This is a genomic window from Arthrobacter sp. MYb227 (assembly GCF_002975435.1).
Taxonomy (GTDB): domain Bacteria; phylum Actinomycetota; class Actinomycetes; order Actinomycetales; family Micrococcaceae; genus Paeniglutamicibacter.
The window spans coordinates 630,086-687,756 of the sequence record NZ_PCPT01000001.1 but is presented as its reverse complement, the minus strand read 5'-3'; the positions used below and the strand labels follow the sequence as shown (position 1 = coordinate 687,756).

At 55.2% G+C, this 57,671-nt stretch carries 56 protein-coding genes and 1 tRNA gene (2 of these 57 running past the window's edge); 41 read left to right on the top strand and 16 right to left on the bottom strand.

Going from position 1 to position 57,671, the window contains the following annotated elements; genetic code table 11:
- The 3 genes in view from CQ018_RS03295 to CQ018_RS03285 are tightly spaced (each overlapping or abutting the next) and all read left to right on the top strand, a layout consistent with a single transcriptional unit that may run on beyond the window.
- Nucleotides 1-1,420 carry the 3' portion of a hypothetical protein gene (locus tag CQ018_RS03295; RefSeq protein WP_146111807.1) on the top strand. Its footprint begins 335 nt before the window's first position, so the window shows 1,420 of its 1,755 coding nt (coding positions 336-1,755); its start codon lies beyond the left edge, outside the window; the stop codon is at nt 1,418-1,420.
- Complete coding sequence (gene nth, locus CQ018_RS03290; RefSeq protein WP_105548505.1) at nt 1,421-2,212, top strand: endonuclease III; 792 nt, start codon at nt 1,421-1,423, stop codon at nt 2,210-2,212.
- Nucleotides 2,209-2,925 (top strand): CoA pyrophosphatase, encoded by a 717-nt coding sequence (locus CQ018_RS03285; protein WP_258142378.1) that lies wholly within the window; start codon nt 2,209-2,211, stop codon nt 2,923-2,925. The genes nth and CQ018_RS03285 overlap by 4 nt, the downstream gene beginning before the upstream one ends.
- 19 nt (nt 2,926-2,944) lie before the next feature.
- On the opposite strand, the gene CQ018_RS03280 is transcribed toward CQ018_RS03285, so the two are convergent.
- Complete coding sequence (locus CQ018_RS03280; RefSeq protein WP_258142377.1) at nt 2,945-4,639, bottom strand: bifunctional 3'-5' exonuclease/DNA polymerase; 1,695 nt, start codon at nt 4,637-4,639, stop codon at nt 2,945-2,947.
- Nucleotides 4,640-4,795: 156 nt separating this feature from the next.
- Between CQ018_RS03280 and CQ018_RS03275 the strand changes: the two genes are divergently transcribed.
- From CQ018_RS03275 to CQ018_RS03245, 7 genes are all read left to right on the top strand, one after another.
- A complete protein-coding gene (locus tag CQ018_RS03275) occupies nt 4,796-5,998 on the top strand; it encodes a hypothetical protein (RefSeq protein WP_105548504.1) in 1,203 nt (400 codons plus the stop codon).
- Nucleotides 5,986-7,200: a TadA family conjugal transfer-associated ATPase gene (locus CQ018_RS03270; RefSeq protein ID WP_105548503.1), complete on the top strand. Its 1,215-nt coding sequence runs from the start codon at nt 5,986-5,988 to the stop codon at nt 7,198-7,200. Before CQ018_RS03275 ends, CQ018_RS03270 begins: the two co-directional genes overlap by 13 nt.
- On the top strand, nt 7,194-7,916 hold the full coding sequence (locus CQ018_RS03265; protein ID WP_105548502.1) for a type II secretion system F family protein: 723 nt from the start codon (nt 7,194-7,196) through the stop codon (nt 7,914-7,916). The genes CQ018_RS03270 and CQ018_RS03265 overlap by 7 nt, the downstream gene beginning before the upstream one ends.
- Entirely contained in the window at nt 7,913-8,449 is a 537-nt protein-coding gene (locus tag CQ018_RS03260; RefSeq protein ID WP_105548501.1) for a type II secretion system F family protein, read from the top strand. Before CQ018_RS03265 ends, CQ018_RS03260 begins: the two co-directional genes overlap by 4 nt.
- Before the next feature lie 211 nt (nt 8,450-8,660).
- Complete coding sequence (locus CQ018_RS03255) at nt 8,661-8,861, top strand: DUF4244 domain-containing protein (RefSeq protein WP_105548500.1); 201 nt, start codon at nt 8,661-8,663, stop codon at nt 8,859-8,861.
- Between the two features lie 9 nt (nt 8,862-8,870).
- Nucleotides 8,871-9,215, top strand: a complete 345-nt coding sequence (locus CQ018_RS03250; protein ID WP_105548499.1) for a TadE family type IV pilus minor pilin — start codon at nt 8,871-8,873, stop codon at nt 9,213-9,215.
- Nucleotides 9,212-9,625, top strand: coding sequence for an Rv3654c family TadE-like protein (locus CQ018_RS03245; RefSeq protein WP_105548498.1), 414 nt, complete (start codon nt 9,212-9,214; stop codon nt 9,623-9,625). The genes CQ018_RS03250 and CQ018_RS03245 overlap by 4 nt, the downstream gene beginning before the upstream one ends.
- Here CQ018_RS03245 and CQ018_RS03240 read toward each other — a convergent pair.
- Both CQ018_RS03240 and CQ018_RS03235 read right to left on the bottom strand, forming a co-directional pair.
- Nucleotides 9,622-11,961: a DEAD/DEAH box helicase gene (locus CQ018_RS03240; protein WP_105548497.1), complete on the bottom strand. Its 2,340-nt coding sequence runs from the start codon at nt 11,959-11,961 to the stop codon at nt 9,622-9,624. The genes CQ018_RS03245 and CQ018_RS03240 overlap by 4 nt on opposite strands.
- A 116-nt stretch (nt 11,962-12,077) precedes the next feature.
- Nucleotides 12,078-12,746: a GNAT family N-acetyltransferase gene (locus CQ018_RS03235; RefSeq protein WP_105548496.1), complete on the bottom strand. Its 669-nt coding sequence runs from the start codon at nt 12,744-12,746 to the stop codon at nt 12,078-12,080.
- Nucleotides 12,747-12,882: 136 nt separating this feature from the next.
- Between CQ018_RS03235 and CQ018_RS03230 the strand changes: the two genes are divergently transcribed.
- Nucleotides 12,883-13,794, top strand: coding sequence for a rhodanese-related sulfurtransferase (locus tag CQ018_RS03230; RefSeq protein ID WP_105548495.1), 912 nt, complete (start codon nt 12,883-12,885; stop codon nt 13,792-13,794).
- Between the two features lie 95 nt (nt 13,795-13,889).
- Here the strand turns inward: CQ018_RS03230 and CQ018_RS03225 are convergent, their stop codons facing one another.
- A complete protein-coding gene (locus CQ018_RS03225; protein WP_105548494.1) occupies nt 13,890-15,491 on the bottom strand; it encodes a PucR family transcriptional regulator in 1,602 nt (533 codons plus the stop codon).
- 257 nt (nt 15,492-15,748) lie between these two features.
- Between CQ018_RS03225 and CQ018_RS03220 the strand changes: the two genes are divergently transcribed.
- From CQ018_RS03220 to speB, 5 genes are all read left to right on the top strand, one after another.
- Complete coding sequence (locus tag CQ018_RS03220) at nt 15,749-15,946, top strand: hypothetical protein (protein ID WP_105548493.1); 198 nt, start codon at nt 15,749-15,751, stop codon at nt 15,944-15,946.
- A gap of 54 nt (nt 15,947-16,000) precedes the next feature.
- Nucleotides 16,001-17,446 carry a cytosine permease gene (locus CQ018_RS03215; protein ID WP_105548492.1) on the top strand — a complete coding sequence of 482 codons (1,446 nt, stop codon included), beginning with the start codon at nt 16,001-16,003 and terminating at the stop codon, nt 17,444-17,446.
- Entirely contained in the window at nt 17,443-18,456 is a 1,014-nt protein-coding gene (locus CQ018_RS03210; RefSeq protein WP_105548491.1) for an alcohol dehydrogenase catalytic domain-containing protein, read from the top strand. The genes CQ018_RS03215 and CQ018_RS03210 overlap by 4 nt, the downstream gene beginning before the upstream one ends.
- Nucleotides 18,457-18,519: 63 nt before the next feature.
- Complete coding sequence (locus CQ018_RS03205; RefSeq protein ID WP_105548490.1) at nt 18,520-20,031, top strand: aldehyde dehydrogenase family protein; 1,512 nt, start codon at nt 18,520-18,522, stop codon at nt 20,029-20,031.
- Between the two features lie 37 nt (nt 20,032-20,068).
- Nucleotides 20,069-21,016 carry an agmatinase gene (speB, locus tag CQ018_RS03200; protein ID WP_105548489.1) on the top strand — a complete coding sequence of 316 codons (948 nt, stop codon included), beginning with the start codon at nt 20,069-20,071 and terminating at the stop codon, nt 21,014-21,016.
- Nucleotides 21,017-21,779: 763 nt separating this feature from the next.
- On the opposite strand, the gene CQ018_RS03190 is transcribed toward speB, so the two are convergent.
- Nucleotides 21,780-22,370, bottom strand: a complete 591-nt coding sequence (locus CQ018_RS03190) for a GNAT family acetyltransferase (RefSeq protein WP_219843986.1) — start codon at nt 22,368-22,370, stop codon at nt 21,780-21,782.
- A gap of 59 nt (nt 22,371-22,429) precedes the next feature.
- Here CQ018_RS03190 and CQ018_RS03185 point away from each other — a divergent pair, with 59 nt between their 5' ends.
- From CQ018_RS03185 to CQ018_RS03155, 7 genes are all read left to right on the top strand, one after another.
- On the top strand, nt 22,430-24,046 hold the full coding sequence (locus CQ018_RS03185; RefSeq protein ID WP_258142376.1) for a methyltransferase: 1,617 nt from the start codon (nt 22,430-22,432) through the stop codon (nt 24,044-24,046).
- An 11-nt stretch (nt 24,047-24,057) separates the two neighbouring features.
- Entirely contained in the window at nt 24,058-24,693 is a 636-nt protein-coding gene (locus CQ018_RS03180) for a helix-turn-helix transcriptional regulator (protein ID WP_105548486.1), read from the top strand.
- Between the two features lie 144 nt (nt 24,694-24,837).
- Entirely contained in the window at nt 24,838-27,633 is a 2,796-nt protein-coding gene (topA, locus tag CQ018_RS03175) for a type I DNA topoisomerase (protein WP_105548485.1), read from the top strand.
- 31 nt (nt 27,634-27,664) lie between these two features.
- Nucleotides 27,665-28,690, top strand: coding sequence for a Ppx/GppA phosphatase family protein (locus tag CQ018_RS03170; RefSeq protein WP_105548484.1), 1,026 nt, complete (start codon nt 27,665-27,667; stop codon nt 28,688-28,690).
- A 20-nt stretch (nt 28,691-28,710) separates the two neighbouring features.
- Nucleotides 28,711-29,550: a sugar phosphate isomerase/epimerase gene (locus CQ018_RS03165; protein ID WP_105548483.1), complete on the top strand. Its 840-nt coding sequence runs from the start codon at nt 28,711-28,713 to the stop codon at nt 29,548-29,550.
- 21 nt (nt 29,551-29,571) lie between these two features.
- A complete protein-coding gene (gene proC, locus CQ018_RS03160; RefSeq protein WP_105548482.1) occupies nt 29,572-30,441 on the top strand; it encodes a pyrroline-5-carboxylate reductase in 870 nt (289 codons plus the stop codon).
- A gap of 2 nt (nt 30,442-30,443) precedes the next feature.
- Nucleotides 30,444-30,899: a hypothetical protein gene (locus tag CQ018_RS03155; RefSeq protein ID WP_105548481.1), complete on the top strand. Its 456-nt coding sequence runs from the start codon at nt 30,444-30,446 to the stop codon at nt 30,897-30,899.
- Between the two features lie 95 nt (nt 30,900-30,994).
- Here CQ018_RS03155 and CQ018_RS03150 read toward each other — a convergent pair whose 3' ends face one another.
- Together CQ018_RS03150 and CQ018_RS03145 are read right to left on the bottom strand one after the other, a co-directional pair.
- On the bottom strand, nt 30,995-31,633 hold the full coding sequence (locus CQ018_RS03150) for a TrkA family potassium uptake protein (protein WP_105548694.1): 639 nt from the start codon (nt 31,631-31,633) through the stop codon (nt 30,995-30,997).
- 25 nt (nt 31,634-31,658) lie between these two features.
- A complete protein-coding gene (locus CQ018_RS03145; protein WP_105548480.1) occupies nt 31,659-33,098 on the bottom strand; it encodes a TrkH family potassium uptake protein in 1,440 nt (479 codons plus the stop codon).
- A 256-nt stretch (nt 33,099-33,354) separates the two neighbouring features.
- Here CQ018_RS03145 and CQ018_RS03140 point away from each other — a divergent pair, with 256 nt between their 5' ends.
- The 6 genes from CQ018_RS03140 (at nt 33,355) to CQ018_RS03115 (ending at nt 38,707) form a co-directional block, all read left to right on the top strand.
- Entirely contained in the window at nt 33,355-34,503 is a 1,149-nt protein-coding gene (locus CQ018_RS03140; protein ID WP_105548479.1) for an acetoin utilization protein AcuC, read from the top strand.
- 30 nt (nt 34,504-34,533) lie between these two features.
- The gene (locus CQ018_RS03135) at nt 34,534-35,022 is read left to right on the top strand and encodes an ArsR/SmtB family transcription factor (RefSeq protein WP_374954175.1); all 489 of its coding nucleotides are present in this window, start codon (nt 34,534-34,536) and stop codon (nt 35,020-35,022) included.
- A gap of 181 nt (nt 35,023-35,203) precedes the next feature.
- Nucleotides 35,204-36,547: an NADP-specific glutamate dehydrogenase gene (gene gdhA, locus CQ018_RS03130; protein ID WP_105548478.1), complete on the top strand. Its 1,344-nt coding sequence runs from the start codon at nt 35,204-35,206 to the stop codon at nt 36,545-36,547.
- 388 nt (nt 36,548-36,935) lie between these two features.
- Complete coding sequence (locus tag CQ018_RS03125) at nt 36,936-38,060, top strand: 3-deoxy-7-phosphoheptulonate synthase (RefSeq protein WP_105548477.1); 1,125 nt, start codon at nt 36,936-36,938, stop codon at nt 38,058-38,060.
- Between the two features lie 190 nt (nt 38,061-38,250).
- Nucleotides 38,251-38,463 (top strand): helix-turn-helix domain-containing protein, encoded by a 213-nt coding sequence (locus CQ018_RS03120; protein WP_105548476.1) that lies wholly within the window; start codon nt 38,251-38,253, stop codon nt 38,461-38,463.
- 145 nt (nt 38,464-38,608) lie between these two features.
- Nucleotides 38,609-38,707, top strand: coding sequence for a 30S ribosomal protein bS22 (locus tag CQ018_RS03115; RefSeq protein ID WP_019174583.1), 99 nt, complete (start codon nt 38,609-38,611; stop codon nt 38,705-38,707).
- 129 nt (nt 38,708-38,836) lie between these two features.
- Here the strand turns inward: CQ018_RS03115 and CQ018_RS03110 are convergent, their stop codons facing one another.
- On the bottom strand, nt 38,837-39,652 hold the full coding sequence (locus CQ018_RS03110; protein WP_105548475.1) for an HAD family phosphatase: 816 nt from the start codon (nt 39,650-39,652) through the stop codon (nt 38,837-38,839).
- Nucleotides 39,653-39,701: 49 nt separating this feature from the next.
- Here CQ018_RS03110 and CQ018_RS03105 point away from each other — a divergent pair, with 49 nt between their 5' ends.
- Both CQ018_RS03105 and CQ018_RS03100 read left to right on the top strand, forming a co-directional pair.
- A complete protein-coding gene (locus CQ018_RS03105; RefSeq protein ID WP_105548474.1) occupies nt 39,702-39,956 on the top strand; it encodes a glutaredoxin family protein in 255 nt (84 codons plus the stop codon).
- A gap of 162 nt (nt 39,957-40,118) precedes the next feature.
- Nucleotides 40,119-40,757: a redox-sensing transcriptional repressor Rex gene (locus CQ018_RS03100; RefSeq protein ID WP_105548692.1), complete on the top strand. Its 639-nt coding sequence runs from the start codon at nt 40,119-40,121 to the stop codon at nt 40,755-40,757.
- Nucleotides 40,758-40,833: 76 nt separating this feature from the next.
- Here the strand turns inward: CQ018_RS03100 and CQ018_RS03095 are convergent, their stop codons facing one another.
- Nucleotides 40,834-41,568: a hypothetical protein gene (locus tag CQ018_RS03095; RefSeq protein WP_105548473.1), complete on the bottom strand. Its 735-nt coding sequence runs from the start codon at nt 41,566-41,568 to the stop codon at nt 40,834-40,836.
- 270 nt (nt 41,569-41,838) lie between these two features.
- On the opposite strand from CQ018_RS03095, the gene CQ018_RS03090 reads away from it, so the two are divergent.
- From CQ018_RS03090 to CQ018_RS03055, 8 genes are all read left to right on the top strand, one after another.
- Nucleotides 41,839-42,501, top strand: coding sequence for a histidine phosphatase family protein (locus CQ018_RS03090; protein WP_105548472.1), 663 nt, complete (start codon nt 41,839-41,841; stop codon nt 42,499-42,501).
- 4 nt (nt 42,502-42,505) lie between these two features.
- Nucleotides 42,506-43,132, top strand: a complete 627-nt coding sequence (locus CQ018_RS03085; protein ID WP_105548471.1) for a TlpA disulfide reductase family protein — start codon at nt 42,506-42,508, stop codon at nt 43,130-43,132.
- Entirely contained in the window at nt 43,132-43,923 is a 792-nt protein-coding gene (locus CQ018_RS03080; protein ID WP_374954177.1) for a cytochrome c biogenesis CcdA family protein, read from the top strand. The genes CQ018_RS03085 and CQ018_RS03080 overlap by 1 nt, the downstream gene beginning before the upstream one ends.
- A gap of 14 nt (nt 43,924-43,937) precedes the next feature.
- Complete coding sequence (locus CQ018_RS03075) at nt 43,938-45,542, top strand: cytochrome c biogenesis protein ResB (protein WP_105548469.1); 1,605 nt, start codon at nt 43,938-43,940, stop codon at nt 45,540-45,542.
- A gap of 20 nt (nt 45,543-45,562) precedes the next feature.
- A complete protein-coding gene (gene ccsB / locus CQ018_RS03070; protein WP_105548691.1) occupies nt 45,563-46,585 on the top strand; it encodes a c-type cytochrome biogenesis protein CcsB in 1,023 nt (340 codons plus the stop codon).
- A 145-nt stretch (nt 46,586-46,730) separates the two neighbouring features.
- Nucleotides 46,731-47,144 carry a hypothetical protein gene (locus CQ018_RS03065; RefSeq protein WP_105548468.1) on the top strand — a complete coding sequence of 138 codons (414 nt, stop codon included), beginning with the start codon at nt 46,731-46,733 and terminating at the stop codon, nt 47,142-47,144.
- Nucleotides 47,145-47,309: 165 nt separating this feature from the next.
- Nucleotides 47,310-47,383, top strand: a tRNA-Met gene (locus CQ018_RS03060).
- Between the two features lie 505 nt (nt 47,384-47,888).
- Nucleotides 47,889-49,055: an RtcB family protein gene (locus CQ018_RS03055; protein WP_105548467.1), complete on the top strand. Its 1,167-nt coding sequence runs from the start codon at nt 47,889-47,891 to the stop codon at nt 49,053-49,055.
- A gap of 71 nt (nt 49,056-49,126) precedes the next feature.
- On the opposite strand, the gene CQ018_RS03050 is transcribed toward CQ018_RS03055, so the two are convergent.
- The gene (locus tag CQ018_RS03050) at nt 49,127-49,543 is read right to left on the bottom strand and encodes a PLD nuclease N-terminal domain-containing protein (RefSeq protein WP_105548466.1); all 417 of its coding nucleotides are present in this window, start codon (nt 49,541-49,543) and stop codon (nt 49,127-49,129) included.
- 52 nt (nt 49,544-49,595) lie between these two features.
- Between CQ018_RS03050 and CQ018_RS03045 the strand changes: the two genes are divergently transcribed.
- Nucleotides 49,596-49,865 (top strand): DUF4229 domain-containing protein, encoded by a 270-nt coding sequence (locus CQ018_RS03045; RefSeq protein ID WP_105548465.1) that lies wholly within the window; start codon nt 49,596-49,598, stop codon nt 49,863-49,865.
- A 92-nt stretch (nt 49,866-49,957) separates the two neighbouring features.
- Here the strand turns inward: CQ018_RS03045 and CQ018_RS20210 are convergent, their stop codons facing one another.
- Nucleotides 49,958-50,200 (bottom strand): FCD domain-containing protein, encoded by a 243-nt coding sequence (locus CQ018_RS20210; RefSeq protein WP_258142398.1) that lies wholly within the window; start codon nt 50,198-50,200, stop codon nt 49,958-49,960.
- Entirely contained in the window at nt 50,197-50,610 is a 414-nt protein-coding gene (locus CQ018_RS20205) for a GntR family transcriptional regulator (RefSeq protein WP_219843984.1), read from the bottom strand. Before CQ018_RS20205 ends, CQ018_RS20210 begins: the two co-directional genes overlap by 4 nt.
- 185 nt (nt 50,611-50,795) lie before the next feature.
- Here CQ018_RS20205 and CQ018_RS03035 point away from each other — a divergent pair, with 185 nt between their 5' ends.
- The gene (locus CQ018_RS03035; RefSeq protein WP_105548464.1) at nt 50,796-53,603 is read left to right on the top strand and encodes an FAD-binding and (Fe-S)-binding domain-containing protein; all 2,808 of its coding nucleotides are present in this window, start codon (nt 50,796-50,798) and stop codon (nt 53,601-53,603) included.
- Nucleotides 53,604-53,694: 91 nt separating this feature from the next.
- Here CQ018_RS03035 and CQ018_RS03030 read toward each other — a convergent pair whose 3' ends face one another.
- The 4 genes from CQ018_RS03030 to CQ018_RS03010 all read right to left on the bottom strand — a co-directional run.
- Nucleotides 53,695-54,165, bottom strand: a complete 471-nt coding sequence (locus tag CQ018_RS03030) for a hypothetical protein (RefSeq protein ID WP_105548463.1) — start codon at nt 54,163-54,165, stop codon at nt 53,695-53,697.
- A 794-nt stretch (nt 54,166-54,959) separates the two neighbouring features.
- Entirely contained in the window at nt 54,960-55,847 is an 888-nt protein-coding gene (locus CQ018_RS03020; RefSeq protein ID WP_105548461.1) for a 1,4-dihydroxy-2-naphthoate polyprenyltransferase, read from the bottom strand.
- Nucleotides 55,848-55,934: 87 nt separating this feature from the next.
- Complete coding sequence (locus tag CQ018_RS03015; protein ID WP_105548460.1) at nt 55,935-57,062, bottom strand: AMP-binding protein; 1,128 nt, start codon at nt 57,060-57,062, stop codon at nt 55,935-55,937.
- Between the two features lie 58 nt (nt 57,063-57,120).
- Nucleotides 57,121-57,671 carry the 3' portion of a 1,4-dihydroxy-2-naphthoyl-CoA synthase gene (locus CQ018_RS03010; protein ID WP_105548459.1) on the bottom strand. Its footprint extends 415 nt past the window's final position, so only the last 551 of its 966 coding nucleotides appear in the window; its start codon lies off the right edge, out of view; the stop codon is at nt 57,121-57,123.

Genomic DNA, 57,671 nt, shown 5'->3' with positions numbered 1-57,671 from the left:
CTTCTTCAACTCCTACGCTGCAACCATGTCCCCGGCCTACCTGCTAGGACTGTTGGGTTCGGTTGCCATGATCTTTGGTACCACCCTTGCCCGTTACTTTGGGTTCATGCGCCGCGATTTTCTTCCAGGAGATCCCTCGGTCATTACCGAGGATGTGTACCCGGTGGCGGGTTCTGCTGCCACGAGCAGCACCGCTACTGCCTCGGTGGGGGATGCCAACGAGGTTTTCGGTGCGCGTCAAACCGACGATGGCCCGCGCCCGATACCGCAGACCCCACGAACAGAGACAGCGCTGGGCACCCCAGTAGCACCCGGATCGAAGGAAGCGGTAGTTGCTGTTGGCACCATTGATGAAATAGCTGACGTCGTAGACCCTGCGTCCCAGAAGTCCGCGGCGGATTCAAACCTTGAAGCACATAAGCAGGCCGAAAACCTCGAAAAGTTTGCCAGTGACGAGGAAGAGAAGAAGGCCGAAACCGAATCAACGGCCGCCGAGATTTCACCAAGCCCGGAAACAGTCGCAGACATCGAAGAAAACAACGATTCCAAGGCCAACAACACCGAGGATGCAGCAGTATCGACCACCGATAACGCTGCGTTATCCAACACTTCAGGTGTTGGGACTTCAGTGGTTGAGCCGGAAGTAGATAAAACCGAAGCATCAGTAAAAAGCCCTGAGAAAAGTTCAGACAAGAGTCCAACGGCGGACCGAAGCGTTGATACTAGCGCTTTGAGTCCTACCCCAGCGGCCACGGATCAGGAAGAAGTACCGGGCCTAGTCGCTGCAGCTGCTGTTCTTTCCGAGACCAACAGCAACACCGAAACAGCTAAGGCTACGGAATCTACCAATGAGCCGAAGATACAGGGCTCGGCTTCCACCAAACCCGTCTCAAATGACTCGGCGAAGAGCGAATTCCCCGAGGCCACCTTGGGACAGGATAATGTGGAAAAGCCGGAAAACAGTATTGCCGGAACCGGTCTGAGCCCCGTGGTGTCCGAACCGGTGGCCGATGAGAAGAAGCCAGCACCGAACGTGGCTTCCCAGACGCCGGCCCCAACCGATGCAACAGCGGCAATCCCCGCCGCACGTTTGACGCCTAATGCGACTGCGGCGCTCTCCCGTACAGAGATCGACGCGCAAATGGCTGCGGCAGCATCACAGTCCGAGACAACGGAATCAACATTTGGGGCGCGCGCAGATCTTGTCGCTGAGGATGCGGCGTCAAAGAGTTTTTGGTTTGCTTTGAACCAGTCGCGCGAGGTCTTTGACCCGCGCAATGGATCAAAGCTCACCACCTTGCAGCCGGGTGTGTGGATTCTCTGCCTCGAAGATCGCGGTGGTGACTACCTGATCAGCCTGGATGGGGGACGCCAGGCAGTATTGCGGGACCTTGATAACTTGCAGTTCCCGGAGAACTAAATGCCAATCAAACCCGATGAGACGGAACTTGGAACCAAACGCCGAGCCCGTAAGATCAACCGTGTCTTGGCCGAAACTTATCCCTATGCCGTAGCCGAGCTGGATTTTACAAATGCCTTTGAACTATTGGTTGCCACGGTGCTTTCGGCTCAAACAACTGATGTTCGGGTCAATGCAATTACCCCGGCACTCTTTGCACGCTACCCCGATGCCTTGGCCATGAGCCAAGCACAGCCCGAAGAACTCCAAGAACTCATTCGTTCCACGGGATTCTTCAGAGCTAAAGCCAACTCTTTGATGGGATTATCCACCAGGATTGTTGATGAGTATGACGGGGTAGTGCCGCAGAAGCTTGAAGAGCTGATAACCCTACCGGGGGTGGGACGCAAGACAGCCAACGTGGTGCTTGGCAATGCCTTTGGTGTTCCGGGAATCACCGTTGATACGCACTTCATTCGCTTGGCTCGTCGTTTTGGCTGGACCGAGGAAACCGATCCGGTAAAGATCGAGCATGAGGTCGGCTCGCTTTTCGAAAAGCGGGACTGGGCGATGCTCAGCCACCGCGTGGTATTTCATGGCAGACGCATCTGTTTAGCCCGCAAACCAGCCTGCGGTGCGTGCCCACTGACCACCTTGTGCCCCGCTTACGGCGAGGGGGAGACAGATGAGATCAAAGCCAAAAAGCTTTTGAAATATGAGTTAGCTCCGGGACGCGAAGAATTATTGGATAAGATGCGTCAAGGTGCCACCCGTAGGGAGCTGCGGGTCCAAGGATATGGATTAGAAGCTTGAGCGTACGCGAAGAACTTTTGGCGATGGTGAATCGTCAGTCACATCTGGTGGGAACCGGTCCCGAAGATGCTACAAAGATGCCAGAGACGTGGGTTTTCAATGATCTAGATCCGCACAAGGCACGGCATGCAGCTGTCTTGATTCTTTTTGGGCGCCTTGACGACGTTCCGGCTTCAAGCGCTGTTTCTTCGGTACATGAAGACCTTGATGTGCTCTTTGTGACCCGTGCCGACACCCTGCGTAAACACGCGGGCCAGGTTGCTTTCCCCGGCGGGAAGGTAGATCCCGAAGACGCCGATGCGATTGCCGCGGCGATCCGTGAGGCCCAGGAAGAAACTGGTCTTGATCCATCCGGTGTTGAGATTCTGGGGGTGCTACCGGATGCCGAACTTCCTGTCACTAACTTTATTGTGACCCCGGTAATCGGTTGGTGGCATGCCCCATCGGATGTTTTCGTTGTTGACCCGGCCGAATCTGCAACGGTATTCCGTGCCCCTGTGGCAGACCTTTTAGATCCCGCCAACCGGGTGAACTCGGTGGTTCAACGCGAGGATTCGGTGTTCAGCGCACCAGCCTTTGATGTGGAAGGCGGGTTCATCTGGGGGTTTACTGCCATTGTGCTCGACCGGATGTTCAATGATCTGGGCTGGACGCTGCCGTGGGATGAAACCCGCGAAGTTCCCATTGAAGTACTCCACGGGAAGTCTTCCTAAAGGTAGGTTCCGTGGTTACCTATTTGGCCTGATCATATGACTGTACGATCACAGCCGTGACCGGGAAATCTACGGGGATCGTGCCAAAGAGCAGTAGGGCTGCTGCATGAGCCGATTCGTGAACTAATTGAACAACGCGTTCTGCCTGTGCGGCGGGGACATGCAGCATGATTTCATCGTGCAAGAAGAATACCAGCTGCCCTAGGTCGATCCCTTCGGCCGCACCAAGCCGTAATCGCCTACGTAGCTCGCCCATCCAGCACAATGCCCACTCGGCCGCTGTGGATTGAACAATAAAGTTTCTGGTGAACCTCCCACGGCTGCGTGCCTCGGATTGGGCCCGCCGTGAAGCTTCCTCCGAGTCAGCACGTTTTTGGACTCGCATCCATTCCTCTGATGCTGCCCCCGACCCACGGCCCAGGAAAGAAGCGACGGAGGCTCCCGTTTCACCTTGCTGGGCGGCCCATTCAACAAGGCCCACGGCGCGCGGGTAAGTAGATTTGAGCTTGGGCATGAGTCTGCCCGACTCTCCTGTGGTTGCCCCATACATGGCTCCGAGCATGGCAAGCTTGGCGTGCGCTCGATCGCCACCAAAACCTGCATCCGCAATGCCCTGATAGAGGTCTTTGCCGCGTGCGGCACCGGCCAACGCAGTATCGCGTGAGAGCGCGGCAAGGACACGAGGCTCTAACTGGGCAGCATCTGCCACCACCAAGACTTTGCCATGATCGGCACGCACGGCCGAACGTACTTGATGTGGAATCTGTAGTGCACCACCACCGCGTGAGGCCCACCGCCCGGTAATCACCCCACCAACCACGTATTCGGGTTGAAAACGCCCTTGATTGACCCAACGGTCCAACCACGCATATCCATTAGCGCTGGCAAGCCGTGCAATTTTCTTATAGGCGAGCAATGGCTCAATGACCGGATGCTTTATTTCGGTAAGTTCCCAGGCTCGGGTATTGGTGATGGTAATCCCCGCTTGATTCATGGCACGCAAAAGTTCTTGTGGTGAATCAGGGTTCAGAGCCGGGGCACGAAGAATTTCACGGAGCTGTGTGGCAAGGTTCTCCATATGAGGGGGCCGAACCCCGGCTGGTACTCGCGGTCCAAGGGCATCGATGAGCAACTGTTGATGCACAGCCACATCCCAGGGAACACCTTCATGTGTCATTTCCGCACCGATCAAGGCACCCGCCGATTCCGCGGCAATCAGTAATCCCAAACGTTTACCGCGCTCATCTGTACCCACAATGGCGCGCTGTGCCAAAAACCTCGTCCGTAGGTTCTCCAAAGCACCGGAATCATCCTTGGGCTCGGAGAAGAGTTCTCCCTGATCTTCCGATACTCGTGCCGGAGGCAACAAATGGGCAGGAGCCAGCGTTGCAGGATCTGGTTGGCTACGCAGAACGGTGAGGTAATCACCGGGTAAGGAGTAGGGGGAGTTTCGTAGAATATTATCTGTAAGGCCCAAGTCGTGTGCCTTGTTGATGGTATGCCCGGCAGCCAAAATCCTTGGATACCACTCATGGATCGAATCAAAAACCCATCGTGGGGAATGAGCTTCCAATTCGCTAACCACCCGTGGCAGATCATTGCCGTAGATCTGCACCAGCGGCATCAGTTCCTTGCCATGAGCATCGATGAGCTGAATTACAGCTGATGCTGCACCGGCTTCTTGCTCGGGCTGGGAGACGGCATGGGTGGCCACTATCGCGAATTGTTGCACGCTTCATTCTCGCAGTACCCAACCACAACTTGGCATCTGCCACGACTTCCCCACACAAGAACGTTCACCTAAGTACTCCCACACAACCGGGCACCTACACGGTACGTGAACAAACACCGGTGGATCATTCTTGAACACATGGATTCAGAACAACGATTCATTGCAGGTGCTCCGCGAGATCGAACCCGCGCAAACACTACACAATTCCCTGCCCTCAGCACCGGACTTGCGTACATGCAAGTTCCAGGGCAAAGGCCGGAACCTACACATGAGCTCGCACGGATCGGTGTCCCAGAACCTGAATACGCTACGGCGCGCGCAATACTTTTCACTCGCGATAGCCAACTGGCCCAAACTGTGGCAATGATCGCGGTGGGCGCTGGTATTGAATTACAACAATGCACTAAGCTCAGCGCGCCACACTCCTCGACAAACGCTGTGGTATTGGTGGGGTCTGACTGTGTAGGTGAGATTTCCGGAACCTTTTTGGGACATAAAGTGGTGCTCACCGGAAACAGTGAAAATCAAGATATTTTGTGGAGGGCCGCCGCTGCAACACCCGGTGCACGAGTCGCCATACTGCCACATGGTGCGCCCTGGCTGGGGGAGTATCTAGGCGCACTGGGATTACAGGTCGGAGCGGCACAAGTGACATTGGTTGCCGGTGCCTGTGGGGGAGCCGGAACCAGCTCCCTGGCCGCGCTGCTTGCAGCAAACCACGTACTTGAGGGAGAACGCACACTTCTGGTTGACGCCGATCAACACTCAACGGGACTTTGGCAGATGCTGCGCAGCAAGGAACCAGATGGCATTGGGTGGGAAGACCTGCAACAAAGCCGCGGAGCCTTGGCACCGGGACAGCTTGCAGAGATCTTGCCACTGGCCCAGGGCAGTGCTGTGCTTTCCTGGGTACGCGAACCTGGCTCTTATACCCCCAGCGAGGCCCTTCTGCTGGGTGTGCTCACGGCAGCACGGCGCATCTACCAACACATCGTTATCGACGCGGGAAGAATCCATGGGGTACCACCGGGACTACTGACTCTTTGTAATGACCAGCTTCTTGTCATGCCGGTACGTTCTGCCCTAGCCAATAGCCTTGGCAGACTTCCGGACGCCAGCTGGTCAATAGTCTTCACCGGAAAACTCAGATCGGGTATCGATACACGGGGCTTAGCCGCCAAACATTCGATGGATCTTGGCGGGTACCTTCCGTACCTGAAAAGCATCGAGCGCAGCGCAGCAGAAGGACGCCTCATGAGTGTCTTGGCCCGAGGCTCTTTACGCCGTCGGGTTGCCTCGATTCAACGAGGAACGCGGGGTGAATCATCATGGGCGGCCTGAGCGGCAGGCGTCGATGGGAACCGGAATTTCGGGACAACAAAAACCAAACCAATCCCGAGCTCCTCGAACAAATTCGCCTCAAAGCCCTCAACAATAACGGTGAGCTCAGCGACGTGGACCTAGCTTCTGCCGTGCGTGCCAGTGGAAACGTGATGGGTGCGCAAAGCAGCGCAGAAATGGTACAAAACCTCAGTCACGACATTCACGGACTGGGAGTTCTTGAGGAATTTGCTAGGAGACCTGGGGTTACTGATGTCCTAGTAGATGCCCGGGGACAAATTTGGATTGATGATGCCCAAGGGCTACGTCTCACGGGGGCTGGATTCAGTGATCCTGCAGCTGTTCGGGCGCTTGCAGTACGCTTCGCTGCGGGGGTGGGCAGGCGATTAGACGATTCACAACCGTTCGTCGATTTGAGCCTAGGAAGATACAGAGTTCATGCAGTACTTCCACCGATTGCTACCGGCGGAACTCTCATCTCGATACGTGTAAAGCATCAACAATCCCTAGGGCTGAATTCTCTGCTGGATCCCCAACACAGCGACTGGCTCCAAGCACTTGAAGCAATAGTTATGGCTCGGATGAATATTTTGATCAGCGGTGGAACCGGGGCGGGGAAGACAACGTTACTTTCTGCGATGCTCACTCAGGTACCTACGGATGAACGCATCATCGTTGTTGAAGACTCAGCAGAACTTATCCCTCAACATCCACACCTCATATCGCTTCAAACTCGAGGACGAAATGTGGAAGGAGTCGGAGAAATTGGGCTCAGCGACCTGGTCCGCCAATCATTGAGGATGCGCCCCGATCGGTTAGTGGTCGGTGAATGCCGGGGAGCAGAAATCGGAGATTTCCTAGGGGCAATGAACACCGGACACGAAGGTGCAGCAGGAACCATCCACGCCAATAGCGTCCAATCCGTCCCAGCCAGGCTGATCGCCATGGGTTCCCTAGCCAAGATGACACCACAAGCTACCGCCCTCCAAGCCGCAAGTGCACTAGATCTACTCATTCATGTTGCCCGCGACCCTCACACCGGAGTTCGCGGCCCCATTCAACTAGGGCACCTAGAACTAAGCAACGCCGGAAATCTTGAAGTACATCTGATCAAGGAACATGGAAGAGAAACCCAAGAATCAGTGGCTCTTGACTGGTTTCGAGAACGTCTTGAGGTGGGAGGAAAAACAAGCCCATGGTGATGATCATTTTCGCAGTATTTCTCGGCGGCCTATTCATATGGGTGCTCATGCATCCAACAAACCCACCGAGAACCCCAGCACAAGGATTCCTCACCGGCAGATTCGGCCGCATCTTTCAACGATCGACTAAGGATATTGCCTCCGAAACCGAAGACTATGCAAAGGTGATCCGACAACTTTCCTCGTTACTGAGCGCCGGAAGTTCAAACACCACTTCCTTTGAAATCCTAGAAAAAGTCTGGGACCAAGCACCAGGACAGGTAGGAAAGGACATTCATACCGCATGTCTTAGGACCCTGACCCAGGTCCGAACCGGCGGAACCATCCAAGAGGGACTAATCGCACATGCTGCACATAACAAACTAGCCGCAAAGCTGTGGAACAGGCTTGCATGGTGCTTTGCGATCTCCGAACGCTCTGGAGCAGCACTGGCGCAGTTGCTTGACCATCTTGCTACAGACCTTGAAAGCTCCGCAGATATGCGCAGGGCACTAGATGCTGCGCTCGCCGGTCCACGTGCCACAAGTAAGCTTTTGACGATCTTGCCAATGATCGGGCTGGGGCTGGGGCAGCTTTTGGGCATTGAACCGTTCACTGTATTGCTGACTCACCCGTTGGGAAGGATCGCAATGATCAGCGGAATCGTGTTGTGGGCGACCAACCGGTGGTGGTGCAAGAACATGCTTAGCAAGATCATGAGACTGGCCTCGGCATGATCTTCTACCTGTTGGCAGGAATTTTGGCAGGACTTGCGATCTGGCTGTGGGGCTCACCTAGCCCAAGCCGAGCGGTGGCACCAAGCCAAGAACTATCCGGAGGTGGCACTGTAGAACATTTGGAACCGCTGCCACTGGTTCTTGAAATGTGCGCAACTCTGCTTGAAACTGGGCTCCCAGTACGTTCCGTTTTGGAAGTCATCGGTGAACATGTCCCGGGGTATAAACCACTGACGAAGGTTGCCCGTGCCCTTGAACTCAACGTTAGTTGGGAACGTGCCTGGGCCCAGCTGCCCCCAAACATCCAAGCACTCGAGCCATCCCTACGCTTCACTCAAATGAGTGGGGCCCCCGCAGCTAAACTTCTTCGTTCGGCGGCCCAGACCGAACGCACCCGCGGGCTGCGGCAAGCAGAAGCAAGGGGCTCAGAATTCGGGATCAAACTAGTCATCCCCCTGGGACTTTGTGCTTTACCCGCATTCGTTTGCCTGGGGATCATCCCCATTGTCATTTCCTTGCTGCCGGATTTTTAGGGTGGGGTTCTTCCCCACACAGGTACGAAGACGCACCCACCTAGCAACTGGAATCCACAGCTATCGAGCTCCAAGAATCTGCGACCTCGGTACTGCCGCATACTCAAGTGCGAGCCATAACCAGATGTATTGCCAAAAAATAGAAGTTGCTTCGGCTCGCAGAGAACCATCAACGTCAGAACTGAAACTACACAGAAAGGCGGTTTGGCACATGGAACACGACGCCGAACTGAAGATGCCAGGACACATTGATGTGGACATTCTCGGAGATGAGGAAGGAAGCACCACCGCAGAGTTCGCCATTGTCACCTTGGCGGCCGTCGCATTCGCTGGTCTACTAGTCAGCATCCTCTCCAGCGGGGATGTGCGCGGCATGCTCATGGCTCTGATTCGTCAGGCTCTGTCCTTCTAAGGACCAAAAATGCAACGGCCGTACGAATCAGGTAGTAGCACTGCAGAAACCGCAGTGCTACTACCCGCCGTGGCGCTACTGCTCACGCTTGTGGTCTCCGCCGGAGCCGTTGGCGGAGAACAAATACGCATCCAACAAGCAGCAAGCGCCTCGGCCCGCGAACTAGCCCGCGGAACCAACACGGGAGACGCGATGGCCACCGCCAAACGAATCGGCGGGAACAACGTAGCCGTCACCCTGAACTCGGGTGCGCGCTACGCAAAGGTTTCAGTCTCCGCAATCATTAAAATCCCACTCGTAGGGGATATCGTCCTATCAGCCAAAGCCTCAGCACGCAAAGAACTCAGCAAATGAAGGAACTCTACAAAGCCCAAAATTCCAAAGGGGCTCAAGCAGGCAATGGCACGGTACTGATGCTTGCAGTTATCTGTCTGGGGTTTTTTGCGCTAGTCACGGTGCTGATGCTGACCGCGGCAAGTAACGCCGCAACCAAGGCCGCATCGGCGGCAGACCTAGCAGCGCTCGCAGGTGCCGATGCTGCGCGTTTTCTGATCCCTGGGGAGCCCTGTTCGGTGGCAACAAGTTCAGCGCATAGCAATGAAGCAATACTCACGCAGTGCAGCCGCATGGGAGCAAACGGGGAAATTGTGCAGATCTCGGTCAAGGTCCCGGTATCAATAGTTGGCTGGTTGCCGCCCTTGAGTGTTGCCACGGGGACCGCACGCGCGGGGCCACCACCACAACCGTGGCTAACCTTGCCCTAGGGACGAGTTTCCGTGGCCCGTGCCGCCTCGGTGAGAACTGCCGAGAGCAGACGTATTGCTCCATATTTATCTAAGGGGTTGTTCTTATTTCCGCATTTGGGGGACTGAACGCAGGAAGGACAGCCGCTGGCACATTCGCAAGCGGCTATCGCATCCCGGGTGGCACCCAACCACGTAATAGCCTTCTCATAACCGCGCTCAACAAACCCCGCACCGCCGGGGTGCCCGTCATAGACAAAGATGGTGGGCATTGAGGTATCCATGTGCAGAGCCGTGGACACCCCACCGATATCCCACCTATCGCTTGAGGCAACCAGGGGAAGCAAGCCAATTGCGGCATGTTCGGCAGCATGCAGGGAACCGGGAAATTCTTCGGGGCTAATCCCCGCGGCTACCAAGCGTTTTTCGGGAATGGTGAACCACACAGATTTCGTGTGTAGATCGCGTGCCTCAAGTTCCAAGGGTTCTTCGCTGAGAATCTCGTTGCTCATCACAGATTTACGCTGGAACGACACCACCTGAGTTGTCACCACGACATCTCCATAATGGGCGGTGATGGGGCCCCAATTCACGGATCGTTCAACGTCCTTGACCTCAACAGTTGTGATATCGCGGGCTTGGGTGTAGAAATCTGGGTTGGCTCGGGTGACCAAGACACAGTGATCTGTTTCGTTGAGTTCATCAACCACATAGTTTGTTCCCTGATGCACGTAGATGGCTCCGGTATGTGCTTGATAGTGGGTTTGTGGGGAATCCATGGTGCCTAAAAGTGCCCCCGTCTCGGATTCGATAATGCTTACTGGCCCACCGCCGTCGGCTCGCAGATTGACCATTGACGCAGCATGCTGTGGATGAGTCCAGAACCAGCCAGCTGGGCGTCGGCGCAAGAAGCCACGTTCTACCAAGGAATCAAGAAGTGCTGCGGCACTGGGGCCGAACGAGGGAAGATCTTCTGGCCGTAGCGGTAATTCTTCGGCAGCGGCACATAGATGCCCGGAGAGTACATAGGGGTTTTCGGGATCGAAAACCGTTGCCTCAACGCCCGACTCAAAGATGGCCTCGGGATGATTGACCAGGTAAGTGTCTAAGGGATCATCGCTGGCAACCAAGACGGCAAGGGAGTCTTGCCCTGCGCGTCCGGCACGGCCGATCTGTTGGAAGAACGATGCCCGGGTGCCGGGCCAACCTGCAACAAGTACCGCGTCCAGCCCTGCAACGTCGATGCCCAGTTCAAGGGCCGATGTTGAGGCAACACCTAGTAATGTTCCATCGCGTAATTGTTTTTCTAACTCTCGACGCTCCGCCGGCAGATACCCGGAACGGTATGCCGCAACTCGCTCGGGTAATGAGGGGTGCACCTGATCGACCATGCTGCGGGTGATTGTTGCAATAGTTTCGGCGCCGCGCCTGGATTTAATGAATGCAAGGGTGCGGATGTGTGAACACACGAGGTTTGCCAAGAGGTTTGACGTCTCTGCCACTACCGTGCGGCGAATTGGTGCTCCATTTTCGCCGCGTGCCTCGGTAAGCGGTGGTTCCCATAAGGCAATAGTTAGTGCACCCTTGGGTGAAAAATCATGAGTTACTTCCTGGGCCGGTGCTCCGATGAGCTTGGAAAAGGAAACAGCTGAGTCTGCGCTGGTGGCCGAGGCACCAATGAACACCGGGTTGGCTCCATAGTGTTCGCAGATTCGCCGCAGTCGGCGTAGGAGATTGGCGATGTTTGAGCCAAATACTCCACGATATGAGTGGGCCTCATCAATGATGACAAAACGTACGCGGCGTAATACTCGTGCCCACCATGTGTGGTTTGGTAGGAGTCCAAAATGGAGCATGTCTGGGTTCGAAAGAATAAAGTTTGCGTGGTCGCGGATCCAGCGCCGGCTCGATATTTCGGTGTCACCGTCATAGCTTGCCGCGCGCACGCTTGGAATTCCGAATCCGGTAATAGCCGCAAGTTGGTCAGCGGCCAGGGCCTTGGTCGGTGCTAGATATAACACCGTTGCGTCTTGTGGGGTGAGGCTTGCCGGGTTTTCCAGCGAGCTAGTGTGGATGGCGTTGAGTGCAGGAAGTTGGTACGCCAACGACTTTCCCGATGCGGTGCCCGTGGCAATGATCAGGTTTTGACCACTGATGGCTAGTTCGGCTGCCTGGATCTGGTGTAGGTAGGGGCTTTGAATTCCGGTGCGTTCAAATGCTTCACGTACCGTTGGGTGCACCCAATCCGGCCATTCTCCGGTCAGTGCCTCGCGAGCTTCGATGATGCGGGAATGGAGCAGCGCCGATGGCTCTGGTCCATGACCAAGCAAAGCGATCTGTTCCGAATAAGAGTTCACCGCATCATTGTTGCATCCATTGACTCATCCATGCGCTGAAACTGAGAAGGAGCGCTGGAAACAAAATGGTGGGGACCGGTTTAGACCGATCCCCACCACCAGTGAAAAAAGTTACTTTAGGCCTCTTGCTTACCTTCGAAAAGCACAACGTTGCCTAGGTTAGTCCAGCCTAGGTACTGGTAGAGCTGCTGGCCATCAACCGATGCAATGAGCAGCCCTTCTTCTACATCATGTTCGAGTGCCAATGACACTAGCGCACGCATAGTGAGGCTACCCAGCCCACGACGACGGAAATCCGGTGCAGTAATAATTCGGTCAAAGATCGCAAAGCCGTCAACCGCAGAGACGTGGCCGCTTGCGGCTACTATATCTGGGTTATCGACGGGATGAATTGATACATATGCGTGGGTATTGTCGCGTTCAATTTGGAATGCGAAGCCGTCTGCCGGACGTGGTTCCTCAACGTCGTGGCCGCTCATATCCGTAACCATCAGGACTTCTGCGGCATTGACAACCGTGAGTCCGGCAGCTCGCGCAGCCTCTACCAGCGAGGAAGTTTCACTGGCGAATGCCGTCAAACGACGCTTTGGATGCTTATGTAGCGTCTCGGCAACAGCCACCAATTCTTCATTGGAGGGCTCATAGATTACGTACTCCCAGTCTCCGGAAGTATCGTGGCGCAACGCGGCATGGACCCGACCCTCATGTCGGCTCTCATAACCTCGTGCACCAGCCCAGCCGGTGACCCAAGTACCAATTAGTTCATCGCTTGCAGTAGATCCCATGATTCGACCCTACCCCGTCTCTCGGTCCAAAGTGTTGCATTTAGGTGAACTGTTGCAGGGTTGAAACACTTGGATATCCGGTGATGGTTGCCACTTCTAGCGCCCTCAACGGTTTTTTGCGCATAGGCTTAACAGCGTGTCGCAGAACCGAATTGTCTTGTATTACGCTTTTACCCCGCTAGCCGACCCAGAGGCCATCCGTCTTTGGCAACGCGCCCTCCTCGAGAGGTGGGGTCTTCGTGGACGAATCATCATCTCCAAGGACGGTATTAACGGAACCGTTGGAGGTGAAATCTCTGATGTTAAGAAGTACGTCAAGGCCACGCGTGAGTACCCAGCTTTCAAGAAGATGGATATCAAGTGGTCGGATGGAGCTGCCGAGGACTTCCCCCGGATTTCCGTTAAGGTTCGTGACGAAATTGTCTCCTTTGGTGCTCCCGGTGAACTGAAGGTCAATGAGAGCGGTGTAGCCGGCGGCGGTGTCCATCTGAAGCCAGAAGCCCTGCATGAGCTGATTGATGCGAAAAAGGCTGCTGGGCAAGAAGTTCACTTCTTCGATGGCCGCAACGCCTTTGAAGCACAGATCGGCAAGTTCAAGAACGCCATTGTTCCAGACGTTGATACCACTCATGATTTCATCACCGAACTTGAATCGGGCAAGTATGACGACATGAAAAATGAGCCGATTGTTACCTATTGCACCGGTGGTATTCGCTGCGAGGTGCTTTCGGCCCTGATGATCGACCGTGGCTTCACCGAGGTCTATCAGATGCAAGGCGGCATCGTTCGTTACGGTGAAACCTTTGGCGATAAGGGCCTGTGGGAAGGATCCTTGTACGTCTTTGATAAACGTATGCACATGGAATTTTCAGACGATGCGGTAACCATTGGCAAATGTGTTTGCTGTGAAGCGCCGACCAACAAATTTGAAAACTGCTCAAATCTCTCCTGTCGCAACTTGCGTCTCTTCTGTGCCGACTGTGCGGCAACCGATGAGTTGCGTCGCTGCCCGGACTGCCAACCGGCGGCCGTAACGGCTACGAACTAAGAATTTATCTGCCAGGGGGCGGGTGAACGGGAATGAACTTGAATTCCTTGTCACCCGCCCCCTTTGGCGTGTCAGCACAAAATGGAGGTGAACTGCTATTCCTCTTGGTCGTGGACGCCCAGCCGGTAGAGCGTGACGGCAAGATGCAGGGAAGTCATGGTGTCGGCGTCGGTGAGTTCATGTCCAAGAACCTTCTCGATCCGGCGTAGACGGGCATAGACGCTCGGGCGGCTCAGGTGTAGGGCGCGTGACATCTCGGTGATACTACCGTTGGTCTGCAAGTAAATTTCGATGAAATCTAGATACTCGGGTTCGTCTAAGAATGGGGCCAACTGGTCATGAAGATAGGTGCGGGTTTCTTCCAGACTCAATAATTGCTGCATGAGCCAACGGAACCCCAGATCGCTGGCACGGTGGTAGGACGCCGAAGAATGATTCATAGATGAAGCAGAATGAGCCACCCTCCGGGCATCGTCTAGCCCTTGTGTCATCGTTTGAGTGAGGTTTTGCTCCGCCGTACCAATGCCCATGGTCCACTGGTTGCTTGCACCGAGGGTTCCTAACGCGGCTTTGAATCGCTCATGAATATCCAACAAGGCCTTATCAAGATCTACTGTGATCGGTAGGCACAAGATAATTCCTACTTCACCGCTGTTTAGCGGGTAGGCAAATGCCGTATGCGGTGCTTCAAGGAGCGCATTTTGAATCGCAATGACTAACGATTCACTATCTGCCACCGGCGAGGGCGAATCTTTGGGACGTTTACTGTTCAAAGCAATGGGAACAAATTGCTTTTGAGGCTTCACCCCCAACATATGTGCCCGCAACACTAGATCCTTTTCGATGGGTGCTTCGACGGATCTAGCCTCTTTGATCAGCTGCCCCAAGGAATCTTGCTTCAACAGTGAGATGTCCTGGGGGCCATGAATCAGCCTGGAGCCTATGAGTGTTCCGATCGCTTCGATGACCTTCGAAGCGCGTAGATTTCCTGCTCCGACGGGAGTCACCAATTGTCCGAGCTGACGCCCCTGAGCTATTACCGGGTAGAGCAGCCACTTGGCTTCGCCCACGATTCTGACACCGGAGAGCGGGGTGTTTCCGGGTAGTGCTGCCTGTAGGTAGCGGCGCATATTTTTGGCTCCAAGGCCACGATGAATAACGACTGTGGAATGGAAGTCTTCGAAGATCAGTGGCTCACCTAGCAGGTCAGCGATGCCGATGAATAAATCACGCACATTCAAATGCGCCGCGGCGGCCGACTCTAGGAAACTAGATACCGCATCGACCCCACTCAAACCACGGGCAGCCGAGTAGATCAGGTCATAGATGGTTTCGGTGATTTCTACAAAGCGGGCTCTATCGTCAAGCAGAATCACCGGTAGGGACGCGGTTTCGGCCGCCACGGCTAACTGTTTTTTGACCGCTGGAGCGTCGGTCAGAAACGAGAAAATTACCCCCGCAGCTCCCGCCTCGGCGAGGCTGGTCAAAAACTGTTTTGTGGTCTCCAGGGAGTCATCCAGCAACAGACCGGAGCTGAGGATTAGTTCCCCACCTTCAAGCAATCCGGCAAGATCTGCGGATTCAGTGACATGGATGCCGAATACGGGTAAGTCAAGGTGTTGAGCTTGGCCAAGAACTTGAGGATGTGCGTTACTAACCGCCGCGAAGCCAAGAATACGACGAATTGTTAGGGCCATTTACAGAGTGTAACAGTCTGAAAATTCAAGTGGTTACAGTATTTCTGTTGCGTGGCTCACAGGCCCCGGGTCAGTATGTAGTTAGTGACTTACAGAGCAGCAACAGCTCGGAAATTCGCCGAGTTAGCACTGCTTCTAGGCACTTCGATTAATTTCCCAAGGCTCTGCCGGATGGTAGACGAAGCACCCCTGAATTTTGACTAGGCATCGAATGTATTCTCAGAAATCAGACGAAATAGCGAAGGATCGACAAAGAAATGATGAAACCAAAGAATGTTCCTGCAGCTGGGCCTGACATGAGCCTTCAGGAGTTTGAAGCAGAACGTGATCGAGTATGTGGTGACTTCGCCGACCACGAGCTGGCTAAACAGCCCGGTCAACTCGGTCGCAGCGAATACGTGTTGGTGGGCATCCTACTGGCCGTGAGCTTTGCCTTAGTTCTGCTCCTTCAATAAGAAAACCACCTACTCACCCCACATATTTGCGCTAACGATCACATAGGAAACCCAATGGACTACACCGTTGAAGCAGAACGAGGAAGAGCTCCCTTGCCGCCATCAAAGCGGCTCTGGGGATTCTGGGAGTACACCTGGGCCAACGCGGCCCTAGCTATTGCCACCTGGGGATTCCTCATCGGTGGGTCCCTGGCACTTGTCGTTGATGTAAAAAATGGCTTGCTCGCCATTGTCTTAGGCAATGTACTGGGTGTGCTGCTGGTGGGACTCGCGGTATCCATCAGCGCAGGAAAGTACGGCACCGAACAATACACCTTCCTGCGCAGCGTATTCGGGCACAACGGTAGCCGGCTAATTTACACCATCGCCATGATCCTGCTGACCGTAGGCTGGTTGGTTGTGCTGGGGACCATGTTCGGTCGATCTATCGACTCGGCCATCAGCGTCATTGGAGACACCGAGCCGGATCCTAACGCCGGGTACATCTACCTGATTACCATCGTGGCGATCGCTTTGACCGCGTTTATCGTCGCCAAGGGTCCGACCTCGATCAAGGTGTTCAACACCATTGTTGCCCCGGCACTGATTCTTGTCATGGGCTTTATGATCTGGCTCTTCCTCTCAGATTCCTCACTTGCCGAAGTCTTGGCTCTCGAAGCGCTGTCCAAGCCCTTTGACTCCGACGCGGTGAACTTCATGATCGCGGTTGAAATCAATATTGCTGCCGGTTTCTCTTGGTGGCCCTACATTGGAAACCTCTCACGCATTACCAAGAATGAGCGCACGGCATTCTGGCCAAACCTCATTGGAATTGGCTTTGCCGCAAGCCTGGGCGAAGCCGTTGGACTCATTGGCGCGATCAAGTACGGAAACGCCGATCCAACCCAGTGGATGGCCGAAACCGGTGGCGTCTGGCTCAGCGTGATCGTGCTGGTATTCATTGCCTTTGCCAACATCACTTCCATGGCCAACATTCTGTACACGGCCATCGTGGGTCTTAGACAGATGTTTAGCTCGTGGTTCAGCAAAGTCTCCTGGGAATGGCTGGTGGTGGGCTTCTGTATCGTGCCGGTCATCGTGATGTTTGCGGTCCCGGGTCTCTACGACGGCTTCATGACCTTCTTGGTCTGGACTGCAGCAATCTACAGCGCATTGACCGGCATCATGATCGTTGACTACTACTGGCTCCGCCGCCAGCACGTTGATTTGAAGAACCTCTTCATCGAGGGAAAAACTTCGATCTACTACTTCACCGGTGGCTTCAACTTTGGGGCCTTGGCCGCAACGCTTGCCGGCATCGTCATCTTCACGATCACCTTCAACCCACTAACTTTTGAACACACCGCGTACTTCAGGTACACCACTGCATCATTGCTCGCGGCAGTTGTCGCCGGAGCTATTTACTGGATCTTCTCGGTCCTCTTCGTTATCCCCCGCGGGCTGGGTGGCTACCACGCAACCCCCAAAACAAACGCACCACTAGGAGCTGAAATATCATGACCGAAACCATGCTTGCCGCCTACTTCACCGAAGATAACGGCCCCTTGGAACTCCGTGAATCCGCAATCCCACAGCCGGGCAAGGGCGAAGTCCTCGTCAAAATGCAAAGCTGCGGCGTCTGCCACACCGATGTGCACTTCTGGAAGGGTGAAGACGAACTTCCGCGTCCCAAGCCGGCCATTCTGGGTCACGAGGGCGTAGGCTCCGTCGTTGCCGTGGGTGAAGGCGTAGAGCTCACCGCCGGAGAGCGCGTGGGCGTTGGCTTTGTCTATTCGGCCTGCGGTAACTGCCGCGAATGCCGCAAGGGCCTAGAAACCTACTGCCAGAATTCCCAGGCAACCGGCGTACACGTAGATGGTTGCTTCGCCCAGTACATCGTTGCCCCCGCCGAGTGGGTCACCCACATCCCCGGTGAACTCTCCTCCGAGGAAGCCGCACCACTACTCTGCGCCGGTGTGACAGCCTACAGCGCGGTGCGCAAGGCAAATATCGAACCAGGCTCCGTTGTCGTGATCTTTGGCCTTGGCGGTCTGGGTCAGTACGCCATCCAGTTCGCACGCCTCTTCGGTGCCAAGGTCATTGGCATTGACCTGGACCCGAAGAAGCTGGACATCGCCAAGGGCCTCGGTGCCCACGCTGCCTACGCACCGGGTGAGGAAGCAGAAAAAGCAATCCACGAACTTGGTGGCGCCGATGCACTGCTCAGCTTTGCCCCTTCACCGCAGGTCTTCCGCAACATGTTCACCCTTGCCGCCCCGACCGCACGCTTCATCCAGGTGGCACTGCCGAACAACCCCTTCACCTTCAAGGCAGCGGAACTGATCGACCTGGGCATCACCATCATTGGCAGCGCCGACGGTACCCGCTTAGAACGCGATCAGGTCATGGCCCTTGCCAAGGACGGACTGGTGAAGTCCAACGTTGAAACCCTGGACTTCAGCGACATCAACGTTGCTTTCAAGCGCTTGGAAGCAGGCGACGCCGAAGGCCGCCTCGTCGTCCAGTTCTAAAACTTCCCACACACCGCCACATAAACAACAATTTTTTCACTACCTAAACGAGAGGGAATTCCGATGAGCATCGACATCGCTGAAACCTACTTTGACACCTACCAGGTTCCGGCCGCCGTACGTAGCTTCCTGTCCCGGTCACACCAACTGTTTATTGACGGCGCGTGGGTTGATGCTTCGGACGGTGCCACGGTACCCGTCACCGAACCATCAACCACCGAGGTTATCTCCAACATTGCCAGCGCAACAGTGGCGGATTTGGATGCGGCGGTGGCCGCGGCACGCCGCGAATTCGACGGGGGAGCCTGGAGCCAGTTCACCCCCCTAGAACGCGAAGGCCTGCTACACAAGCTCGCCGATCTCATCGAGGCAAACACCGCAGAACTTGCCGTGCTTGAATCCTTGGATGTGGGCAAGCCACTTGCCGAAGCCGAAATGGATATCCAGGGCACCATCGACACCTACCGCTACTTTGCCGGCTGGGCCTCGAAGATCTCCGGCCGCAGTGGTGAAGCGGCAAGCCTACCGGGGGACTACGTCACCTACACCCGCAAGGAACCGGTGGGTGTCATCGGAGTCATCGTGCCGTGGAACTTCCCGCTGCAGACCCTGGCCTGGAAGCTCGGCGCGGCCCTGGCCGTTGGTTGCACCACCGTGGTCAAGCCACCGGAGGTCACCTCGCTGACCACGCTGCGCTTCGCCGAGTTGGTCGCCGAGGCCGGTATCCCCGGCGGCGTCGTGAACATCATCACCGGCAAGGGATCCACCGTTGGCGCGGCCTTGGCCGGACACCAGGGAATCGACAAGGTCACCTTCACCGGTTCGACCCCCACCGGCAAATCGGTGGGCCACGCGGCACTGGAAAACATGACCCGCATGACCCTAGAACTTGGCGGTAAATCCCCGGTGCTGGTCTTCGCCGACTCGGACTTGGACAAGGCGGTGGAAGAGGTGGCCTTTGGCATCTTCTTCAACGCCGGACAGATCTGTGATGCCGGATCCCGCCTCTACGTCGAAGATTCAATCTACGACGAATTCATGGGAAAGCTCGTGCAAAATGCCAAGAGCTGGGTCATTGGATCGGGTCTTGACCCGGAAACCACCATCGGTCCGGTCGTCTCCGAGAGCCAGTGCAACTCGGTGATGGATTACATCAAGATCGGCATTGATGAGGGCGCCACGCTCTTGTGCGGTGGCAACCGCCTGGATCGTCCGGGGTACTTCATTGAGCCAACGATTTTCGGGGATTGCAACAATTCGATGCACATCGTCCAGGAAGAAATCTTTGGTCCGGTCCTCGTCGCCCAGCGTTTTTCCACCGAGGCGGAAGCCATCGAACTGGCCAATGACAGCGAATTTGGGCTTGCCGCAACCATCTACTCGCAGAACCTGAACCGCGTCCACCGTCTCACCAAGGTGCTCAAGGCAGGATCGGTCTACGTGAACGCGCAAAGCTCAATTGACCCGGCCATGCCATTTGGTGGTTTCAAGAGTTCGGGCTTCGGCCGAGACCTAGGTCCGGAACAGCTCGATTCGGTCACCGAAACCAAGACCGTCTGGATCACGCTGTCCTAAATGGACGGTAACCAAGAATTTTAGGAGTTAGAACACCATGGTGAATTTCACCCCCGTCGGCCCGGTCGAGGCCACCGAAGTTCCGCGCTATGCGGGACTTGGCACCTTTGCCCGGCTTCCACAGATCGCCCAGGTCCCGGACTATGATGTGGCAATTGTTGGGGTTCCCTTTGACGGTGGAACCTCGTTTAGGCCAGGGGCGCGCTTCGCACCCTCGGCGGTACGCGAGGCGTCCCGGTTGTTGCGTCCCGGCTACCACGTAGAACTTGAAACCACTCCGGTGGCTCAGGCCCAGTTTGTGGATGCCGGGGACATCGCCTGCACCCCGTATGACAACCACAAGGCCGTGACACAGATCCAGGAACAGGCTGCCAAGCTGGTGGCCAAGGGCAAGACCGTGATCGCCATTGGTGGGGACCACACCATCGCCCTGCCGATGATCCGTGCGACCGCGGCGGTTCACGGTCCGGTAGCGCTGCTGCACTTCGACGCGCACCTAGATACCTGGGACACCTACTTTGGTGAGGAAATCACCCACGGCACCATGTTCCGCCGCGCCTTCGAAGAGGGCCTGCTGATCGAGGACCGCTCCATGCATGTGGGCATTCGAGGTCCGGTGTATGACAAGGACGATTTCCTGCGCGACCATGAGTTTGGTTTCCAGATCATCCGTTGTACGGACATCGATAAGATCGGCGTCCAGGCCGCTATTGAGCGCATCAAGGAGCGCATCGGGGACCTTCCGGTCTACCTGTCGATCGACATCGACGTGCTGGATCCGGCCTTCGCTCCGGGCACCGGCACGCCGGAAATTGGTGGCCTGTACTCGCGTGAAATGCTCCAGCTGATTCGTGGTCTGGTGGGACTGAACATTGTCGGTGCGGACGTGGTGGAGGTTTCTCCTGCCTACGACCATGCGGATGTCACATCTCTTGCTGCAGCCACGTTGGTCTTTGAAATGATGGCGCTGCTGACCAAAAAGTAAATTAGCCTCTGCCCCCTCAACGAGTAGGGCGCAGTTCTCACAAACACGGTGTGTGGCCATGAACGGATTGCCACACACCGCTATTTGCGTTGGGCACGGCAGCAGGGCTTTTCAGGAAATACTGATCTAGCCCACGCCCAGCATTGCTATGCCTCAGCTCAACAGGCTGCCGAAAAGGAAGTATTCGACCTGAGAATCGCGCTCGTGATTCATGGGAGATCTCCGCGAAACGCTCAATGCACTTGGCGGCCATGAGCGTCGCGACAATGGTGAACATCGCGCCAGTCTCAACGTCAGCACACCGAGGCGCTCGAGTGGGCCAATCCGCCTGCCGCAACGTGAATCCGGTAGGGAGCTCGGCGAGCGCTTCCAAGGTGCCCCCGGGGGATAGATGCTGCCCGGCTAAAGTGCGCCGCGCACAACAAAAGGGGGTGGTGCTTTCAACTAAGTACAGGCCAACACCCGGTGCGACGATCAAGCTGGGCAGGGGGGGATCTCGCGAAGCCAAGGTGGGGCAGTTATTAGGTACAAGCCACCGGCAGGGCGCCATGGGGTGGAGCCCCTGGATGTGTTGGTCGATGCGTTTGCACGGTGCTGCGGTGGCTGCTTGGTCAGCGTTGCGGTCAGTAAATTTATGTGAGTAAGCATTGTCCATGAGCACCGGTAACGCCGTTGGAAAATTCTCCGTATACAGCAGACCATGGCAAATAACCCCTGAAATATAAGTTGCTGACTAATATTTCAGGGGTTATTTGGGGTGAGACTAGTTGGCGGGCCACATTCCGGCCCGACCATCACCCGGTACCAAGCGTTCGGTCTCGGTGTGGAATACGGCGAGACCTCGTGCCTCATAGTTGGCAATAGCTGCGGGCCCGTCGAGTGAGCAGGTGTGAACCCACACCCGGGATACCGGCGCAAAACCCTCATGACGCGAATCGATATCCCATGCTCGTCTAATACCTTCGGTGAGCAATATGCCACCTAGACCCTGACCGATGCAGTCGGGGAAAAGACCAAAGTATATGATCTCAACCTCGGTTATCGACTGCTCGGGGGCATCCTGGGTGCCGGCTCTTGCCACTAGCTCCACATAACCGCCCGGAGCCCCATCGACGTAAAGCACATGGGTTTCGGTGCCCGGGGTACGCAGTAGCGATTCCCATTCGGCTCGCGGCAGATTCAAGCGATCCGCCCAATTCCATTCACTGCCAACACCTTGATAGAGGAACTTACTGAACTCCGGAGAAATCTCCTTCACCAGATCAATGCGTGCATGATCCGGCAGTGGCCGAGATGCTGGGATCAAGTGGTGGGCGGAGAACTGTTCTAAGTGTGTGGTGGTGACCTCAATCATGAGACCCATCCTAGTTTCTTCGTAGCCTGAATTTGGCCACGCTGGCTAGACTTGAGGCCGTGACTTCCAAAGAAAATTACGCAACGGTTCCAGATGCGCCGCGCAGCGATAACCAAGAATTACTCAATGCGCTGGCAAGCGACTTGGAACGTGGACGCTTTAGCCACGAGGCCATCATCGAGTTCCTGGGCGAGCTTGCCCACGAGGCCTTGATGCGAGACCAGCTCATTCCCGCGCTGCGCCTGATTGCTGCACAGGAAGAACCAGCGGCGCTTGGAACGATTCTTTGCCTCTTTATGCTGGGACGCGAAGTCACTCAAGATGACCTCGAAGCAGCGTTCCCCACGCTTAGCCGTGCCGGGCTTGAAACCTTGGGATTAGTCGAAGAGCACCCGGAAGTTTCCGGTTCCTTCCGAGCCCGCGTTGATTTGCGCCCACATGCCTCGGACGCGGATGCAGAAATCTGGGTTGCTAGTGATCTGGGGGCTCACCAACGTGCCGGAGTTTTGCGCCACGACCATGTACTGGGTATTGGTCAAGCATCCTTGACTCTTGCCCAAACGACCATCCGTCCTCAGGTGGAATCGGCGCTTGATCTTGGAACTGGCTGCGGTATTCAGCTCTTCCATCTCCTGTCACACGCCAAACATGTTGTCGCAACAGATATATCCGCCCGTGCCTTGGGGTTCACTAGGTTCAACCTGCTGCTGAATCACGCGGCACTGGGGCTGAACCCACGAGATCTTCAGGCCCGTGTGCAACTGCGTCTGGGCAGCCTCTTAGAACCGGTGGTTGGTGAACAATTTGATCTTGTGGTTTCCAACCCACCATTTGTGATCACCCCGCGCCACAGTGGCGAAAGCGAGGACGAACGCTTTACTTACCGCGATGGTGGAATGCCCGGAGATAGCTTGGTGGCAACATTGGTGCGGGAACTTCCTCGCGTGCTGAGCCCCGGAGGAAGCGCCCAAATGCTTGCCAACTGGGAGATCAATGAACCGGAAAGTGCTTCCCAAGAATTAGTCTGGAGTGGCGGTCCGCGTTCCTGGCTCATCCCCGGTGTTGAAGCCTGGTTTATCCAACGGGAACAGGTAAGCACGACCGGATACGCGGAAACCTGGTTGCAAGACGCCTCTCAAGGACGTGACAGGCAGGCGTTTACCAAACAATACGGCGCGTACCTTGATGATTTTGCCTCACGAAATGTTGCGGCAATTGGCTTTGGAATGGTCTGGTTGCGCCGCCCGAAAAACCCGAGCGTGACGCCCATGGGTCAGCTCTTTGAAGAAATCACCTACCCCATCGAGCAGCCCATCGGGCCCTATCTTGCTGCGGCAATTCACAGTGCGGATGCCTTGGATCTTGAGACCTTGGGAGATACCCACCTGGTGGTTGCCGAGGATGTTACCGAGGAACGTCACCAACGTCCCGGTGCCGAGCACCCCGGGGTGATTCTCTTGCGCCAAGGTGCAGGTTTGCGCCGTACCGAAATCATGGATACCGCCTTGGCCGGCTTCGTTTCCGCCTGTGATGGCGATTTAAGCGTATCTGCCCTAGTCGGCGCGCTGGATTCGCTGCTGGGTGAGGGCGATACAGAATTTTCTCAGCGCCTTTATGAAGGGGTTATTCGACTTATTAAGCGAGGCTTTCTACTCGAGATGCGAAACAACAGCTAAAGTTTTTTCGTATGAGCCAGAACACTTCCGTGAATCCAGCTGCCAAAGAGCGAGCTCTCACGCATACGCCCACCAAATCGGTGACAATCAGCGATCCTCAGGCTATTCGTGCGCTCGCTCATGAGGCGCGACTCACTGTCTTAGAGGAACTCTTCGCATCTCAGTCAACCCGTACCGCCACCGAGCTTGCCTCACGCTGCAATCTAACCCCCAGCGCCATGAGCTATCACTTGCGTGCCTTAGAAAAATACGGCTACGTGATTCGTGCAGCAAATGAGGGCGATGGACGCGAACGTCGTTGGAAAGCAGCTGGTGACGAACTGGTTCTCGGATCGCTCACGGACTCGGTATCGGCCAAGAACGCGTACCTAAACGTGCAGCTCAATGCGTTTAGGGAACGACTCACCGCCGAAATTGGGCGCCGTGATGAAGAACGCAGGGCCGGACATGAACCGGAAGCAGACCGTGCCCCGGTACTTACCACCGGGGTGGTCTTCCTTTCCGAATCCCAACGCAAAGAATTTATTGCCCGTGTCTATGATCTGGTCTATGAATACGAGGCTTTGGCAGAACCTGAAGAGCGCGGAGTAGATGGCGAACGCCTCTATTATTTGCTCTCTTTCCTGCCTGAAATTCGCAGCGAATAAGCGACAAAAACACTGCACGCCGTTCGGATTTCCCTTCGCTTGGCGGCGTGCGCTTGCTTTCACGGACCAGAATGCGGCTAACCTAGAGCAGGGAATGTGCTGTGCGCCCACTTTGGTGCACCACTGGTTGCTAATAGGAGTACTGTGCCCGCCAAGGCCAAAGAAAAGACCGGAAAAAAACTCGTTATCGTGGAGTCCCCGGCAAAGAGTAAGTCCATCGCCAAGTTTTTGGGCGAGGGCTTTGAAGTCGACGCCTCGGTAGGACACATCCGAGACTTGCCGCAGCCATCTGAGCTGCCCGCAGAACTGAAAAAGACCTCGGTTGGCAAGTTCGCAGTAGATATCGACAACGACTTTGAGCCGTACTACGTTGTCTACCCAGACAAGAAGAAGCGCGTCTCAGAGCTGAAGGCAAAACTCAAAGATGCCGACGCTCTGTATCTGGCAACAGATGCGGACCGCGAAGGCGAAGCCATCGCGTGGCACTTACTCCAGGTGCTTAAACCCAAGGTCCCGGTCTACCGCATGGCCTTTACCGAAATCACCCAAGAAGGTATCAACCGTGCCATGGAGAACATCCGTGAGCTAGATACCGACCTTGTCGACGCCCAAGAAACCCGCCGTGTGCTTGACCGTCTGTACGGTTACGAGATTTCCCCGGTGCTCTGGCGCAAGGTAGCCCGTGGACTATCCGCAGGCCGCGTGCAGTCCGTGGCAACCCGACTGGTCGTGGAGCGCGAACGCGAACGCATGGCCTTCCGCAGCGCTTCCTACTGGGATCTATCCGGTACCTTCGCCACAAATAACGGCGAAACCTTTGGTGCAAAGCTCGCCTCGGTTGACGGTGCCCGCGTGGCAACCGGCCGTGACTTCACCGACCGCGGTGAACTAAAAACTCCAAAATCTGGTGCGGTAGCGCACCTAGATGAGGCAAAGGCCCAAGCCCTAGCCCAGGGCCTGGAACATGCCGACTTTGCAGTCACCTCGGTTGACGAAAAGCCTTACACTCGTCGCCCGGCAGCCCCCTTCACCACCTCCACGCTGCAGCAGGAAGCAAGCCGCAAGCTGCGCTGGAGCTCGAAGTCGACCATGCAGGTTGCCCAGCGCCTGTATGAAAACGGCTACATCACCTATATGCGTACCGACTCGGTGTTCCTCTCCAACGAGGCAGTGAACGCGGCACGTAAGCAGGCAGCAGAACTTTACGGTTCCGAATCGGTTCCGGAAAAGCCACGCGTCTACAAGGCAAAATCCGGTGCCGCACAGGAAGCCCACGAGGCAATCCGCCCCGCGGGTGACTCATTCCGCCGCCCGGCCACGGTGCGTGCACAGCTCTCGGCAGATGAGTTCCGTCTCTACGAGTTGATCTGGAAGCGCACAGTTGCCTCCCAGATGTCAGACGCCAAGGGCTTCACGGCAACCATCAAGCTTGCCGGTGAGGCAACCACAGGCCAGGTAGCGGAGTTCTCCGCATCCGGCACCGTGATCACCTTCCGCGGCTTCATGGCCGCTTACGAGGAAGGCCGCGACGCGGCTCGTGAGGCCGAGGCAGCAGATGCTGCCGAGGAAGCTCGCTTGCCACAGCTGAAGGTCTCCGATCCGCTGGCCGGAACCGGCATTGAAGCGGCATCGCACACCACCAGCCCGCCGGCACGTTACACCGAAGCCTCGATTGTTGCAGAGCTTGAAGCCCGCGAAATCGGTCGTCCCTCAACCTTCGCTCCAACGATCTCCACGATTATGGACCGCGGCTATGTCACCAAGCGTGGCGGGGCTCTGGTGCCAAGCTGGATCGCGTTCTCCGTGGTGCGCCTGCTTGAAGAACACTTCGGCAAGTACGTCGACTACGACTTCACCGCCAAGCTGGAGGACGACCTCGATGAGATCGCCCACGGCACCCGCGGGCGCAGCGCCTGGTTGAAAAACTTCTACTTTGGCTCCGAAGAATCCGGCGAGCCGGGTCTGCAGTCGGTAGTGGAAAACCTCGGGGATATTGACGCTCGAGCCATCAACTCGATCGATATTGCCCCGGGCATTGTGTTGCGTGTTGGCAAGTTTGGTCCCTACCTTGAAAAGCCACTGCCGGCAGATGCCCCGGAAGGCACCGAGCCGCAGCGTGCAAACGTTCCAGAAGACCTGGCCCCCGATGAGCTCACCGCCGAAAAGGCAATCGAGCTGATGGAAAACCAAGGACCCTCCGAACGCGTGCTGGGTGTGGATCCGGAAACCGGACGCACCATTGTGGCAAAGGACGGGCGTTACGGTGCCTACGTCACCGAGGTTATCGTGGAACCCACCGCCGAGGAACTGGCAGCGATGCCGGTCGAGTACTACAAGAACGGGAAACCCAAGCCACCGAAGAAGCCAACCAAGGCCAAACCACGCACCGGCTCACTGTTCAAAACCATGAGTGTTGAAACGGTAACCCTTGAAGAAGCACTGCAGCTCATCTCGCTTCCGCGAGTACTTGGTGCGGATGCCGAGGGCGAAGAGATCACCGTGCAAAACGGCCGCTTTGGTCCCTATCTGAAGAAGGGTAGTGACTCGCGTTCCATTGGCACCGAGGAAGAAATTTTCACCATTACCTTGGAACAGGCGTTGGAGATCTACGCGACACCGAAGGTTCGTGGCGCCCGCGCCGCGGTACCCCCGCTTGCCGAATTCGGTGTCGATCCGGTCTCTGAGAAGAATATTGTGGTCAAGGAGGGACGCTTCGGTGCTTACATCACCGATGGCATCACCAATATCACCATCCCGCGGGATACCACCCTTGAAGAGCTGACTCGCGAGCGTGCCATCGAGCTGCTGGCAGATAAGCGTGCCAAGGGACCGGTCAAGCGCAAGACCGCAACCACAGCCGCCAAGAAGGCACCTGCTAAGAAGGCTCCGGCCAAAAAGCCTGCCGCCAAGAAGGCACCTGCTAAAAAGACCGAACAGTAAGTTCTGTGATGTTGAGGCGAGAGGGCACCACATGAGGTTGGGCGTTCTAGATATCGGGTCGAACACGGTTCACCTATTACTTGTTGACGCGTATCCGGGCGCCCGCCCGGTGCCCTTCGCCTCGCATAAACGAGCACTATCCCTGGTCCAATATCTTGATGAGCACGGAGCCATCAATGAGGCGGGGCAGGCCGAGCTCCTTGACTTTGTTCATGAAGCCGCCCAATTCGCCTCAAATCATCATGCAGAAGACCTCTTGGCCTTCTGCACCTCGGCAATTCGTGAATCGGCAAATGGTGAACAAGTTCTCCAACGCGTGGTTGATGAAACAGGAGTTGTGCTTACCGAACTGACCGGCGAGCAGGAAGCCGGGATGACCTACTACGCGGTGCGCCGCTGGTTTGGGTGGAGCTCCGAAACTCTTCTCAACCTAGACATGGGTGGCGGATCCTTCGAAATGGCCCTGGGCCAGGACGAATTCCCCACACTTGCTCATTCGGTACCCCTGGGCGCCGGACGGTTGACTCGTGAATGGTTACCGCAAGACCCGCCAACCATCAAACAGGTCAAGGCATTGCGTAACCATATACGTGAGGTACTTGCCGAGCCCGTGGCCGAGCTACGCCAATTTGGGAAACCAACCATGGTCACCGGTACCTCAAAGACCTTTAGGTCGTTGGCACGGATCACCGGGGCAGCCCCCTCGGCCGAAGGCCCCTACGTTAAACGTGTGCTACGTGCCGAATCGCTCAAGGTCTGGACCAACCGCTTGATTGCCATGAATTGGGACGAACGCGCAGACCTGCCCGGAGTTTCGGCAATTCGTGCCCCCCAAATGTTGGCCGGAGCGATTGTTGCTCTAGAAGCGATGAATGCCTTAAAGATTAAATCCTTGCGTATTTGTCCGTGGGCACTGCGTGAGGGCTTGATGCTACGGCGCTTTGATCACGTGTTGTTTGACTCCACTGCCCCGCTCAGTAGTAGCGTGGGGGTTGGAGAGGTTGCCCTGGGCCAATCGTCCTTGGTTTCCATGTCCCGGAGCACTAGCGTTCTTTAGTAAGAGATAGGGGCCATGCCATGGTCGAGTCAGGTATCAGTAGCACAGCCCCCATTCCAGTTGCCCTTTCAAGTGCCTCGGTCTATCCGCTGAACGTGCATGACGCTTTCGCTGTATCCCACGATCTGGGATACGACGGTGTTGAGGTCTTGGTGACTGGCAACCAGATCTCACAAGACGCTGCGGCGCTCAATCGTCTGGCCGAGCGCTATGAACAACCAATTATGGCTATCCATGCGCCAACTCTGCTGCTGACTCAGCAGGTCTGGGGAACCCCATGGAACAAGATTGAAGCCTCGGCGGCCATGGCGGTAGACGTGGGGTGCGACGTTGTTGTTGCCCACCCACCCTTCCGTTGGCAGGGAACCTACGCCACCGAATTTTCAAGTGGTATCAAACGCATCATGGAACAGTACGGTGTGAAAATTGCCGTAGAAAATATGTATCCGTGGCGAGCCCGTGGGCGTGAAGCAAAAATGTATTTGCCGCACTGGAACCCGATCCCAGAACCCTACGAATTTGTGACCTGGGACTTTTCACACTCGGCAATAGCAGATATGGACTCTGCGGCCGCCTTCCGGGACCTTGGTGGGCGGCTGAGCCACGTGCACCTGTGCGATGGTAAAGATAATGGCAAGGACGAGCACCTGGTGCCAGGTCTTGGAACCCAGCCAGTAGTTGAAGCCATCGAATTCTTGCGTGACTCCGCCTGGGACGGTGTTGTTGCAGTTGAGGTATCAACCCGCAAAGCCAAGGGCGCGGGGGAACGTGAAGCTTGGCTTGGTGAAACCCTCGAATTTGCGCGACGTCACCTAGCTCCGCTGGCCAAGCCCGCCGAAACCGGTACACACTCAATCTAAAGTCCCTTGGCCCATGACAGAATGGGGCTCATGACTTCTGAGTTTTCATCTGTAGCCAGTACCGAACGCAAACTTGCCTTCCTGGGCACCGGTTCAATGAATGGGGCAGTGCTACGCGGCATTCTCTCCTCCGGACACAACCCACAAGCAATCACAGCAACGGTGCGCTCCGCGAACCGTGAAGAATCCCTGCGCACCGAAACCGGTGTCAACGTGCTGGTGGGGGAGCAAACCCCAGAGGCTAACCGACTCGCGGTCCAAGACGCGGAGATTGTGTTTCTGGGTGTGAAACCCGTAGGTATCCAAGACCTATGCGATGAGATCAGGGATTCCTTGGCACCCCACGCCGTGGTGGTCTCGGTAGCGGCCGCTATCACCATCGCGATGATGGCAGGTCATCTGAACCCCGGGCAGCCGATTGTGCGCTCAATGCCTAACACTCCGCTCATGGTTGGCGCAGGAGCTGTGGGACTCAGCGCCGGAGAAACGGTTTCCGAAGCAGCACTAGCCGAAATCGTTGGGCTGCTTTCGGGTTCCGGCGTGGTTCATGTGGTTCCCGAATCCCAACAGAATGCCGTCTCGGCCATCAGTGGTTCGGGACCTGCCTATGCCTTCTACCTGGTTGAAGCCATGGCAAACGCTGGAGTTGAGCTAGGACTCGACCCGAAACTTTCCATGGATCTTGCCCGTGCCACGATCGCCGGTGCAGGAAAGATGCTTTCCGATCCGAACGCCGACCCAGTTGCCATGCGTAAGGCCGTCACCAGCCCCCATGGAACCACCGAACGCGCCATCGCAACCTTTGATGCGGAGGAATTGCCAAAGATCATGGCCAAGGCCACCGCGGCCGCGGCAGCACGTGCCGCGCAGATCAGTGCGGAACTGGCTTAGCCATGCAGGCCAAGAACATCAAAAAAGTAGTATTGCGGGTAAGCGCGGCTATCGCGGTGCCCCTTGTGGGTCTGAGTCTGAGCGGATGCGGGGCGCAGGAGAAAGCCAACGTTATTCTCTCCACCTCACAAGCTGGTTACTCGGCAGTGGTTAGCACCGAGGCAAACACTGGCACCGCAATGGCCGCTCAACTCAGTGGCCCCTTGGTGTTGGGCTCGGGTGGCTGCTTTGAGGTCATGGATTCGACAGGAAAAGAAACCTGGGCCGTTTTTCCCGTCGGCTCAACGGTTATTGACGGGCAAATACCAGCACTCAAGGTCGGGGAAAAAACCTATAACGTCGGGGACACAGTGAATTTTGGTGGGGGTTTTGGGCAGCTGAATGAGGAATCGCTCAAGGTTGCCGGGACCTGTGCACTGGAAAGTGAACCGTTTTTTATTCACTCAACAACGCACTGATCTTGGCCCCCTTTTGCGCTTTGGAATGACAGTGGCCCGTGTACCGCAGGAATCCACTATGGATTCCACCGGTACACGGGCCACTGGTTTTATTGCTAAGGACGTGCAGCGAAACGTTCAAGCAGATCCACATGCCCTGAGACAATCAATACGTCACGCCGGGTGACCTTGGTATCGGGCTGCGCGTAGGTAAAATCCTCACCCGGGGATTTCACTCCAACAATGGTGACACCATATTTGGAGCGAACCTGTGATTCGCCAAGCGTGAACCCCTGGGTTTCCTTGGGTGGGTACATCTTCACTATCGCAAACCCATCATCAAATTCAATGAAGTCGAGCATGCGGCCACCCACGAGGTGCGCGGCGCGAACCCCCGCGTCGGCTTCCGGATAAATCACATGGTTAGCACCAATGCGGGTAAGAATTTTGCCGTGTGAGGGAGTAATGGCCTTGACCCACAAATGCTCTATGCCAAGATCAACAAGGTTCACTGTAATCAAAACCGATGATTCAATCGAGGTTCCGACCCCAACCACTGCCGAGGAAAAATCCTGAGCACCCAGTTGACGTAGCGCATCAATATTAGTTGCATCCGCCTCTACCACGTGAGTGAGCACCGAAGCCCACTTCTGCACCAATTCCTGGTTACGTTCAATGGCCAAGACCTCACGACCTTGGCGAACCAATTGTTCGGCCACCGATGCGCCAAAGCGACCTAACCCAATGACAAGCACCGGGGCATTGTGGTCGGACTTCTTATCAGCCAATGATCGGCCTCTCTTCGGGGTAATGGTAAAGCTGGTTTCGTTGCCGCAAAGTCAAAGCTGCAGCCAAGGTAATGGTACCGATACGGCCCGAAAACATCAGCGCCGAAAGCACATACTTACCGGCGGGCGGAAGCTCGGCAGACAAGTTCGTGCTAAGTCCCACGGTGGCAAACGCGGAAATTGATTCAAAAAGTGCACGTTCCATGGTGGTTCCGCTTATGACCAGCAAGGCAGCGGTTGCCATTGAGACTAGGGTGGCACCCAGCACAATGACCGAGATAGCAACACGCATGGTGCCCTCGGGAATCCGCCGGCCAAAGGCTCGCACATCGGTATCGCCGCGTGCCTCGGCAAAGATGGCAAGGAACATTACCGCAATGGTCGTTACCTTGATGCCACCTGCTGTAGATGCGGAACCACCGCCGGCAAACATCAAGGCATCGGTGAGCAGCATTGTCACTTGGTTCATCTCATTTTGATCAACCAGGTTAAACCCACCGGATCGGGTCATCACCGAGGCAAACACCGAATGAATGACCTTATCTCCGGTGTTCATTGAGCCAATGGTTGCCGGGTTTGACCACTCGGCCAGGGCCCACAACAAGGTTCCGGAAGCCAATAGGATGCCTGTAACCAAAAGCGTTAGCTTCGCGTGTAGCGACCATTTTTTGGTATTAAACCGATGGGCCAAAAGGACCATTAGTACGGGGAAACCCAAGGATCCAAGAAATACGCCAAGCATCAGTGGGGTAAGAATCCACAGATCAGTCTCGTAAGGAACTAAGCCATCTGAGTGTGGGGTGAACCCCGCATTATTAAAGGCCGAGACAGAATAAAAAATACCGTGCCAGAGAGCTTGACCAAACGGCTCACCAAGAATGAGAAATCTTGGCGTAAGCATCAGGGCAAGTGCTATCTCTATTGCCACGGAGGTGGTGATGACAATGCGTAGCAGTGAACCAACCTCACCTAGGGTTGAGGCTGCGGAGGTGTTCATCGAGTTTTGCGCCATCAACTTACCGCGCACACCCAACCGCTTCGAGACAGCAAGAGAGAGCACCGAGGCGAGCGTCAAGATTCCCAAACCACCAACAAACACGGCAATGATCATGACGAGCTGGCCAAAAAACGACCAATGGGTGGCCGTGGAGACAACCGTTAGACCGGTAACGCAAACAGCCGAGACTGCGGTGAAAAGTGCATCGTGCAGGGGGGTGAATTCGCCGGTGGCCGAAGCCGCAGGAATTGAAAGCAAAGTCGTGAAGATCGTGATGACCAACGCGAAGGTGAACAGTGCAAGTCTTGCGGGGGAGCGCACCGTGAAGTCGGCGGCAAAACGCCTGCCTTGAACCAAACGTGCACGCCACCGAGCCACGACACGCGCGAGCGCGGATGGCGCTCCCGCTGACTCGAAGGAAGGAGAGATTCCCATGGTGTGGTGCGGCTCCCGGTTGACGGAAAAAGTATGCGAGTTACATGTAGTTCCCGCAACATCTCACACTAAACCATGCTGTGTGTTCCGTGCAGTTTGCCCCGCCGCATGAAACCATAAGCAGGGAGCATTGACCCTAATGAGACGCCATCATGAAGTGTCTCAAGGCACAAGGGGCGCGGTAATCGCATAGTCTAAGGGGGTGTTAGACGTAACCGGACCCTTGCCACCAACCCAGGTGACGTGGAGCGAGCAAATGATGGACTATCGCTTCAGTGAGACCCATCCAATGCACCCCATGCGCCTTGATCTAACAGCGAGACTGTGTCGGGAGCTTGAGCTTTTTGATCGAACAAACCTCGAAGTTGTTGAGCCGCCCATTGCTACCGATGAAGAATTGGCTGCGGTTCACGACCCAGCCTATATAGCAGCAGTTCATGAGGTAAGCGCCAATCCTGAGGTCCCCAACGAGAAGCGTGGTTTGGGCACCGAAGACAACCCGGTCTACGCGGGAATTCATGAGGCAAGTGCCCGGCTTGCTGGTGGGTCCATCCTGGCCGCCGAATCGATTCTTTCCGAAAAAGCATTACACGTAGTGAACTTTGCCGGCGGTATGCATCATGCGGCCAAGGATAAGGCAAGTGGCTTTTGCATTTACAACGATGCGGCACTTGCCATCGAACGACTCTTAGCGCAAGGGGTTAGCCGCGTTCTCTATATTGATGTGGACGCGCATCATGGAGACGGAACCCAATCTATTTTCTGGGATGACCCACGAGTCATGACCATTTCCATCCACGAATCGGGGATGTCATTATTTCCTGGCACCGGGTACGCAAATGAGGTGGGCGGACCTAACGCGCTAGGGACGGCGGTAAACATTGCCGTGCCGGCGCGTACCGGGGATGCCGCGTGGTTGCGCGCCTTCCATGCAGTGGTTCCGCAATTGGCCGCGGCCTTTGCTCCCGAGGTCATTGTTTCGCAGCACGGTTGCGATGGGCATCTTGAAGATGACCTATCAAATCTCCGGTTGAGCATTGATGGGCAACGGCAAAACGCCTTGGATATCGCGGAGTTAGCTCAACGCTTATGTGAGGGGCGCTGGATTGCTACCGGGGGTGGGGGATACAACATCACCACGGTTGTTCCACGTGCCTGGAGCCATCTGGTAGCAATTGCCTCGGGGAAACCAATCCCGTTGCGGACCCAAGTCCCACAACCATGGCGCGAATATGTTCATGATCGCTACGGAATCTGGACCCCCGAAACAATGGGGGATGAGGCGGAACTTTGGTGGCGTTCCTGGGAGATTGGTTATGACCCAGCCGACCCGGTTGACCGGACAATCATGGCAACACGCAAAGAAATCTTCCCATTCTTTGGCCTTGATCCTTGGTTCGACTAAAAAACCCACGAGCGTTCTGAAAGACGAAAGATGCCATTGGGCGTATATGCCGATAAGGTTATTGTCGTGGCTCATGATGATATTTTCTCCGCGCTGGCCGATCCGACCAGGCGCCGTCTCTTACAAACCCTACGTGCAGAAGCCTGCTCGGTGGGATTCCTTGTTGACTCCTTGGGCGTTTCCCAACCCACGGTTTCTAAGCACCTGAAGGTGTTGCGTGAGGCGGGATTGGTGTCAATGCGAGCAGATGGGCAGCGCAGATTCTATGCCCTTGAGCTACCGGCATTTCATGATCTACGAGAATGGCTAGAGGACTTCCTGCCGCAGGCGCCGGTCCAGAATCTTGTGGCTGTGGGAAGCTATGAAAATGAAGTAGTCCACAACGAGATTTCGCAGCAGGCAACCGCAGCAGCACAGCAGCTTGGCCGTTCGGTGGGCCGTGGTCTTGAGCAAGTCACTGGGCGAGCCCAAGACTTCCTTGAGCGCCTACCCAAACCGAAGTTTGGGCGCAAACGCTAACCACTAGAACCTTGTCTTTACCCGCTTATTTCGGTAAAAACGTTACGCGCCGCTGGTTCATTGATTACGTCCGGTTGGGTCGGAAGGCCTTAGCCGTGTCATTCTCTAGTGCGGGGCAGCGTCGCCAGACATGGTGGTAGCTTGCCCTCGTGCCTGCCCCAAGTGATGAAGGAGATAAGACTTGGACCAGCATTTAGCAACAATCCGCGACGAAGTATTTCGTCGCAATCCAGGTGAAGCAGAATTCCACCAAGCGGTTACCGAGGTTTTTGAAAGCCTCGAAGCAGTGTCGCACAAGCACCCCGAGTACGCGGAAGCCGCAATCCTTCAGCGCATGTGTGAACCTGAGCGTCAAATTATTTTCCGTGTCCCCTGGACTGACGATCAGGGCCGCGTGCAGATCCACCGTGGGTTCCGTGTTGAATTTAACTCGGCTCTTGGCCCGTACAAGGGTGGGCTTCGCTTCCACCCCTCGGTATACCTTGGCATCGTTAAGTTCCTAGGGTTCGAACAGATTTTCAAGAACTCCTTGACCGGTATGCCAATCGGTGGCGGTAAGGGTGGTTCCGACTTTGACCCACGCGGCAAATCCGATGCCGAAGTCATGCGATTCTGTCAGTCGTTCATGACCGAGCTCTACCGACACATCGGTGAATATACCGATGTTCCGGCGGGAGACATTGGAGTCGGTGGCCGCGAAATCGGCTACCTCTTTGGTCAATACAAGCGCATCACCAACCGCTACGAATCCGGTGTACTCACCGGTAAGGGCATCACTTGGGGTGGCTCCCTGGTCCGTCCCGAAGCCACTGGTTATGGTGCGGTGTTGTTCACCCAAGAGATGCTTAAAACCCGTGGCACCACCTTTGATGGTCAGCGCGTGGTTGTCTCTGGTTCGGGCAACGTGGCCTTGAACGCCATCGACAAGGCGCAATCGCTGGGGGCAAAAGTCGTTACTGCCTCGGACTCCTCCGGTTACATTGTTGATGAGCGTGGACTAGATCTTGAACTGCTGCGTCAGATCAAGGAAACGGAACGCGGACGCATTAGCGAATATGCACAACGCGCAAAATCCAAGCGTGTGCACTACGTAGAAGGCGGAAACGTCTGGGATGTAGATGCAACGGTTGCCATTCCATGTGCAACGCAAAATGAACTCGATGACGTTGCAGCCAAACGCCTGATCAACAACGGTGTGCTTGCGGTGACCGAAGGTGCAAACATGCCGTGTACCGCCTCGGCCACAGCACTGTTTCAAGATGCTGGAGTACTCTTTGCCCCGGGCAAAGCGGCAAACGCCGGCGGCGTTGCCACCTCGGCCCTTGAAATGCAGCAGAATGCCAGCCGTGACTCGTGGAGCTTTGCGCACACCGAGGCGCGTCTGACAGAGATCATGATTGGTATTCATGATCGTTGTGCCTCGACTGCGGATGAATACGGAGTCCCCGGTAACTATGTTGCAGGTGCCAACATTGCAGGATTTGTGAAGGTCGCCAACGCAATGCTGGCCCAAGGCTTAATCTAGAACCAAGCACCTGGCCATGATGGCTTAGTGAGAGTTGGGTTCACACGGTTTTTCAACCGTGTGAACCCAACTCTTTTATTCTTTGATTGCGCATTGTTACGCGGCCCCAGGGGCCGGAAGCGGGTCTTGATTTTGGATTCCGTGATCGATGTATGTACATTGTTGACCATGACTAATCGTTGGTATGCGTATTTTGTGTCGGCTCTGGAGGGGCCTAAGACGCGATAATTTCGCCTACCCACCTTCAGAGCCGACAAGGGCCTCAAGCTATTGCTTGGGCCCTTCGCTATTTTCCAAAATAGCGGCCCTGAAGAAATACGCAGCGATAGTTCGGGGCCGCATTCAAAATTAGGCCCGCGAATGCGGGCCAGAATCGAAAAGGTCCATCATGAACCCGAACATCCTCACCGCCGAAACTCAGACACGTCCAAACACCAATGAGCGTGTCATTTCCTTCACCGAGCTGCCGAGCCCCGCCGAACTTGTAGCCGTATTACCTGTCACTGACGCTCAGGCCTACAAGATCACCCGCGCACGCCAGGAAGTCGGTGCCGTTCTATCGGGCCTAGATCAGCGTCTACTTGTCATTATTGGCCCCTGTTCCATCCATGACCCGGTAGCAGGCCTTGAATACGCCCAGCGTCTTGCAGAAGCCGCGCAAAAGCACCAGAGCGAATTGTTGATCGTGATGCGTAGCTACTTCGAAAAGCCTCGCACCACCATAGGCTGGAAGGGCTTGGTCAATGACCCAAACCTTGATGGCAGCCACGAGATGGGCGCGGGCCTGCGCAAGGCACGTGAATTCATGCTTGCGGTAAGCGAACTAGGTCTTCCCTTGGCCACCGAATTCCTTGAGCCGCTCAGCGCTCAATACCTTGCGGATCTGATCAGCTGGGGAGCTATCGGTGCACGCACCACCGAAAGCCAGACTCACCGCCAATTGGTCTCCGGTCTTTCCATGCCGGTGGGCTTCAAGAACGGTACCGATGGATCGGTCCAGGTAGCAATCGATGCGTGCCAGGCATCCTCGGAGGCTCAGTCATTCATGGGCATAGATGAATCAGGACGCACCGCCGTAGTGAACACGGCAGGTAACCAGGATGCACACCTGATCCTGCGTGGTGGGGCCGAAGGACCAAACTACTCTGATGAGGCAGTGTCCGTAGCTTCTTCCTCAATGCAAAGTGCCGGAATGAATCCGCGGCTGATCGTTGATGCCAGCCACGCCAACTCGGGCAAATCCCATCTGCGTCAGGCCGAGGTCATTAGCGAGCTTGCAGCACGAATTGCCGTGGGGGATTCCAGGGTTGCTGGCATCATGGCGGAGAGCTTCCTAGTAGCTGGTGCACAGAAGCATGACCCAGATGCAGTTGAAGTTGGCACAGATGTCCTAGGAGCGCTGACCTACGGCCAATCTGTTACAGACGCTTGCATGGGCTGGGACGTCAGCGCCGCGGCACTTGAGGAACTTGCCACGGCTGTTCGTACCTCGTGGAGCGTCACTGGAGGCTAAAGAGGCCGCAACATTGTTACCCACGCCATCCAAGAGATAGAATCGAATGATTCACATGAGTCACTTCCGCCACTAAAATGGCGGAGGAGGGCTGTAGGGTACTTTGGGGCGTTGACGTAAAACAAGAATCATCGACGGTGATTCAACTGGTCATGACTTCTTCGTTAATAAATGTCAGGAGCATCGGGTAATGGTTGAGGCTAAACACTTTGCCAACACGCAGTTCATGACGGTGGCTGAGGTCGCCGACATTATGCGTGTGTCAAAGATGACGGTTTATCGTCTTGTACATTCGGGCGAACTGCCCGCCGTACAATTCGGTCGTTCCTACCGGGTGCCCGAAAATGCGGTGAAAGAATACCTACGCGCCGCGGGCTTTGGAGACATTTCAAGCACCGGATAACGCTCTAAGACCGCTTAGTGGTCAGAACCTGCTTCAGAAGCAGGTAATCTATTAAGGAACGTTTAACGTCCAGTTGGCTGCAATTTGGTGCTTTGGTGCCGAAGAATTTGTAGTCGGCATTCGAATCAGTTTGTGAGGAACCACTATGGGCTCAGTAGTAAAGAAGCGCCGCAAGCGTATGTCCAAGAAGAAGCACCGTAAATTGCTTCGTAAGACCCGCCACCAGCGTCGTAATAAGAAGTAAATGCCGTTTCCGGTTTTAACCGGATTTTGAGCATGCGAAAAGGTGCGTTTCTCCTCACGGGGAAATGCACCTTTTCGCTTTTATTCAAAAAACCGTTTGAACCTTCAATGCCAGAAGGCGGGTTCTCACCTATCTATTGCGGCGCATGACACCGACACTGCGCCATAATCCCCACAAAGCACCTGAGACCCCTGCAGCTTTCAAACCAAATGTTGCTGCTCGACGTCCGGTACGAAAATCATAAACCGTCCAATTTTTTTGCTTGGCGAAACGACGCAATTTCCCATCGGGGTTGATCGCTACCGGGTGGCCGACCGCCTCAAGCAACGGAATGTCATTATGTGAGTCGCTATAACCCCAGCACTGAGCAAGATCGAATCCCTCGGATGTGGCAAGGTCTCTGATGGCGTCGGCTTTGGCAGATCCATGGAGAATCTCTCCAACAAGTTTTCCTGTATATGCACCATCAACATGTTCCACAGAGGTACCCAGTGCACCGGTGAGCCCGAGCCTACGTGCCATCACGGAGGCAACTTCTAAGGGAGTGGCAGTCACCAGCCAGACTTGCCGGCCGGCGTGTAGGTGTTGTTCTGCAATGGCTCGAGTCCCGGGCCAGATCTTGGCAGCAATGAATTCGTCATAGATTTCATCGGCAAGTTCGTCCATTTCAGCAACCGAAAAACCTTCGACCAACGTCAAGGCCTTATCGCGGATGGCCCGAATGTCTCCAAGGCTTTCGCCTCGAGCCGCAAAGCGCAGCTGGTGCAGTAAGAACCAGAGGATTTGGCGCAAGGAGAATGCCTTGTGCTTATACATTTTTCGGGCAACTGCGTAGAGCGAGGCTCCGCGCATCATTGTATTGTCGACGTCGAAGAAAGCAGCAGTGGCGCGTAGTTTCTCGGGATGCTCGTCTTGGGGAATTTCAGGGCTTTGTGTGGCGGGCATCCCCACAGTCTATGGCACGAAAAAGCCGGTGGCGCTGTAGCGTTAGAGCATGAGTAGTGAGCAAACACCACATGAGATCACCCTTTTGATTCGTTCCGGGTGTCATCTATGCCAGGCCGCAAAGGAAATTCTCGATGAGGTCACCGCAAAGCTTGGCTACTCGTGGAGTGGAATTGATATTGACCAAGACCCAATACTTTTGGCTAGGCATTCAGAAGAGGTGCCTGTGCTCATGATTGACGGGAAGGTGCGCGACTTTTGGGTCATTGATCCGGCTCGCTTGGAATCCTTGTTGAGCAGCTAAATTAGTCGATCCGAATTTAGCATCCCAATAGTCACGAGTTTGCCCGTCTGACGGCATAGATCGTAGTCTCAAGAAGAGATCCAAGGAATGAGTCACAACAGCCCTATGCCATCCCCGCAACACCACGCAGCTTCTGATGAACTTGCTCAGCCTGCCCACCCGATGACGGGTTCACTTGAAAAAATTCTGCCCGAAGCAACTTTGGTTCGGCTTACCCAGTATTTGCGTGCCCTCCACGAGTTAGAAGCTCAAGGACACCAGCAGACTTCCTCGGGGGTTCTGGCGCAGGAAGCAGGAGTTAACCCGGCGATTCTACGCAAGGATCTCTCTCTACTTGGCTCATACGGAACCAGGGGAGTTGGGTATGTTGTCACCGAACTTGCCGAACATATTTCCAAGGCCATGGGCCTGAGCCGTAAGTGGCGAGTAGCAATCATTGGCGCCGGTAACCTTGGTCGAGCCCTTTCAGGGTATGGAGGATTCCGGAACCGAGGCTTTGAAGTAGTTGCGTTACTTGATGCAGCCCCGGAAGTCATTGGTTCCACGGTGGGCGAACTCAAGGTTAGTGACATCGCCGAATTGGATGCTGTCATTGAAAGCACTCAGGCGAACATTGCTGTGCTTTCGGTACCGGGACCCGCTGCCCAAGAACTATGCAACAAGGTCATCGGTTGTGGTGTACGAAGCATCTTGAGTTTTGCGCCCATAGCTTTGCAGGTCCCCGAAGGGGTTAATCTACGTAAGGTTGATCTGGCAACAGAATTGCAGATATTGGCATATCACGCCCAAAACCTAGGGTAGGCGCTTTGATCCTAAAGAATGATGGCCGTGGGTTCCGTTTCAATTCGGAACCCACGGCCATCATTTATATACGTGCTTAGCGGTAGCCTGCTGCACGTGCTGCGCGGCGTGCAGCAATGTAGTTGCTCGACGGGCGCAGCCAAGCGAAAACAACGCCAACGATTCCAAGGACCACAGCCAGGATGCTCAAGATTGGTGCTCCGGCCAAGGAGAGCAACGATAGCGCGGCAAAGATCGTTGCGAATATTCGGGCAACATTGCTTCCCTTACGCACCATGAAGGCAATCAAGACGTAGATTCCCAAGGAAACGACGCTCATGACGGTAACCATGGTTTTTACGAGCCCAACGAAATCATCCACGCTCATACCGGCCTCGGTAAGAAGCTGATCAACTTCCGGCATTGACGCCATTTGGGAACGAATCAGTGCCGAGTCGAACATCAAGGAACCAATGACGGTGAGCACGCCCGCGGCAATAATTGCCCAGAATGCGATATTTAGTTCTTTGGGGCGTTCGGTAGGCATCTGTGGCGGTGCAAAGTTACCCTGCGGCGGAACCGGGAATCCTCCGGCATACGGCTGCTGCCCGTAGGGTGAAGGAGCCTGTGGTGGCTGACCGTAAGGTGTATTTGGTGCCTGACCGTAAGGATTCTGGCTTGGTGCTTGCCCGTAGGGGGCAGGGTTCTGCCCGTAGGGGTTTGCTGCCGGAGCTCCAGCCTGTGGTTTCTGTCCCTCTGGAGCAACCTGCCCATACTGAGGGGGCGTGGGGTTTACCGGCGGGTTCTGAGGTTCGTTCTCAGGTGTCGACATGACCTGCTCCTTTGGGTTGGAATGCGTCTAATACATCACAATATCCGGTAGCTAGGTCATTAGTACCCCTCCTAAAGGATGGTTTCTTCAACAAAATGAAATCATTCATTTGAGGTAGGTTTTCCAGCAGTTTGGCGGCAAAGATACTACAGCTGGTGGGACAGGTGCGAAGAAGGCTGGGTGTGTGAGAAATAGTTGGACTCTATAGTTCGTTTAGTGATCACCAAGAGCTGTTTAGGTAACCCACCAAAGATTTGAGACACTTGTGTTATGTCGACTGCTACTGTTCATCTTCTGCGTCATGGTGAAGTGTATAACCCGGACAGGGTCTTATACGGTCGGCTCCCAGAATTCCACCTTTCCGAGCTTGGTCATGAAATGGCGCAGCGTGCTGCTGGGTATTTCTTGGAGCAACGGGAAGCGGGCGCGAACATCACCCATCTGGTTTCCTCCCCTTTGGTACGGGCACAAGAAACCGCCGAGCCTACCGCGAAAGCACTCGGCTTAGATATAGTTACCGATGATCGCATTATTGAGGCAGCGAATCGTTTTCAAGGCCTCTCACAGATCAAGCAAAGACTCAAAGAACCAAAATATTGGTCCTATGTAGTCAATCCTTTTCGTCCATCCTGGGGGGAGCCCTACCGGGACCAGGCTGAACGAATGATGACCGCCATTGTTGAACACCGTGATCGCGCTGTTGAACTTGGCGGTGACGGCGCACAGGCCATCCTGGTTAGCCATCAGCTGCCCATTTGGGTAACGCGCCGTTCTGCAGAAGGCAAGGCCCTCTGGCATGACCCGCGGAAACGCGAGTGCACTCTCACCTCCGTGACTAGCCTGGACTTTGAAGGTGAAAGTCTGGTCGCCGTCCGCTACGCAGAACCTAGCGTTGACCTGTTGGCCAACGCTGCGAACATTCCTGGAGCTTGAGTTCATGACCGATCTTTCTTCGTCCCCTACATCGCGTGTGGGACGACGTACTATCTTGCGTGCCGCCATGCTTGCCGCAGCAGCGCTGCCGCTTGCCGCTTGCGTCGGTGAGGAAGACCCGCTGGCCAAGCAGGCACGGGAAGGCAATAACAAGAATTACATTGCCGGGGATGGCTCCGTTCAGGAATACGGCAAAGAGTCACGCACCGAACCAGTGCAGATCAGCTCGGTCGCCTACGACGGAACAAAGATCGATTCAGCGACCTGGGTTGGACAAGTCACGGTCATGAACTTCTGGTACGCAGCCTGCGCACCTTGCCGCATTGAAGCACCCCACATGGTCGAGCTCAGTGCCGAGTTCAAGGATCAGGTTGAATTCGTCGGTGTAAACGTTCGGGATGAAAAAGAAGCTGCGGAAGCCTTTGAACGGACCTTTGGGATTAAATACCCATCGATTCAGGACACCCAGGGCGAAATCCAATTGGCGATGACCAAGTACGTGCCGCTCAAGGCAGTACCAACCACTCTGGTGCTCGATAAGCAGGGTCGGGTTTCGGCCCGCGTGCTTGGCGTCGCCGAAAAGTCGACTCTTAAGTCCCTGATCAATACGGCCCTGACCGAGTCACTGTGATCACCCAGTCGCTGGTTACCGCGCTGTCGGTTCCTGCCCAAGGCAATGCCTTTGCACAAATCGTACAAGACGGTTCGCTGCTCATAGCTGTGCCCGTCGCAATTCTTGCGGGGCTCGCTTCCTTTCTTTCACCCTGTGTACTTCCTCTGGTGCCCGGATACCTCGGCTACGTCACAGGTCTTTCCGGCGCCGATCTAGCCGATCAAAAACGTGGCAGGATGGCAATGGGCATTGGCCTGTTCATCCTTGGCTTCACTGCTGTCTTCGTGCTCATTGGCATAGTGTTCGCACAAGTCGCCGCTTGGATGATGTTTGAGGGCGCTTGGATCAATCAGGCATTGGGCCTAGTTGTGATTTTCATGGGCGTCGTTTTCATGGGCGGATTTTCGTTCATGCAGCGCGATGCCAAGATTCATAGCAAGCCTCCAGCAGGTCTCTGGGGAGCACCGGTCTTGGGCCTAACCTTTGGGCTTGGCTGGGCACCATGCATTGGACCCACCCTCGCGGCTGTACTGGCGATGAGCATTGGCCCAGATGCAAACGTCGGTAAGGGGGCGCTGCTCACGTTCTTCTACTGCATGGGTCTGGGGTTGCCATTCCTCTTTATTGCCTTAGGTCTGCGTAAGGGAATGGGCGCAATGAAATTCTTCCGCAAGCATCAGGTCGCAGTGATGCGCTTTGGTGGAGGAATGTTGATTGTCCTAGGAATCTTGATGGCCACCGGCTTGTGGGGTAACTGGGTTACACAATTGCAAGACTGGTTTACTACTTCAGTGCGATTGCCGATCTAATGGGAAAGCCAAATATGAAAAAAGATATAGCTGCCCCGGCATTGGGCTTTGTCGGAATGCTTCGTTGGGCTTGGGCTCAGCTGACCAGTATGCGCACGGCACTGTTCCTGCTACTGCTGCTGGCAGTCGCCGCAGTACCAGGCTCGCTTTTCCCACAACGCGCGGTTAACCCCGAGCAGGTAGCAACCTATCTGGAAAACAAGCCTGTACTTGGTGCTTGGCTTGATAGGTTCCAACTCTTCGATGTGTTCTCCTCGGCGTGGTTCTCAGCAATTTATTTGCTGCTGTTCATCTCGCTGATTGGCTGTATTCTTCCGCGCATCAAGAAACATGCAAAGGCGCTACGAACTCCACCTCCGCGTACTCCTTCACGTTTGAACCGCCTTCCGGAAAACGGAAGCTTTGAGATTGCTGCGGCACAAGATTCCGGCATTAGCGATGCGCAGCTGGTTCAGGATGCCGCAAAGCTTCTGAAAAAGCGCGGCTACCGTTCCGAAGCACGGCCCGATGGTGCAATGCCATCGGTGGGTGCCGAGCGTGGCTACAGCCGAGAGATTGGCAACTTGCTCTTCCACACCTCATTGGTGGGGATCCTCGCCTCGGTAGCCGTTGGTGGCGCGTTTGGCTATGGCGGGCAGCGTGTCTTGGTAGAGGGGGAAACTTTTGTGAACTCCCTAGTTTCCTACGATGCGTTCACACCGGGCACCTGGTTTAACCAGGATTCTTTGACCCCGTACTCTGTGAAGCTCGATAAATTCAATATCACTTTTGATCGCGAATCAAAGACACACTTTGGCCAGCCAATCGACTTCACAGCCGAAGTTGAGACCCGTCGTGGCCCGGGAGCCGAACCGCAGAAGGAAACCATCAAGGTCAACCATCCGCTGCGTATCAATAAGGCAGATGTTTATCTGGTTGGTAACGGTTACGCTCCGGTGGTCACAGTCAAGGACGGCAACGGCAACGTGGCATTTAGCGGCCCGGTAGTTTCGGTACCGCAGGATGGAATGTATATGTCGGTGCTTGTTATCAAGGCTCCGGATGCAAAGCCCGAGCAACTAGGCTTCCAAGGATTCTTGTTGCCCACCGCCATGACGGATGAAACCGGCTTTGCTATTTCCGGTGACCCGAATGCGATCAACCCACAGCTGCAGTTGAATTCCTTCTACGGTGATTTGGGCTTGGACGACGGAAACCCACAAAATGTTTACGTCTTGAACACCGATGGCATGAAGAAACTCAACGATCGAAAGCTCGATACCGGAGGTATCGTGTTGAGCGCAGGTCAAACCTATGAACTGCCCGATGGCAAGGGAAGTATTTCCTTCGACGGCCTCAAGCGCTTCATTGGTGTTGACATTAACTACGACCCGAGTAAGCGTCCGGTAGCTATTTTTTCCGGACTCGCACTTTTGGGTCTTGCCATTTCGCTCTTTACCCCGCGTCGCCGTGCTTGGATAAAAATCAAGAACTCGGTTGACGATTCGGGATGTGAACAGCGGATAATCGAATATGGATTGCTGGCCCGTGGTGAAGACCCCCGCCTGGAATCCGAAGCCCAAGAATTGCGTAAGCTACTTGAGCAGCAGTGGCCCGCCGTCGAGCGAGCCGAAGTCTAGGAGACCAAATGGGAAACGAAATGCCCACGATTAACGTGGCACTAGGGCAATACAGTGACTTGTTCATGTTGCTCGCGGCCCTCGTCTATGCAGCGGCATTCATTGCCTTTGCTTGGGACTTGGCAAAATCCAGCAAGCTGATCCGTGAAATTGATGCGGCAACTCTTGCTTCCGAGAAGAAGGTACTTGTTGCTGCCGGTTCGCGGGGCTCTGCATCTGCTCTCACTAACACCGACGGTGATGAACTTGTCAACGACGAGATGACTTATGTGCAGGCCTCGGAGAAGCGTCTTGCGGCCAAGGTAGCAGTGTCGCTGACTTGGCTTGGTGTGCTGATGCATGGCTTCGCAGTCGTCTCCCGTGGCATCGCTGCGGGACGTGTGCCGTGGGGCAACATGTACGAGTTCCTCTCCACTGGTGCCTTTATTGTGGCGCTCGTCTACGTGCTCGTCTTGCTCAAAAAAGACCTGCGTTTCATGGGTACCTTCGTCATTGGCTTGGTAACCGTGATGCTCTGCGGAGCAACCATCGGGTTCCCAACCCCGGTTGCCCACCTCGTTCCAGCGCTGCAGAGTTACTGGCTGATCATTCACGTGTCAATCGCTGTATTGGCCTCCGCGCTATTCACCATCACCTTTGCCATGAACGTGCTGCAGCTGATGCAGCACGCACGTGTTGAAGCGATTGCCGCGGGTAAACGCGATAAGTTCCCGTTCATGGGAGTTGTACCAAGTGCAGGTGCACTTGAGAACTTTGCTTACCGCATTAACGCTGTTGCCTTTGTGATGTGGACCTTCACCGTGATGGCCGGTGCTATTTGGGCCGAGGCGGCCTGGGGACGCTACTGGGGTTGGGACACCAAGGAAGTCTGGAGCTTCGTGATCTGGGTTGTCTACGCAGGCTACCTACACGCTCGAGCAACCGGTGGCTGGACGGGAGCACGCTCTGCTTGGTTGAGCATCATTGGCTATCTCTGCTTGGTCTTCAACTTCACTATCGTGAATATGTACTTCAACGGGCTGCACTCCTACGCAGGACTTTAAACGGCAGCTCATCTAGCGCGGGGGTTTGAAACTTACTGAGGTAAGTTTCAAGCCCCCGCAGTGCATTAAGAGCCGATCGCTTCTTTGCCCCGGCTGATATGCTGACGCAAATTAGCCAGGCACACCGATCGTGGATGGGGAATCAATGCGGATTGAACGAAACGCCACGGCATGGATCAAAGTAACTCCCGAGGCGAAGTACCTACTGGTAAATTCGATTGCTCGGCACCCCACCTACTTCTTGGCCGAGATCTTTATCGAAACCGATTCGGGATGGCGGCCGTTAGTTTGTGCACCCATTGATGATTCAAAGATCAGAGCCATTGAAGCGCAGTTTGAGGACTCGGCCAGTGAATTTTCCGAAATTCCCTTGCCCGAGGGCTTGCCCGTACCGCTAGGCAGAGTTCCGGGGGATAGCTGGATACAATTTGGAAGCCAGCGAGTAGCTTCATGGGGTCCGCCAATCAGTTGGTGGCAACGTTTGCACCACAAAGTCATGGATAGAACTCGTATCGTTGATGAACTGCGGAACACCGAACGAACACACGGCCTGAGGTGACAAGGCTCACCATTCAAAAGTTCTGAGATCTGACCACTTTTTGGCATATAGCAGTGAATCTAGTTCGTAAATAGCCGGAAAATGCCGGCATTTGCGGGAAATTCAACGAAACGACACCTCGATTAGGTGTCTGCGTAAACCACTGTTAGGGTTAGTACATACCGACGCGGGGTGGAGCAGTTCGGTAGCTCGCCGGGCTCATAACCCGGAGGTCACAGGTTCAAATCCTGTCCCCGCCACTAAAGAAAACAATCCCCATGATTCTGAATCATGGGGATTGTTTTGTTATGAGTGCCACTGACCTATAGCCGCGTTAAAGAGCCATAGTGGTTCGTTTTCTTGGAAGAAAGAAGCGGGCCGAAACGTTTCCGGCCGGCTAGTATTTTCCCAATGTCTTGCAGCATCAGCATTTATGCTGTTAGGCTCACACACTGTTGCGTTCCTTATGGAAGCAACGCAACAAATCCCACAAAGGGACCCGGCCTACAGTGAACCGAAAGGAAAAGACCATGATGAATTTGATCAAGACCAATGTCGATCACAATTCCTTGAGCTTTTTCCAGCGTCGCTATGAGCAAGAACAAGGCCTCCGGTTGCCACCTTTGTAGTTCCCTGCACTTCAGTAGGACTCCAAACCCCGCAACCACACCGGTTCGGGGTTACTTTTTTGGATCCGATCGTCTTCCCGAACCTTTCAACCTTTCACCAAGCGTGTGAATTGAAAATCTCAAAGAAAGAGAAATCGTGGAGACCATCAACAGCCGGCTCAAGAACTGGGCATCCATCCTGGATGAAAAGACCCGTGAGCAGGCAATCACCACCTCGAAGATGCCATTCATCTTCCCGCACCTTGCCTTGATGCCAGATGCTCACCTTGGCAAGGGTGCCACCGTAGGATCGGTAATCCCAACCCTCGGTGCCATTATTCCAGCAGCTGTAGGTGTGGATATTGGATGCGGCATGATTGCCGTGAAAACGCAGTACAAGGAGCGCGACCTGCCCAAGGACCGTAGGCCCCTGCGCGAAGACATTGAGCGGGCTATCCCGCTTTCGGCAGGCAAGTACAACAACAAGATTGTTGCCACTGCCCAGCCACGCATTGAGGAACTCACGCGCTTAGCCGCACAGGCCGGGTTTGACCCGGCTAGCTATGCGGGGCATTGGGCGCACCAGCTTGGCTCCTTGGGCTCCGGCAACCACTTCATTGAGGTTTCACTCGATGAGGATGACTCGGTCTGGTTATTCCTTCACTCGGGTTCGCGGGGGATCGGCAACAGGATTGCCACCAAGCACATCAAGGTGGCACAGCAGGTGGCTAAGAAGTACTGGATCGATCTTCCAGATCCGGATCTTGCCTACCTCGTGGAGGGCACGGCAGAATTTGATTCCTACATCAAGGAATTGCGCTGGGCACAGCACTTCGCGCTGTTGAACCGTGAAGAGATGATGGATCGGGTGATCCGACAGTTCACCAACTGGGTCGGGGGAGAGATCCAAGAGCTGGAACGGATCAACTGCCACCACAACTTCACCGAGAAAGAAACGCACTTCGGGAAGTCGGTATGGCTTTCGCGTAAGGGGGCCATCCGTGCCCGCGAGGGCGATCCCGGGCTGATTCCCGGCTCTATGGGTACCGCGTCCTACGTGGTTGTTGGCAAGGGCAATCCGGTCTCACTTGATTCCTCGCCGCACGGTGCTGGGCGTGAATACTCACGTAGCGCCGCGCGCAAGACCTTCACCCTTGAACAGCTACGCGAGGCCATGAAGGGCATTGAGTACCGCGACACCGATGCCTTCATAGATGAGATCCCCGGTGCGTACAAACCCATTGATCAGGTCATGGAGGACGCTGCGGACCTGGTGAGCATTCGGCACAAACTGCGCCAGATTGTTAACGTCAAGGGTGATTAGCTAAGAGGATTAAAAGGTTGTGGGTGGTCCGGAAATTTCCGGACCACCCACAACACATCAGTTAGTAATGATTAAGGAGTGTGGCGAGGGGTGTCCTCGGAAGGATTGCCGCCCTCTTCACGCTTCTTGGCTTCCTCGGCAAGCTTGCGTTCACGTTCCTTGAGCTCGGCTTCCCGACGCAGGAATTCCTCATCGCGGGCCTTATTGCGGCGCTGGGTTTCGAGGTTGCGCAGGAATGCTTCATCATCATCGGGGGCACCACTGCTTGGACGTGGCCCCTGCGTGGGACGCTGATAATTTGAAGGCAACGGACGCCCCAACCAGAACCATAATCCTGCGCCGAGTAGTGGCAATAGGACGATTGCTAGAATCCATCCTGTTTTAGGCAGGGAACGGACATCGTTGGGGCGCGTGCGAACGCATTCGATCAACGCGTAGATGGTGATAGCTAACGCGACCAATGCAGCAAAAATTATGTTCCTGACCATATAGACAGTCTAATGAAAATATCTGTGATCTGGCTGCGGGTAGAATAGTTCAGTGCAGTTCTTCAAGTACACCGTGCTTCGGCTGGTCCTCTTCTTCGTTGTTTTCCTACCCCTTGCGTTATTTACGCGCTGGGATCTCATTCTCATTGGTGTCGTAGCACTGGTGATTGCCTTCTCGGTCAGCTATTTGTTCTTTAACAAGTTGCGTCTGGCCGCGAACGCGGATGTGCAAAAGATGTTTGCCTCAACTGGGCCACGCAAGTCCAAGAAAATGATCTCTGACGAAGAAGCAGAAGACCGCTTCATCGATGGTGAAAAGTAACTTTTAGACCTTTTGGGTCACTGTAGGGGCGAAAGTAGAAGCCGGCGAAAAGCCGCAACTACTCACGGCCCTACCGGTGGTTAAGCAGGATTCTAAGTTGCCGGTTTCATTTTGTTGGCCAAGAGGTCTCTGGCGTGAGCTAAATGCTCATCGAGAGCCTTTGCCGCGGCGTACGGATCACCTGCTGCAATATGTTCAAGAATCTTTGCGTGTTCGGAAGCAATCTTGGCCGAATCTAGGAGCTCCAAGGACTGCACCCGGCTCATGCATAAACGAACTTCGCCCAACAAAGGTGCGTACATGGTGCTGGTGCGTTGGTTTCCCAGCGCCTTCACCAAGGCCGTATGGAAATCCGTATCGGGGTCAATGATTGCCGTTGCGGCTCACCGATACGTGCCTTAATAAGCTCATTCCCTTCAAGCGCGCGATTCGGTACCGAGCTCGTGATGGCAAGCCGACGAACCACTTCGGACTCCACAATTGTTCTTGCCGTATAGATATCGCGGACATCGCCCGGGCCAAGAACCTTGACCCGGGCGCTTTTATGCAAGCCACGTCCGAGTAATCCCTCGACGACAAGTCGTTCAATGGCAGCCTTGGCAGTGGGCCGGGCTACTTCGTAACGGCCCGATACCTCGGCTTCGGTCTGGACGCTCCTTTGTTCTAGGATGCCCTCAAAAATTCGTCGACGAATATCATCGGCACTTGCATCGATGATGGACAGCGCCGTGACGCGAGTGCTCATAGATATGGCTGATCCTTTGCGTGTGCCCAGAGTTCCAAGAATCTAAGATGGCAGATTCCTCAAACTTTAGTTTGCTTGTCAAATGTACTTGTTAGACAATTCTCATGATCGGGGTCTGCTCGTGTCATCAAGCATCGTAGGAACTTCCGGCGTAGTCTCACTTGACGGAACGAAAGAGCCCTGCCTTGATTCCCACATTGCGTCGCGCACTGTCAGACGATAGCCAACTCACCGAACGTGCTATCGATCTGCATGCCTATGCGAATGACGCATCCCACTTTCTCTTGACCCCGCAAGCTGTAGCAATCCCCAATAATGCAGCCGAAGTTGGTGCACTGCTCAAAGCCAGCGCCGAACTCAAACTACCGCTAACCTTCCGTTCCGGTGGTACCTCGCTCTCAGGTCAGGCAGTCACCGATTCGCTCATGGTCGATGTACGCAAAAATTTCAAGAATATTGAGGTTCTTAACGCAGGAGCCCGCGTACGCGTCCAACCGGGTGTGACAGTTCGAGCCCTCAATGCACGCCTGTCACCCTACGGACGCAAATTTGGTCCTGACCCGGCATCTGAAGTGGCCTGCACCATCGGCGGGGTGGTAGCTAATAACTCCTCGGGTATGCACTGCGGAACAGTGGATAACGTCTACCGAACGCTTGACTCATTGATCATTGTCTTAACCAGCGGCACAGTTGTGGACACCGGAGCACCAGATGCCAACCAGAAGCTGCGTGCTCTCGAGCCCAAGCTCTTTGCTGGGCTAGAACAGCTCACCCAGCGCGTGCGAGCCAACCCGCAATCTGTGGCAACCATCAAGCACCAGTTCGCGATGAAAAATACCATGGGCTATGGGCTCAATTCGTTTATTGACTATGAAGATCCTGCTCAGGTCTTGGCTCACCTGATCGTTGGTTCCGAGGGCACCCTCGGCTTCGTCGCAGAAGCAACGTTCAAAACGGTTCCCGCCTACCGACACGTCACCACCTCACTATTGGTTTTTGATGATCTCTTCACGGCTAATGCCTCCCTCGAATCCTTGGTGGGCTCGGGCGCAGCAACTGTAGAACTCATGGACTCGCTGTCCCTGAAGGTCGGCCAAACACTTCCTGGAACCCCGGAAATTGTTGCTGGACTCAACGTTGCTACGCACGCTGCACTGTTGGTTGAATACACGGCAACTAACGTCGAAGAACTTGCAGTTCGCCAAGAAACCGGGCATAAGCTAGCCAACTCGCTGCAACTAAGCGCACCGGCAGAATTTAGCTCGGAAATTAATACCCGCGGAAAATTGTGGAACCTACGCAAGGGCCTCTACGCTTCAGTGGCTGGAGCTCGGGCCCAGGGCACCACGGCACTTCTTGAAGATGTAGTGGTGCCTGTTCCGGCACTTGCACGCACCTGTAAGGAGCTCTCGGTCCTCTTTGACCGTTACGGATACGAAAACTCGGTAATTTTCGGTCATGCCAAGGAGGGAAACGTACACTTTATGCTTACCGATGGATTCCACACCAGCGAACAGATCGAACGTTACTCGGCATTCACCGATGACATGGTTGATCTGATCCTCGGGGAAGGCGGCTCGCTGAAAGCCGAACACGGAACCGGACGCGTCATGGCCCCCTATGTTCGGCGTCAATATGGGGACGAGCTCTATGCAATCATGCGTGAACTGAAGAACCTGCTGGACCCTGCTGGACTATTGAATCCTGGAGTCATCCTGGACGAGGATCCAGAAGCCCATTTGCGCCACATTAAGGTGACACCCGCGGTAGATGAAGCAGTGGATCGTTGCGTCGCCTGTGGGTACTGCGAACCCGTGTGCCCCTCACGAAATCTCACGCTGACACCGCGTCAGCGCATTGTCACGCTGCGTGCTATTGAAACTGCTCGTCTGGTCGGGAACACGAACCTGGTTGCCGAACTTGAGCGAGATTATGCCTATGAATCGCTTGACACGTGCGCAGTGGATGGCATGTGCCAGACCGCCTGCCCTGTAGATATCAATACGGGTTCATTGGTCAAGAAGCTGCGAGCCAAGAACGCAAACAAGGTAGAAGGAGCGTTATGGGATGGGGCAGCCAAACACTGGGGTGCCGTCACTCAGGGGGCTGGCAAACTACTGACTATTGCCGATAACGTTCCGGTTCCACTGATCACCGGGGTGAACAAGCTTGGCCGAGCGGTTCTTGGCAAGGACACCCTCCCGTTGTATTCTGCGGAGCTACCCATTGGAGGTTCCAAGCGTGCACGGTTAGCCCCGACAGGTGAGCCGGTCGCGGTGTATTTCCCTGCCTGTGTCAATACAATGTTTGGTCCGGCAGATCCCAGGCAACCCGGCGTTCAGAAAAGCTTTAGCAGCCTTGCTCAGCGCGTTGGAATAGAGCTGTTAGTTCCGCAGGGAATCGATTCCTTGTGCTGTGGCACCCCGTGGTCTTCCAAGGGTATGGAAACCGGCAAGCAAAGCATGGGGGAGCGCACTGTTGCCGTGTTGCGGGAGGCAAGCGGCAATGGCGAACTGGCTATTGTGTGTGATGCTTCATCGTGTACCGAGGGATTACTGCACAGCATTGAAAATGAAGTAATACCTGCGGGCGGCAAACCGCTAAAAATCATTGATGTTGTTGATTACACTGCCGAGCACATTTTGCCACTGCTACCTGCGGGTCAAAAAGTTGAAAGCCTTGCCCTGCATCCAACCTGTTCTTCAACTCGGATGGGGCTAAACCCGGCGTTGCAATCCGTGGCAGAAGCAGTTGCCCAAGAGGTGCACATTCCGGAGAACTGGGGCTGTTGTGCTTTCGCGGGAGATCGCGGCATGCTGCATCCCGAACTTACCGAATCTGCGACCGAAGTTCAGGCCTCAGAAGTTCGAGCATTTGGGGCTGCCGCACATGCATCCTGTAACAGGACCTGTGAGTTGGGCATGACTCGGGCTACCGAGCAGTCCTACGAACACGTGCTTGAACTGTTGGAACGCGCTACGCGCAAGTATTAGATACCAAAGCATGAGCAGTTGGGCGTTGCGGTACGTCAAAAATGAATAACCGCAACGCCCAACGAGTGTGGTTGCAAGCAACCTAGAATGTTTAGTCCCCGGTCAAGACCCGATGAAATGCACCGGATTTTCGAAACGCTGCTAGGCGACCGGCGGCTGCGCAAAGTCCCATCCAACAGGAAACCCCTAAAGCACTGAGGAAGCTGCCGGTCATTCCGCTCATGAGTATGGCGCCGCTGAGCGTAAAGAACATCGCGAATGCAAGCACATGGATCCACGGCGTTTGAACCTGACGCATGAAACGGTTAAGCAACAATGCCAGCGGTAGGCCAAGGACTCCGGCGACTAAGACGCTGGCAACGGAAAAGACTGCCCAGATTCCCAAGCTGCTAGAGATGAAGCTTCCGGAACCGCCTTCTGACAATATCTCGGTGATGAGCATGGAGATGAGCGTTCCAACCAGCCATAATCCCACGGCAACGAACCAACCTTTGGCAATGGCAGGTCCGTCAAAAGAGGATTTACCGGCACTGCGTTTGTAGCGTTGCTGCGTGTATTCCATGTTCGGTCCTATCATCGTCGTTGCAATGCCGTTCAGCGTCCAAGTCTACGTGCGCTGGCCGAATAGTGAACGATACGAAGAACTATGGTGGCGACTGAGATAACCACCCGTCGCAGCTCAACAGTTTCACTCGAGTACTTGTTTATGCTGTAGTTAATCAGGAAATGATGCGTACCTACTTACTTTGGTAGCGATGCTATCTACGAATTTTAGGAGCGTCTCACTTGGAACAGGCCCGGCCTCACTGCGACTCGACGCCCCACAGAATTTCACCACGAGGAGCCACAGTCATTAAGGGGTGGCTTGCTGCTATCGGATTGTGGCTGGCAGGTACTTTGGTGTTCGCTATCCTTGCCGATACGACTCGGGCGAAGGAATCTGGCGCGTACTAGGCCAGCGACGTCGGAATATGACCATTCATCGCAGCGGGAAGCATCTTTGTATCGTTGTTCGTTGGAGTGCTGTTAGCGCTGATGCTGGATCGGGTCCTACGATTGGTCAGCAAACCGTGGATCCATATGGTTACTTTCTTCGTGCTATTCACCTTGCTGCCAGCAATTTTGTTCAGCGTTTCTTCCCCGGATTCGTGGGTGAGCGCTCTGGGATTTAGCGCACTGCCTGGATGTTGCGCGGCAGTTGGCAGAGTCGTTGCCTTCCGTTCTGTGCAGGGCGGATTTCAGCGAGACATGAGCGCCATGTAGTTGTGTGAAGTAGTTTTGAATCCAGAAATCATACGGAAATGGCCCGGTCACATGACCGGGCCACCTTCATAAAAATATTAGTTTGTTGAACTTTTAGCCTAACGCCCTATCCAAGACGATTGCCACGGTGAACAACACTGCATAGAGAATATTGATGATTCCCGTGAGTTTTAGGACAGGGATCAATGCGCCGGGTTCGTGCTTACGCAGCATGATCCAGCATGGCAGGAGGCAGAGAATCGCGGTGAGCAAAACGAGCCACATCCACGGGTGAGCGCCGATCATTGCCACCGGTAATACGATTGCCACGGCAAGCATCATCACGTAGCTAATGCGAGCCGCTGTGTCTCCAAGACGAACGGCAAGCGTTAGCTTACCAACTTCTTTGTCGGTTGGAATATCGCGCACATTGTTCGCCATCAAAAGGGCGGTTGCAATGAACCCGGTTCCTATCGCTCCCATGAGTGAAAGCCAAGATAGCTGACCGGCTTGTGTGTAGGTAGTTCCGAGCGTTGCCACTAGGCCGAAGAAGATGAAAACGAATACGTCGCCTAGCCCACGGTAACCGTAGGGATTTTTACCCCCGGTGTAACCCCACGCGGCAACAACCGCCGCGGCGCCCACCAATAACAAGGGCCATGAAGCGGTGATGATGACCAACATTGCGCCAACAAGCGCTGCGGCACCGAAACAACCAAAGGCCGCATTGCGGACGGCTTTGGGTTCGGCGAGGCCAGAACCTGTGAGACGCAACGGGCCAACACGGACATCATCGGTGCCACGGATACCGTCCGAGTAATCATTTGAATAGTTGACGCCGATTTGCAGCAGAAGACCCACAATAAGTGCTAAAACCGCCTCAAACCAAGCGACTTTTCCCGTGATGTCTAGGGCTGCTGCCGTGCCGATAACGACCGGGGCAATCACGATGGGCAGGGTGCGTAGTCGAGCACCGGCGACCCACTGGGAAAGCGTTGCCACTATTAGTCCTCTCGATACTTCAGTCTAAGATCAGCCTCTATTCTCCCCTGATCGCCGATGAGGGCGAAATTCGCAAACGAAGAGCAGCTAACCCTGAATATTTTCCAGCAAGGTTTGGATCGTTACCCGGTCAAATTTTCCGCTCGGCAGCATTGGCAAAACTGCTAGGTTCACGAGCCTGCGCGGAATAGCAGCAGAACCAAGTGCCGCACGTACGGTATTTCTGATGGTTTCGGAGCTAGCTGTACCACTGAACACGGCACCGACCTGCTGTCCCCATTCGGGGTGCGAAACCCCAATGACCACGACAGAGTCAACCCCAGGGATAATTTCAAGTAAGTGCTGGATCTTGGAGGCAGAAACCTTAATGCCGCCGGTGATAATTACATCGTCGGCGCGACCTTGGACGTTAAGTACCTCATTGCTGAGACTTCCAAGATCATCGGTGAAATACCACCGAGTTCCATGCGCGTCAGTGCGGAAATGCTCGGCATTCAGCTCTGGATTATCTAGATATCCGGAAGCCAATGTTGGTCCACCTAGACAGATCCGACCATCAACGATTTTGACCTCAACACCCGGTAACGCTCGCGCATCGTAGACGCAGCCACCACTTGTTTCGCTCGAACCATAGGTGAGATGAATTTTGAGCGAATGCTTTGCTGCTTCATCAAGCACCGCTTGAGGAGCACGGGCACCGCCAAGCAGGATCGCGTCAAATCGCCTCAACGTGGAGAGCGTTTGGGCAGAAGGGTCGGATAGTAGGCGCTGTAACTGGGTGGGAACCAGCGACACAAGCCGTCTGGAATCGGTGAGTGCCGAAGCCGCGTCATTGAATCCTTGCGCATCAAAGGTAGACGCTAAATCCATGGCCCAGGGGCGGGTACCGGCATACAAGCTGCGGGTCAGCACCGAAAGTCCCGCAACATAGTTCAGCGGCAAGGCCAGTACCCATTGGCCCTCAAAACCCAGATATTCGGCGGTTGCCATTGAAGAAGAGGCCAACGCCTCAACGGATAAAGCAGTGCGCTTCGGGTTCCCTGTGGACCCCGAAGTACGCACCACCGCAGCGATCTTTTCAAACCCATTCAGTTCCTCCGTGCCTACGAAGGTGACCCGATAGTCGTTATTCGAGGTGCCGGGAAGAATTTCCACGGCGGGACCTTCTTCATTCAGGGCCGCGGAAAGGGCCTTGAGTGCGGAATCTGGATTCATTGCGTGAGAAGCTTCCTTGACTTACGTGAGTTCTTCAATTATCTGGAACGTGTATTGCCTAGAAATAGTATGGGTGGCCAGACCAATCCGGGTCACGCTTCTGCAAGAACGCGTCACGGCCCTCGACTGCTTCATCGGTCATGTAGGCCATGCGGGTGGCTTCGCCGGCGAAGACCTGCTGGCCGGCCAGCCCGTCGTCAGCCAGGTTGAAAGCGAACTTGAGCATGCGGATGGCCTGCGGGGATTGCTTGGCAATGTCCGCCGCGTACTCGAGGGCAACTTCTTCGAGTCGGGCGTGGTCAACCGCCTCGTTCACGGCGCCCATGGACACCATATCCTCGGCGGAGTGCTCGCGGGCCAGGAAGAAGATCGACCGGGCGTTCTTCTGGCCGACCTGACGGGCCAGCAATGCCGAGCCGTAGCCTGCGTCGAAGGAACCGACTGTTGCATCTGTCTGTTTGAACTTGCCGTGCTCGCGGGATGCAATGGTCAAATCGGAGACGACGTGCAGCGAATGCCCACCGCCGGCTGCCCATCCGTTGACCACTGCAATGACGACCTTGGGCATGGTGCGCATCAGGCGCTGCACCTCAAGGATATGTAGGCGTC

Bases quoted from the DNA above. Each gene is read 5' to 3' on its own strand.
- nth (WP_105548505.1), top strand. From the start codon at position 1,421: ATGCCAATCAAACCCGATGAGACGGAACTTGGAACCAAACGCCGAGCC.
- CQ018_RS03275 (WP_105548504.1), top strand. From the start codon at position 4,796: ATGGATTCAGAACAACGATTCATTGCAGGTGCTCCGCGAGATCGAACC.
- CQ018_RS03270 (WP_105548503.1), top strand. From the start codon at position 5,986: ATGGGCGGCCTGAGCGGCAGGCGTCGATGGGAACCGGAATTTCGGGAC.
- CQ018_RS03265 (WP_105548502.1), top strand. From the start codon at position 7,194: ATGGTGATGATCATTTTCGCAGTATTTCTCGGCGGCCTATTCATATGG.
- CQ018_RS03260 (WP_105548501.1), top strand. From the start codon at position 7,913: ATGATCTTCTACCTGTTGGCAGGAATTTTGGCAGGACTTGCGATCTGG.
- CQ018_RS03255 (WP_105548500.1), top strand. From the start codon at position 8,661: ATGGAACACGACGCCGAACTGAAGATGCCAGGACACATTGATGTGGAC.
- CQ018_RS03250 (WP_105548499.1), top strand. From the start codon at position 8,871: ATGCAACGGCCGTACGAATCAGGTAGTAGCACTGCAGAAACCGCAGTG.
- CQ018_RS03245 (WP_105548498.1), top strand. From the start codon at position 9,212: ATGAAGGAACTCTACAAAGCCCAAAATTCCAAAGGGGCTCAAGCAGGC.
- CQ018_RS03235 (WP_105548496.1), bottom strand. From the start codon at position 12,746: ATGGGATCTACTGCAAGCGATGAACTAATTGGTACTTGGGTCACCGGC.
- CQ018_RS03225 (WP_105548494.1), bottom strand. From the start codon at position 15,491: ATGGCCCTAACAATTCGTCGTATTCTTGGCTTCGCGGCGGTTAGTAAC.
- CQ018_RS03220 (WP_105548493.1), top strand. From the start codon at position 15,749: ATGATGAAACCAAAGAATGTTCCTGCAGCTGGGCCTGACATGAGCCTT.
- CQ018_RS03215 (WP_105548492.1), top strand. From the start codon at position 16,001: ATGGACTACACCGTTGAAGCAGAACGAGGAAGAGCTCCCTTGCCGCCA.
- CQ018_RS03210 (WP_105548491.1), top strand. From the start codon at position 17,443: ATGACCGAAACCATGCTTGCCGCCTACTTCACCGAAGATAACGGCCCC.
- CQ018_RS03205 (WP_105548490.1), top strand. From the start codon at position 18,520: ATGAGCATCGACATCGCTGAAACCTACTTTGACACCTACCAGGTTCCG.
- speB (WP_105548489.1), top strand. From the start codon at position 20,069: ATGGTGAATTTCACCCCCGTCGGCCCGGTCGAGGCCACCGAAGTTCCG.
- CQ018_RS03190 (WP_219843986.1), bottom strand. From the start codon at position 22,370: ATGATTGAGGTCACCACCACACACTTAGAACAGTTCTCCGCCCACCAC.
- CQ018_RS03180 (WP_105548486.1), top strand. From the start codon at position 24,058: ATGAGCCAGAACACTTCCGTGAATCCAGCTGCCAAAGAGCGAGCTCTC.
- CQ018_RS03170 (WP_105548484.1), top strand. From the start codon at position 27,665: ATGAGGTTGGGCGTTCTAGATATCGGGTCGAACACGGTTCACCTATTA.
- CQ018_RS03165 (WP_105548483.1), top strand. From the start codon at position 28,711: ATGGTCGAGTCAGGTATCAGTAGCACAGCCCCCATTCCAGTTGCCCTT.
- proC (WP_105548482.1), top strand. From the start codon at position 29,572: ATGGGGCTCATGACTTCTGAGTTTTCATCTGTAGCCAGTACCGAACGC.
- CQ018_RS03155 (WP_105548481.1), top strand. From the start codon at position 30,444: ATGCAGGCCAAGAACATCAAAAAAGTAGTATTGCGGGTAAGCGCGGCT.
- CQ018_RS03145 (WP_105548480.1), bottom strand. From the start codon at position 33,098: ATGGGAATCTCTCCTTCCTTCGAGTCAGCGGGAGCGCCATCCGCGCTC.
- CQ018_RS03140 (WP_105548479.1), top strand. From the start codon at position 33,355: ATGATGGACTATCGCTTCAGTGAGACCCATCCAATGCACCCCATGCGC.
- CQ018_RS03135 (WP_374954175.1), top strand. From the start codon at position 34,534: ATGCCATTGGGCGTATATGCCGATAAGGTTATTGTCGTGGCTCATGAT.
- CQ018_RS03125 (WP_105548477.1), top strand. From the start codon at position 36,936: ATGAACCCGAACATCCTCACCGCCGAAACTCAGACACGTCCAAACACC.
- CQ018_RS03120 (WP_105548476.1), top strand. From the start codon at position 38,251: ATGGTTGAGGCTAAACACTTTGCCAACACGCAGTTCATGACGGTGGCT.
- CQ018_RS03115 (WP_019174583.1), top strand. From the start codon at position 38,609: ATGGGCTCAGTAGTAAAGAAGCGCCGCAAGCGTATGTCCAAGAAGAAG.
- CQ018_RS03110 (WP_105548475.1), bottom strand. From the start codon at position 39,652: ATGCCCGCCACACAAAGCCCTGAAATTCCCCAAGACGAGCATCCCGAG.
- CQ018_RS03105 (WP_105548474.1), top strand. From the start codon at position 39,702: ATGAGTAGTGAGCAAACACCACATGAGATCACCCTTTTGATTCGTTCC.
- CQ018_RS03100 (WP_105548692.1), top strand. From the start codon at position 40,119: ATGACGGGTTCACTTGAAAAAATTCTGCCCGAAGCAACTTTGGTTCGG.
- CQ018_RS03095 (WP_105548473.1), bottom strand. From the start codon at position 41,568: ATGTCGACACCTGAGAACGAACCTCAGAACCCGCCGGTAAACCCCACG.
- CQ018_RS03090 (WP_105548472.1), top strand. From the start codon at position 41,839: ATGTCGACTGCTACTGTTCATCTTCTGCGTCATGGTGAAGTGTATAAC.
- CQ018_RS03085 (WP_105548471.1), top strand. From the start codon at position 42,506: ATGACCGATCTTTCTTCGTCCCCTACATCGCGTGTGGGACGACGTACT.
- CQ018_RS03075 (WP_105548469.1), top strand. From the start codon at position 43,938: ATGAAAAAAGATATAGCTGCCCCGGCATTGGGCTTTGTCGGAATGCTT.
- ccsB (WP_105548691.1), top strand. From the start codon at position 45,563: ATGCCCACGATTAACGTGGCACTAGGGCAATACAGTGACTTGTTCATG.
- CQ018_RS03065 (WP_105548468.1), top strand. From the start codon at position 46,731: ATGCGGATTGAACGAAACGCCACGGCATGGATCAAAGTAACTCCCGAG.
- CQ018_RS03050 (WP_105548466.1), bottom strand. From the start codon at position 49,543: ATGGTCAGGAACATAATTTTTGCTGCATTGGTCGCGTTAGCTATCACC.
- CQ018_RS20205 (WP_219843984.1), bottom strand. From the start codon at position 50,610: ATGAGCACTCGCGTCACGGCGCTGTCCATCATCGATGCAAGTGCCGAT.
- CQ018_RS03030 (WP_105548463.1), bottom strand. From the start codon at position 54,165: ATGGAATACACGCAGCAACGCTACAAACGCAGTGCCGGTAAATCCTCT.
- CQ018_RS03015 (WP_105548460.1), bottom strand. From the start codon at position 57,062: ATGAATCCAGATTCCGCACTCAAGGCCCTTTCCGCGGCCCTGAATGAA.